Origin of the sequence: Paenibacillus sp. VMFN-D1 (genome assembly GCF_003386155.1) — a bacterium.
Classification (GTDB): Bacteria; Bacillota; Bacilli; order Paenibacillales; family Paenibacillaceae; genus Paenibacillus_AQ; species Paenibacillus_AQ favisporus.
The window spans coordinates 516936-573165 of record NZ_QRDU01000001.1 but is presented as its reverse complement, the minus strand read 5'-3'; the positions used below and the strand labels follow the sequence as shown (position 1 = coordinate 573165).

Below are 56230 nucleotides of genomic sequence, written 5' to 3'. Positions count from 1 at the left end.
CGCATTCTGATCCCGGTCCATCGCCCGGATCGTCCCTGTCCCGTCGGCATGTCCCTGCACGATATGTCCACCGAAGCGGGCACCCACCTGCATGGCGCGCTCCAAATTCACCCGGCTTCCAGCCCCCAGCGATTTCAAGTTGGAGTGGCGGTACGTTTGCGGCATGACGTCCACTGCGAACGAACGGGCTCCAATCTCGACAGCCGTGAGGCAGACGCCATTGACCGAGACGCTGTCCCCGATTTTGAGATCGCCCATAATCCGGGAGGCCTCGATATGGAGGATCATCGCTTCCCCTTTGCTGGAGACGCCCCGCATGACGCCGACCTCTTCAACCAAACCGGTAAACATCGCAACCGCTCCTTTCTGTCCTGTAAAGAAGTATTTCATACGATTCATATCGTTAACCGTGTGCAGCCTTAAAAAGTGAAGTATCGTTTTTCCGGATCATGTCATGCCGGCCAAACCGGCTTTCCGCTGATGCAGACGTTATCCCCGAGCACTTCGGTCTCTACGTCTTCTATCCGGATGGCGTCCGCCATCTTGTCGGCGCCCCGCAGCGAGAAGTTGACGGGGGCCGCCGGACCTCCAACGATTTTCGGTGCGAAATAGAGTACGATCCGGTCGATCAGCCGGGTCTCCAGCAAGGCACCGTTCAGCCGGCCGCCGCCTTCCACCAGAATCGAGCCGATCTCACGTCTGCCCAGCTCCTGCATCGCAAGGCGAAGATCGACCTGCGGGCCCGATCCGCAGCGGATCGTTTCTACGCCGATCTTCTTAAGGGCTTCTGCCTTATCCAGATCGGCGCGTTCCGTCGTCAAAATGACGGTCGGCGCAGCTCCATCCCGAACCACCTTCGACTCAAGCGGAATCCGCAGCATGGAATCGACGATGATCCGCACAGGATTCAGACCGATGGCGCCCTGCAGCCGGGTGGTCAGCTGCGGATTGTCCGCGATCACCGTATTTACGCCAACCATAATCCCTTGATGGCGGTGGCGGAGCGTATGAACCTGCTCCCGGGCCGCTTCGTTCGTGATCCATTTACTGTCTCCCGATTCGGCCGCGATGCGCCCGTCCAGCGTGCTTGCTGTCTTGACCGTCACAAAGGGAAGCCCTGTCGTAATATACTTGATAAACTTTTCGTTCAAGCGGCGGGACCTGTCACCGAGCAGCCCAACTTCCACCTCAATCCCGCTGCGCCGGAGCAGCTCGATTCCTCTGCCCGCCACCTGGGGGTTGGGATCTTCGCAGGCCACGACGACCCGCTTCACTTTCTCGCGTATGAGGCGTTCGCTGCATGGCGGTGTTTTTCCGTAATGGCTGCAGGGCTCCAGCGTTACATAGACCGTACTCCCTTCCGCACGGTCACCCGCCATATTCAGCGCATGTACTTCCGCATGGGCGGTTCCCCGCTGTAAATGCGTGCCAAGCCCAACCATAGCCCCGTCTTTAACGACGACGCAGCCGACAACCGGATTGATTCCGGTCTGACCCTGTGCCCGCTCCGCCATATCGAGCGCAAGCGCCATATAAAATTCATCGTTGATGATGCCGTCCATTCATCTCCCCCCTTGTTCGGAATCGGGACATCCCCTCAAAGCTAAGTCTCGGCTTCGGGCGCTTTACGGATACTTCGCATGTTGGAATTTCCATGGTAAATCACCTTACCATGCGCTGCTTTGGCTCCGCGCTGTTTAAACCGGCCCTTAGCGGGGACCCCAAGGTCTTTGTAAAAAAGCAAAAAGCCCCGGGATGGCTTAAACCATCCTCGGGGCTGTGAGAGACAAGTCAGATACACTCCAATAAGGCTGCAGAATCCCAAAAATCAGGATCAGCCTAATAAGTCATCGGTAGCGTAAAGTCGTCAGCAAACAGAAGCGGTCCCGCCAGGGACAACCTTCTACTATGTGAAAACAACCACGTACACGTGACATATTATTGGACAGCTGCACTCCGAACTGAAGTGCACGCTTTCTCTCCTTCTCCCATCCAGACTATACTGTCGGTCCCGGATTTGCACCAGGTCCACCGTACGCTCAGCGTCAAACGAAGCGTCCGGGTCACGGACTGAGACGGGCGCCAGAACTGATCGGCTGCCGCGTCATCACCGCCGGTAGGGAATTTCACCCTGCCCCGAAGGATATAACCAATATCAATATGCAATTGCCAGATGGATGGCTGCCTAGTGGAAGCCCCATCTATACTAGGAAATGTTAACACTGCCTCCGCAAAAAATCAATACGCCCCTTTTCCCGGCTTAGAACAAAAAGCCGCTTGTCCCTCTTTGAAACAGGGAAAGCGGCTGATCAATCGTGCGCGGCTCGCAGATTAAGCTTCGTATACTTCGACCGTCTTCATCACGTCGCGGCCTTGGAATGCGTCGACGTATTCCATGCCCTTCGTCACTTTGCCGAATACGGTATGCTGTCCGTCGAGATGCGGCTGCGGCTGGTAGCAGATATAGAACTGGCTTCCGCCGGTGTTGCGGCCAGCATGTGCCATCGCCAGCGATCCGCGCTCGTGTTTGTTCGGGTTGATTTCGCAATTGATCGTGTAGCCTGGGCCACCGGTACCGGTGCCGTTCGGGCATCCGCCCTGCGCAACAAATCCCGGAATGACGCGGTGGAACACCAGACCGTTGTAGAAACCGGAGTTTGCCAATTTCTCAAAGTTCGCCACCGTGTTCGGAGCGTCTTTTTCAAACAGATCGAGCAGCACTTCGCCGCCGTTTTCAAGAGTGATTTTTGCTTGCTTGGCCATTATGTCAATGACTCCTTTCATGTCTTTCCTGAGTGTTAACAGACATCTTCTAGTTTACTATGAAATCCCGGGCGAAGCAAAATAATTCCGCATTTCTCCACGTTCTATAAACGCGCAAAAGGACCACTCTGCATTCCCCAATACAGAGATGATCCTTTATACTGCGCACCAATTCATTTATCAGAGGCGCTGGCGAACAGCTCCTGTCCCCTTAATGCATCTCTTTACTTAAGCACAGCCTGCTTTGCGATCCGCTCAGGAATGACATCGTGGCCGATGATATCCTGAAGGCTCTCGCGGCGAACGACCAGGTCGCTTTGACCTTGGTTCACGAACACGACCGCCGGTTTGCGGATCCGGTTGTAGTTGCTCGCCATGGAATAGTTGTAGGCCCCTGTGCACGAAACGGCGAGCAGGTCACCGTTATTGACTTTCGGAAGCTCTGCATCCCAAATCAGCATGTCGCCGCTCTCGCAGCATTTGCCGGCAATGGACACGGTTTCTTCCGGCTTGTCGTTGGCACGGTTGGCCAGCATGGCCTCATACTTCGACTCGTACAGCGCCGGGCGCGGGTTGTCCGTCATGCCGCCATCCACGGCCACGTACTTGCGCACACCCGGAATATCCTTGCTGGTGCCGACAGTGTACAAAGTTGTCCCCGCATCGCCCACGATGCTGCGGCCCGGTTCCACCCAAATTTCCGGCAGCTCGCTTCCCCACTCGGCGAAATGCGTCTTCACCGCGTCGGTAATCGCCTTCACGTACTGGCTGACTTCAAGCGGCGTGTCGCCTTCAACGTAACGGATGCCAAAGCCTCCGCCGAGGTTCACTACTTTGAACTGCACGCCCAGCTGTTCTTTGACACTCTTGGCAAATTCGGCTACACGCTGAACCGCCATCTGAAATCCGTCGACCTCGAAGATCTGCGACCCGATATGGGAATGGACGCCAAGAAGCTCCAGATGCTCTTGAGCGGCAGCTGCTTTGACTGCTTCAAACGCAGAGCCGTTACCGATGTCGAAACCGAATTTCGAGTCGGTTTGGCCGGTTGAAATATATTCATGCGTATGAGCTTCAACCCCTGGTGTGACTCGGAGCAAAATGTTGACCTTTACGTTTTTCTCAGCTGCCACCGATTCCAGGACATGCAGCTCAACAAAATTGTCTACGACGAAGCAGCCGATGCCGGCGTCGATCGCCATTTCCATCTCTTCCACCGTCTTGTTGTTGCCGTGGAAATGGATGCGCTTGGCCGGGAAGCCTGCCTGAAGCGCCGTGAACAATTCGCCGTCGGACACGACGTCTAGGGACATGTCCTCTTCCTCTGCGATCCGGCACATGGCCATGACGCAGAACGCCTTGCTGGCGTAAGCCACCTGGAATTTCAGTCCGGACGCGCGGAACGCATCGACGTATTCGCGGCACCGCGTGCGGACCAGCTCCTCGTCGACGATATAAAGCGGCGTACCATACTGCTTCTTCAGCTCGGTAACGTCACAGCCACCGATTTCCAGGTGACCGTCCGCATTGATTTTACTTGTACCATGTAGAAACATATTATGCATCCCTTCGCTTTCCTTGGAAATGTAAATATTCCATGTGAACTTTTACATCAGTATACCAGACAAGGGAAGAGAATGAATGGATTTTTTTGCACAACATTTGTGTTTTCCTACGACTGTTCGCGGTTGTCCGGGTTCTTCGCCATCCGCGTATTATCCCTCGTTTTGTTGAAAGACGGCCTTTTCTTGCTCTCAAGCACCGGGAAGCGCAGCAGCACTTCAGACAGAGCCTTTGCATTAAACGGTATAAACGGCCATAGATAAGACGAGTTGTAAGACCGGTGCAGCGTCAGCAGCAGGATCAGCAGCGTCGTCCCGACGACGAATCCCTGCACTTTGAAAATAGCCACCGCGACCAGCAGCACAAGCCTCACCATCCGGTTGGCCAGCCCCAGCTCATAGCTCGGCGTGGCGAACATGCCGATGGCCGCTACGGCCATGTACAAGACGACCTCATTGACGAACAAGCCTGTTTTCACCGCGATATCCCCGACGAGGATCGCCGCGATGAGACCCATGGCCGAAGCCAGCGGGGTCGGCGTATGCACAGCGGCCAACCTGAGCAGATCGACGCCGAACTCGACCAGCAGAAACTGGGCGATAAGCGGAATTTTGGCGGTATCGTGCGGTCCGATAAAATTTAATTCCGGAGGCTTCAAATACGGATCCGTCACGAGCAGCATCCACAGCGGGAGCAGAAACATGGAGGCAAAAATGCCCAGAAACCGGACCCACCTGAGGTACGTCCCCATAAAAGCCGTCTGCCTGTTCTCTTCGGCATGCTGGCACAGGTCGAAAAACGTAGTCGGCATGACCATCACGCTCGGCGAGGTGTCCACGAACACCACTACCCTACCTTCCATGATATGCGAAGCGACCACGTCCGGTCTCTCTGAATATCTGACCAGCGGATACGGATGCCATCCCTTATTGATAATGACTTCCTCCAGCTGCTTGTCGCCTTGGGGAAGGCCGTCGATGTCAATACTTTTGATTTTCTTCCGGATGGAGTCCACCTGAACCTTGTCTACAATGTCGTCGATGTAGGCAATACAGACGTCCGTACGCGTCCGCCGCCCGACCTGCACAAGCTCGCTTTTGAATCCAGGGTCGCGGATCCGCCGCCGCACGAGGGCGATGTTGGTAAGCAGCGTTTCGGTGAACCCGTCGCGTGCCCCCCGAACGACCCGTTCAATACTTGGTTCTTCAGGACTTCGGACCGGATAATTCCGGGTATCTAAAATGATGCACGCCCGTTCTCCCTCGATGAATAATGCGGACATCCCCATCAGTACTTTATTGACTGCCGCGCTGAGCTTGTCGACAATCTCGACCTGAATATGCGGGATGTAAAATTCAAAAAAGGACTTAAGCGCATCCGAAGTAAGCTGATCGGCGGACAAATAGGTTAGCCGCTTCAGTATTTCCAGCATGATGTTGTCTTTGGCAAAGCCGTTAATGAAGAACAATCCCGTGTTCTGGCCGGCGAGGGTCATTTCGCGAAACACGATGTCAAAAGATGAACCGAGGCCCACCACTTCCTTGAGCGTGTTTTTGGTCGTCTCCAGGCTTTCCGGAATTTCATCCTTATCCTGCCAATAGATGATGGATTCCTCGACGGTGTCGGACCTTTCCCGGTCGCGTTTTTCCTGCATCCGCTTATCTTCTCCGCCGTCCCCCGCTGCCTTTTGCTCACCCTCAGCCTGTTCTTCGCCGCCTTCACGCCGGCCCGCCGTCCTCCGGGGCTCCTTCCCCTCCTCTGACGGATGAGAAGCGTCTTCCTTCTTCTCTTTCGATTCGTCCCCGTACTGCATGATCATTGCAATACCCGCAGGGTCCTCTACGTTGATATCCTGATCCTTGTCATCTCTCACGAAGCGTTCCTCCTTACTTTCTGTAAACAAACCAGTCAAACAGGGAACCCGCCACTTTTCCCGTGACCATCGCCATCAAAAAACCGAACAGGTAGCGGGTCATCTGCAGCCTTTTGGCCAAAATGGGCAGCACGTTGAGCACTTCAGTGAGCGCAGCGGCCAGCATACCGACAAATATCCCGTTAAACAGCCCGATCAAGAGGCCGGCCAGCGGTCCCAAGGATAGTTTCCAGTTCCAAAAGTCAAACACGGTCCCGATCAGCGACCCCGTTACCATCGCCCCTTCGTACCAGTGAACCCGATTATAGGATGAAGTCAGCTGAGCCAGCCTTGGGATCATGTCCAGAACGATGAACAGCGCAATAACCCCGCCGCCAACCGCAATTCCCCCGGCAATCCCGAGCAGTATTTGGATGATCCAGCTGACCAGAATCAAGACGAATCCCCCTGACGGCTCTCGGTTTTCATCCGTTTATATTCCTCGGCAACGACGTACTGGTCGATATTTTCCTGGTACAGAAACATTTCCACTTCCAGCGGGGTCGGCTCCTCGTTCCATTTCTTTTTGAATAAATGGTTGAAGAAAACGACCATGCCAAACCCGATGCCGAAGGAATAAGCCGTCTGGAACAAGTAGGGATGCTCGTCCCTGCGGCCGGTCACCATTTCCACCGTACGGATTTGCACCTCCTGCATGTTCACGTCCGCATGGAAGTTCATGATCGTCAGCGCTGACCCGAAGAAAAGGAGGAGCCAGACGAGGATGAATAGGATCAGTGACGGTTTCTTCTCCTTTTTTACCACTTCCACCAGGGAGTGCTTGTTCCCCATCGATTCAATGCGGACGCCCGGAATGAGCTCCTGGATCTTCGGTATGATGTGCATCATGTCAATTAACAACAAATTTCCATCCCACTTATGGGGATGAACCAGCTCCAGGCTGCGGAGCGAAGATTCCCACTCGGGGTCGCATAAAATCCGGGCGATGTGGCCGAGGGTCACGACCCTTCCATGGGAAATCGGTACGCGGCTGCGCAGCTGCAGGTAGACCGTAGGCAATCCGTGATCAGACATCCAATCACTCCTTTTGCTGCTGAATTACCGTTAGTATAGGAAAAAGGTCTACTTTCTAGTCCGATTTGCATCGCTGCCCAAAATAAGGAACCGCCTTCCTTTACGGAAGACGGTTCCTTATTCACTGGGCAATCTGATCGCGGATCAGCTGCAGTATTTTTTTCTCGAGGCGCGAAACCTGTACCTGGGATATTCCCAGCCGGGTGGCTACCTCCGATTGGGTCTGGTCGCGGTAATACCTTAAATAGACGATCAGTTTTTCCCGCTCCGACAGGCCGTCGATTGCTTCGTTCAGCGCCAGTTTATCAAACCAGCGTTCCTGGGATTCGTCGGCGATCTGGTCCATCAGCGTAATGGGATCCCCATCATTTTCGAACACGGTCTCGTGGATCGAGGTCGGCGGCTTGTTGGCCTCTTGGGCGAACACGACTTCCTCTGGCGTTACCCCAAGCTCCTCGGCCACTTCCTTGACGGTCGGCAGCCTGTCCAGGTGCTTCGACAGCTCGTCCCTTTTCTTGCGTACCTTGTTGGCCATTTCCTTCAGTGACCGGCTGACCTTCAGCGTTCCGTCATCGCGGAGAAAGCGCTGGATCTCGCCGATAATCATCGGAACGGCATAGGTGGAAAACTTGACGTCATAGCTTAAATCGAATTTGTCGACCGATTTCAGCAGGCCGATGCATCCGATCTGGAACAGATCCTCGGGTTCGTACCCCCGGTTCATAAACCTTTGCACGACAGACCAGACGAGGCGGATGTTGCAGTTTACCAGCGTATCGCGGGCCAAGCTGTCCCCGGTCTGGCTGAGTGCGATCAGACGTTTGACTTCGGCATCATCCAAATAAGTCTGCGAACCTTTCTTCACATCAGCATCCATGCGCCCAACCCCTAATTATACAAAGCTTTCTTAGATTCGATCCTCTTCTTCATCTTGATTGATGTTCCGGAACCGGGCTCGCTGGATACCTCGAATTCATCCATAAAGTTCTCCATGATCGTAAAGCCCATGCCCGACCGTTCCAGCTCCGGCTTCGACGTATACAGGGGCTGCTTGGCAAGCTCGAGGTCTTCGATGCCTCTTCCCCGATCCTCCACGGTCAGCGTGACGGTATCTCCCACAATTTCCGCAGTGATCGTGACAATCCCCTCGGGATCGCTGTCGTACCCGTGAATGATGCTGTTGGTCACCGCTTCGGAAACGACCGTTTTCAAATCGCTCAGCTCATCCATGGTCGGGTCCAGCTGTGAAATGAAGGCGGCCACCGTCACACGGGCGAACGATTCGTTTTCCGACTTGGCTGCGAACTGCAGCGTCATGAAATTGCGTTCCATGGCCTTTTCTTTACTCATGACACGACCTCCAGACCCGAGAGCGCATTACCCTCGTTATCGTAAATGGGCATAATTTTGAACAAGCCGGACATATCGAGCAGCCGGTAGACGGTAGGATTGACGTCGCACACCGCCATTTTGCCGCCCTTGGCCTTGATCAGCTTATACCTTCCGAGGATCACACCCAGGCCTGAGCTGTCCATGAACTGTAAATTTTTCAGGCTGAGCACCAGATGGTCTGTCAGTCCGCGCTGGATCGTCTCATCCATTTTCATGCGGACATGGTCAGCCGTATGGTGATCGAGCTCTCCTGATAAGCGCACAATCAAGATGTTGCGGTGATGCTCCATTTCCACTTGCAGATTCACGTTTGCTCACTCTCCTCCCTGTCATGAACAACGATTTCTACGAAGTAAAACCGGATTCCTGCATCACGACAAAACTAGAAGAAAACCGCTATCAATCTACAAGAAACAATTTTGATGTCGTCCGTTTGAACAGCTTCCACCATCCGGCCTTGCCCACCGTCTCCGGCGACTTCAGCTCAAATTCCTTCAGCACCTTGCCGCCTTCATAGACGACCAGTTTACCGAGAACCTGTCCCTGCTGGACCGGAGCCTTGATCTCCTTCGGAACGACCATTTCGTGGCGGATATCCGCTGCCTTGGCGTTTTTCTTTGTCAGAACGCTGTAGGTTTGTCCGGCCTTCAAGGTCAGTTCCTTCGTATTACCCTTGTTCACCTTCACCGTACCCATCACGTCACCCGGATTGAAAATGGTATGCGTGCTGTACTGGGCAAACATATAATCGAACATTTTGGACACTTCTTCGTTCCGCGTCTTGGTGTTAGGCTCGCCCAGCACCACGGCGATCGCTCTCAGGTTGCCGTTCTTGGCCGTAGCCGAGAGGCAGAACTTCGCCTCGGAGGTATACCCCGTTTTGAGACCGTCGGCCCCTGTATAGAAGCGGACCAGCTTGTTCGTATTCACGAGCCAGAAGGGCTTTTCGGAATCTTTTCGCAAATAGTCCTGATAGGAACCGGTGTATTTCGTAATTTCCGAATGCTTCAACAGTTCACGGCTGATCACCGCGATATCATGCGCCGAAGAGTAATGGTTCTCGGCAGGAAGCCCGTTACAGTTCACGAAATGGGTATCCTTCAGCCCCAGCTCCTGTGCCTTGTCGTTCATCATTTGGACAAAGGCCTGCTCCGTGCCGGCGATTTTTTCGGCCATCGCCACCGAGGCATCGTTGCCGGAAGCCATAGCGATGCCCTTGAGCATTTCGTTGACCGTCATCTCTTCACCCGGCTCAAGGAATATTTGCGAACCGCCCATCGACGCCGCATATTCGCTCGTCCGGACCATATCGGTCATTTTCAGCTTGCCCTCGTCGATAGCTTCCATGGTCAGCAGCATGGTCATAATTTTCGTAATGCTTGCCGGCGGAAGTTTATCATGGCTGTTCTTCTCATAAATGACCGTTCCCGTATCCGCATCCATAAGGATGGCTGACCTAGCATTCGCCGCCAGCTCCACGCCCGGAGCCTGACCGCCTTTTGGCGCTTCTTCGGCATACCCCAGATAAGGCAGCGCCACCGTGGACAGCCCGAAGGACAGCGCGAGCGCCAGTATCGTTTTTTTCAAAATAAGTCCCCTCCTGACCTATTGTATAGATTGAACTAAAGCTTTTTATTGAACTTCCTGATATGAAGGCCTGATACGGCCTATAACTTTCATTTCTTTAGTTCATTTCTATATGGTTCAATTGAAATGGTTACTGTCTTTCAGTTTCGTCAGGATCACAGGAAAATATTCCATGCCAGGGGCTGCTTACGCCGAATTATTTTTAATACACGCAAAAACCCCCGCAGGATGTCTCCTGCGGGGGCTGCTTGAATAAACGGCCTTGCATATTACATATGAGGGATGACCGCAAGCACCAGGCCGAGGAACTTCTCGCGGACTCTCTCGGTCGTTTCCATAACCTCTTCATGGGACAAAGGCTGGTCCAGAATGCCTGCCGCCATGTTGCTGATGCAGGAAATGCCGAGCACTTCCAGGCCGGCGTGCCGGGCCACGATCGTCTCCGATACCGTCGACATGCCGACAGCGTCTGCACCGAGCGTGCGCAGCATGCGGATTTCGGCCGGCGTTTCGTACGTCGGTCCAAGCAGGCCGGCATATACGCCTTCGCGAATCGGAATGTTCTTCGACGCGGCCGTGTCCTTCAAGAGCTGGCGCAGCCGCCGGCTGTACGCCTCGGACATATCGGGGAAGCGGACGCCAAGCGCCGGGTCGTTCGCGCCGATGAGCGGATTCCGGCCGGTCAGGTTCAGATGGTCGGTCAGGACCATCAGGTCTCCCGGCTCGAAAGCCGTGTTGATGCCGCCGGCCGCATTGGTCACCAGCAGGCTCTTCACGCCGAGCTCTTTCATGACCCTTACCGGGAAAGCCGTCACTTCCGGGCCGTAACCCTCATACATGTGGAAGCGTCCCTTCATTAAGACGACGTTTCGTCCTTCAATCGTACCGAGCAGAAGCTCTCCCGCATGGCCTTCTACCGTCGACACCGGAAAATGAGGGATATCCTCGTAGGCAATGGATATGCCGTCCTGGATCAGGTCAGCCAGTATTCCGAGACCGGAACCGAGTATGAGGCCCACTTCCGGTTGAACGCCTCCCTTACTTTGGATAAAGGCGGCTGCCTCTTGAATTTGCTTCAGCTGTGTCGTTGACATGCGTATAATCTCTCCTAATCGGTATTGGAATGATCCCGTCCACGGGGATGATGCTCTTCATAAACGTCCTTCATCGTTCTTTTCGTACTTGTGGTGTACATTTGGGTCGTCGCCATATCGGCATGCCCCAGCATCTCCTGTACGGAGCGCAGATCGGCTCCGTTCTCCAGCAGGTGCGCGGCAAATGAATGCCTGAGCGTATGCGGCGTAATCTCGCCTTCAATCTCCGCATCGGCGGCGTATTTTTTCAACACCTTCCAGAATCCTTGGCGCGTCAGGCGGCTGCCGGTCAGGTTCAGGAACAGGGCTCTGTCGTCCGAGGAGGTTTCCCGTACGAGCGGATCCCGCATTCCGGTTATATACTCCTTGACCGCCCCGGCCGAAATCCCATTGATCGGAAGCACCCGTTCCTTGCCAGCGCTGCTTGTGCAGCGGAGGAAATGCATGTCCAAATTGACATCGTCCACGTTCAGGGAGATGAGCTCCGATACTTTCAAACCGGTACCGTAGAGCAGTTCCAGCATGGCTTTGTCCCGAAGCCCCTGCGGTGCGGAAACATCGGGGGCTTCCAGCAGCCGGTTCACTTCCCCGATGGACAGAACTCTTGGAGGCTTCTTCTCCAGCCGGGGAGCGTCGAGTCCAAGACTCGGATCCTGCCGGATGACGGATTCCCGGATCAAATAATGAATAAAAGACCGTACGGAAACCAGCTTGCGGGCGAGCGTCGCCGGGGCCATGCGCTCCTGCTTCTTCAGGTTCAAATACATTTGGATATGCGTCCGTTTGACCTGATCCGCCGAGTTCAGCCCCCGTTCCTCTATAAATTCCACAAACTGACGGACATCACGGGTGTACGATTCAAGTGTGTTACTGGACAGCCCTTTCTCCTCACGGATGTACCGAATGAAGGGCTGTACATACTGCATCATGTTGTGAAACAGCTCCTTCGGGTTCATTTTGGATTGACGTATCTTCATCCTGTTCTACTTCGACAGCAGGGCGGACGTCCCCTGCCGGAGGCATTATTCACCATACCAAAAATAAAAACGGAGCCTGTCCCCCATCCGCTCACCTTCCTGCTTCCCGTCACCGGACTGGAACGCCTTGACGGCATGGCCCTCCGGAATGCGGTAATGGTCCACCGGCGTGATCCAAGCGGTGAACAGGGTCAGCACATGGTAGAACATATAGGCCAAAGAAACGAACACGATCAGAAACTTTAGCACGGACAGCCATTTTCGCAGCGGAATGATCATCCCGGAAGCACCTCACATTCTTGAAGGAGACGCCTCTCCTTCCCGTTCATCCTTGCTATATCCAGCATATGAACGTTTGTCCTTATGTATGCCCCGGGACGCCCCGACCAAAAAAGCCCCCTTCCGGCAGCATGCCGGGCAGAGAGCTTTGATCGTCAAGATCATATTATAAAATCGTTGTATGATTACTTGTCATCGCTGCCGCCGTTGTCTTCCTTCGCCTTACAGCGGTAGCATACCCCGTGGAAATCAAGACGGTGATCCGAGACGGTGAAATTGAATTCCCGTTCAACCCGCTCTTCCAGCGGTCCAAGCCAGTCCTCGCGGATCTCATCCATGCTCCCGCACTTCACGCAGATCATATGATGATGGTGATGCTTGGCCGTATCGGTGCGTAGATCGTATCTGGCTACACCGTCGCCAAAGTTGATCTTCTCAACGACATGCAGCTCGCTCAGCAGCTCCAAGGTACGGTACACGGTTGCCAGACCGATTTCCGGAGCCTTTTCTTTCACAAGCATAAATACGTCTTCCGCACTCAGATGGTCTTCTTCATTCTCCAATAGTACTCTGAGGGTAGCTTCCCGCTGGGGTGTCAGCTTATAGCCCTGGGATTGTAATTGTTGTTTGATTTTATCGATCCGTGCTTCCATTGTCTCCCTCCCCACAGGAAAATCTCTGCACCTATCTATAACCGCTTCTCTCATTATATGGGGAGTTGCCAAACAAAGTCAAACGCTTTTGCCTCACATGCCGGTGATGGCCGGAGCGTGGATCAGCATGGGCGTCACCCATCTCATCATCGTGGGAGTCACCCAGGTTTCAAATGAGGAGATGCCGAGCATGATCAGCCCCATGACGAGCGTCATCCCGACATACGATGCAAATGGGCGGGTAATGTTGCCCGGACGCTGGAGCATCACCCGGTTTTTAATAATATGAAGCGAAAAGGCGATCGCCGATACGCTGCAAACGATCAGAACCGGAATGATAAGCAGGTTCGGCGGAGCTACCGACACCAGCGCAAACAGCAGACCGTGCCACGAAAACTGGCCGACCAGGTAGCCAACCGTAAAGCCGACCAGAACGCCTTTCAAAAAATCGAGGATCAGAATGCCCGGCAGGCCGATGACCGACAGGCCGAGAATCCAAATCAGACCAACCCATTTCAAATGCAGCCCGGCGATGTCCCAGTAGGAGTGCGCAGGCTGGCCGGCCTCCGCTCCCTGATTCACGGTTACGAAAAAATTGCCCAAATACCGTCCCAAGTCCTGCTGCTGTTCAAGGGAAAGAGCATTGACCATGAGCGCGCCGAAGATGACTCCAACCAGAAACAGTACGGCGACAAAAATATACAGGATGTTTTGTTCTTTCAGGGCATGGCGGAAAGCTCGCATGCAGTTTCTCCCCTTTCCATTCGCATACCCTTACTGTATGAAGGCAAGTCCCAAACTATGTCTTGGACACGGACGTCCCTTCCACTTTCCCGTAAGTTCCCCCTCCGCCCGAGGTCAGCTTCAGGGTACCGTTTCTTGCCATGACGATCATCCGCGCCAAATCGGTGCCCACAACCTCGGCAATTTCTGTTTCAGCCGCATGATGGAGAATCGACATTTCCGTACCGAACCGCTCCAGCAGCAGCTTCATTTTGGCCTTGCCGAGGCCCGGAATGAACTCAAGCGGGACCTGGTAATGATATGCAGGCCGGAAGGCAGGCATGTACGGCTCCTTGCGGTCGGCGATATCGAGGATCCGGTCGAGCACCCCCTGTACCCGCTTGGTGCTGCCGCAGAACGGGCAGCCTGCGCCCCCATGTTCGATGTCCAACACGCGGCTGCAGCCATGGCAATAGGTACGGTGGTACTTGCCCAGGCGCGGATTGAGGCCGTAGTTACCTGTCACGCACCTGCCGTCCGCCCTCTCCATCGCCTTGCGGAACTCGGCAAAGGTCGGCTCCGCCAAACGGATCCGGTTGTACTCGCGGGCGATTTTACCCAGGGAATGGGCGTCGGAGTTGGTTACAAACGTATACGGATCGAGCTCCGATATCAGTCCGGCCATTTCCGAATCGGAGCTCAGCCCAAGCTCGATTCCGCTCACAAGCCCCGGGTCGAGCACATGCTCCATTCGCGGCGTCATGCTGCCGTACAGGCCTTTATGCGGAGTGAACACGTGGGCAGGAATCATGATGCCTCCCATATCGTATACCTTTGCCTGCAGTTCCCGTCCGGAAACGTAAATGCGCTGTGAGCTGAGGTTTACGTTCTTCATATGTTCCGACATCCAGGCCGTAAAGCGCTGCATCGTGGACAGGTCCGCAAAATAAACGAGCAGATGCGCAGCGCCCTTACCCTGTTCATAGATTTCAATTTCGGAACCAAGAAGGATCGTAGTCCCCCGGTAGGCGATCCCACCGCCCTGCACTTCATTCATTTCACCGGATTCCAGGCAGTCGATGATGTCCTTCTGGACGACCGGCGAGTGGCAGTCGATAATGCCCACCAGCTCGATCCCTTTGCGCTCCGACGCTTCCTTGGCGATGTTCGCGAACGTCAGATTGGAGCTGCCGCTGATTTTGACCGCATGCCCGTCGTTCGTCCTGCCGATATGGATGTGCAGATCCGCAAAGTATTCGCTCAACATATCCGACTCGTATGCAAGCTCTTGGTGACTGACACGTTCCGGACTGCTCATACGCGGAATTCACCCGTCAGCTTGTTCAACTTCCAGGCGTACACCGCCATAAGTGTCTTGGCGTCGCTGATCCGGCCTTGCGAAATCGCCTCAAGCGCCTCTTCCATCGTCAATTCCAGCAGCTCCACGAACTCGTCTTCATCCGGCGCCGCATCGCCCTCTTGAAGCTCATGAGCCACGTAGAGGTGGATCACCTCATCGGCAAACCCCGGAGAAGTATAGAAGGAATGGAGCAGCTCCAGGCGGCCGCATGTATACCCCGTTTCCTCCACAAGCTCGCGCTTGGCCGCTTCCATCGGATCCTCCCCTGGCTCCAGCTTCCCTGCCGGGATTTCAAGCTCGCACCGTCCCATGGCCTGGCGATACTGGTCGACCAGAATCATCCGGTCATCCTTGATGGCCAGAACAGCTACCGCACCGGGGTGGCGAATGATTTCCCGTGTAGCCGTATTGCCGTCGGGAAGCCGGACCTTGTCAATCTGCAACGATACGACCTTTCCCTGAAAAATAGATTCGGTGGACAGGGTCTCTTCCTCGAGATGTTTGGACGGTTTCTTCATATGTGGCAAAGACTCTTTCATTCTATGATCCTCCTTATAGTACGTGCTCAACAACCTCTTATATTTAAAACCTAGCATTTTTGGCCATGCTGACACATATGGTCTTATTATAACAAACTTCACCCCAAGGAAAGAGGGATCCCTTCATGAAAAGTTACCATACAGCGAACTCGGTCCATATGGTAGGACGGGCCTGGCAGATTAAAATAATGCTCCGCCAATTGCAGAAGGAATGGAACCCCGACACGCCGCTGCAGCACATTTTGCAATCGCTCGCGTCCTCCCGGCGGGATCATTAAGGGACAGATGAATCTTTGTCCTTTAATATCCCCCGAAATCCCCATGTTTTCGGATATGATCTGAAAACGATAAGCGATTTAACTTTTTAAACATTTTTTTTAGCATTCCCGCCAACTATTCACTCACCAGGTTGTTCTATATATTGGAGGGTACAATTATGACCAAAGATGAATTGATGACGCTGCTGCAAGCTTACCCGAATTCCCCGTCCCTGCATTTTAAGCTGGGATTATGGTATAAATCGCGCGGACACAACAGTGAGGCGATGACGCACATTCGAACGGCTCTGACGCATGCACATGATGACTCCGGAAGTTTGCCCCATGCTGAAAGCTTTGACGAAGCGCAGGGATGGCTCGAGTACGGAAGGCTCTTATATGCATGCAGCCGTACCGAGGAAGCCGAAGAAGCTTTCCGCCGGGCGGTCAATCTAGGACAGCATCATCGGAAAACGCTCGCGGAATGGGGAGCACTGCTCTACGACGCCGGAAAGACAGATGCGGAAATATGCCGGCGACTTCTGGAAATGGTCCCGCCCTCAGACACGACCGAACTGCAGGTCGGCCAAACGCTGGCGGATCTGGGCGCGTATGAGGAAGCCTTTGGCATCCTAAGCCGTTATACGGATGACGTACGGTTCAATGAATCCGTTCAACTCATTTATATTTTGTGCCTTATTCACACCCATCAATTCAAAGAAGCGCACGCGCGGCTGACGCAGCGCACGATGGATCCGGACAAGGTCGTGGTCAAATCAGCTTCTCATTCTGTTACCGCATCCCATGCGGCATATTTGTGCTGCCGTGTTCTTCAGGAGGGCCGGGGATTGCCCGAATTGTCCAGGTTTAACCGGCTGGAAACAGCCAAGTCCGCGATCGTGCTCGGCATGGTGGACATGGGGATGTCCCTTCAGCCCGAACCCTCGTTCCATGAATCCAGCGAATTGATTTATACCCTTTACCGGGAGGGCTATGTGGAACAGGCCAAAACGCTCCTGAACCAACTGGAAGGAATTCCGACGCACGAGAGAAGCCAGAGCTCGCTCGAACTTTGCTTTATCGCCGCTGAAATGCTGTACGATCAAGGTGACTTCGCCAAAGCAGCGCAGCTGTTCGAGTCGATCTATGCAACGGATCCGTCCCACTCCATGGCACGGTTTGCGGCAGCCTCCTGCTTCCTGGAGGAGACCCGTACCTCTTTGGATCACAGACAGGAACGTCAAGTGATCGGCAGTGATCTGTATTTTCAAATTGACGAATATTTGACGAATATCACCCTGGCCCTGCAAATTATCCAATCCACCAGCTGGCATACGGTATGGACCCCGGCACAGCGCAGAAATCATCCTGCCGCGGATCGCCGGCGTTATGTTCACTAACCTGCAAGCCTACCCGTTTGCCCGTGAAGAAGGATGAGCCCAGCAAAAAAGCTGTTCCAGCGCGGTTTGCCGCATGCATGGAACAGCCTGTTTGTGCAGGTTCATTCTGCTGTATAGGGTTAAAGCTTTATTTGACGGTTTCCTGAATGATGCTGAGCACCATTTCAGCCGCTTTGACCATATCCTCCGCGCGGATCCGTTCCTTCGTCGTATGTATGTCCTCATAGCCGATGGCCAGATTCACCGTAGGAACTCCAAGCCCGTTGAAAATGTTGGCGTCGCTACCGCCGCCCGAACGGAACACTCTTCCGCTCAGTCCAAGGCGCTCAATTGCACGTTTGGCCAGGCTCACCACAGGATCGTTTTCGTTGAAATTAAAAGCGGGATACACGATTTCGCTCCGGAACTCACACTGGGCGCCGAATTCGCGGACGGTCGTTTCAAGCGCTTCCCGCATGTGGGTGATCTGCTGATCGACCTTTTCCTGAACGATGCTGCGCGCTTCCGCATCAAGCTGGACAAAATCGCACACCACATTGGTCGCTCCGCCGCCGGAAAATTTACCGATGTTGGCTGTCGTCTCCTGGTCGAGCCGGCCCAGCTTCATTCGCGACACCGCTTTGGAGGCGACCTGAATGGCGCTGATTCCGTCTTCCGGATTCACGCCGGCATGCGCCGATTTGCCAAAAATCTTCATTTGGATTTTAGCCTGGGTTGGTGCCGCAACGGCAATCGATCCGACCTCTCCATTAGAATCGAGAGCAAATCCAAGCTCAGCATCCAAATCCTGCGGATCCATCGAACGTGCTCCCAGCAGTCCGGACTCCTCACCGACCGTAATTACGAATTGGATCTGTCCATGGGGAAGCCGCTGCTCCTGGATCACGCGGATCGTCTCAAGCAGAACCGCCAGGCCCGCTTTATCGTCCGACCCCAGAATCGTCGTCCCGTCACTGCGGATCCAACCGTCTTCTCCCAGAATTGGCTTGATCCCTTTACCCGGGGCTACGGTATCCATGTGGCAGGTGAACAATAGCTTCGGAGCTTCCGCGCCGCCTTCCCCCTTCCAGGTCACGATCAGGTTGCCGGCGCCATGTCCGGTTTTGGCCTGGGAGTCGTCTTCAACAACCTCCAGTCCAAGCTGCGTAAATTTCCGCTTGAGCAGCGCGGCGATCTCCGCTTCATGGCCTGTTTCGCTGTCCACCTGAACCAATTCCATAAACTCCTGTATCAAACGGTCTTGTTTAATCAATGGACTTTCCTCTCCTTCGGCGTTAAGTTACAATAGTACATAGGTTGTCCCGGCTCGACATTGAGCCTTCATTAATGATGAATAAAGGAGCTATTTATGCAACGAAAAAAATGGTTTCGCGTTTTTGTATACCTCATGCTCATTGCCATGGTCGGATCCGTCGTCTTTGGGCTCGTCGAGTCCTTAATAGCCCGCTGATTTCAGCGGGCTTTCCTCTGCCCCTTGGGCTGAAACGGCCTCAAATCCGAATACCTCGGTAAAGAACGGAACAATCTCCTTTGCCACCTGCTCGACCGCGATCGGCTTTCCAATGCAGTCCTCAAGCGACGTGACGCCATACTCCTGAATTCCGCACGGTATAATGCCCTGAAAGCCTTCGTTTTGAATGCCGGACGTTATGTTGAAGGCAAACCCGTGGCTGGTCACGAACCCTCTTTGGTGTTTGCACTTGTTGAATTTGACCCCGATAGCGCAAATTTTCAGATCGCCTACCCAGACTCCCGTATATTCGGGCTTGCGGCCTGCCTCGATCCCGTAATGCGCAAGGTAATTGATGATGACCTGCTCCAGATTGCGCAAATAGCCGTGCAGATCCAGTCCTTCCTTGCCCGCCAGCAGCAGCAGCGGATACCCGACCAGCTGCCCCGGACCGTGATAGGTAATATCGCCGCCGCGGTCGATTTCAAACAGCCCGATGCCCTGCTGCTCCAGCTGTTCCTTGCTGAGCAAGAGATGCTCCGGATGCCGCTGCGATCCGATCGTATACGTCGGTGGATGCTGCAAGAGCAGCAGGGTTTCCTGCTGCTCTCCAAGGTCTATGCGGCTGACGATGCTTTTCTGCAAATCCCAGGCCGCACCATAATCCATCATCGGCGTATAGGATACTTCAAGTTTGGTTGTCATGACTGCTTCACGCCCTTTCAGATGATGACCAAGCTTTCAAAGACTTTTCATTAGTAAACTTTGGTATCCAGCGTATAGCCCTCCACGTTTTCCTTCACGCGCTGCAGGAAGCGTCCGCAGATGACTCCGTCCAAAATCCGGTGGTCCAGCGACAAGCAGATATTCGCCATCGAACGGACGGCGATCATATCGTTGATCACGACAGGCCGCTTCACGATCGATTCGAAGGTCAGGATGGCCGCTTGCGGATAGTTGATAATCGGGTAAGACAGAATCGAACCGAACGACCCGGTATTATTCACCGTAAAGGTGCCGCCCTGCATATCCTCCAGCTTAAGCTTGCCCTGCCGCGTTTTTGTCGCCAGTTCTTCGATTTCACGGGCGAGACCGGCAATGTTTTTCTGGTCAGCCCGTTGAATAACCGGCGTCATGACAGAGTCTTCCGTCCCGACGGCGAGGGAAATGTTGATGTCCCGTTTCACAATGATCTTGTTGACCGCCCAGACCGAGTTCATGATCGGGTAATCCTTGATCGCATTGACCACAGCCTTCAGAAGAAACGCCAGATAGGTTAAATTATAGCCCTCTCTGCGCTTAAATTCATCCTTCAATTTGTTGCGCAGCAGCACCAGGTTGGTTACGTCGACCTCGATCATCGTCCAGGCATGCGGAATTTCCGACACACTTTGGCGCATGTTCGTCGCAATGGCGTTGCGGATCGGGGTGACGTCGATCATCGTCTCGGCGCGCCCGTTCTGGTCCTCGAGTTCCACGGCCGGAATACGCGGCGACTCGGTCATATGCAGACCAGACTGCCGGCTGGATGCCGGCGGAACCGGGATGTACTGCTCCGGACGGACCGCAGGATTGGCATGCGGCAGCCCTTCGAACGGAGAATGAACCTCTCTCTTTGCCGGAGCTTCTGCAGCCCGGCCAGTTTCCGTAACCCCTCCGCCGTTTTCGATATAAGCAAGGACATCCTTGCGGGTAATCCGTCCACCCATGCCTGTTCCTTGGACGGCGCTCAGGTTTACGCCATGCTCGGCTGCAAGGCTTTGCACCGCTGGAGAATACCGGCCGCGCATCGACTGGTCTCCGGAGGCTTCAGCCTGTACTGGGGCCGGTGTAGTATGCGGCTCCGCCTGCGGCCGTTCCTCCGCCGGAGCCCCAGCAGTGCCTGCCGCCGCAATGCGGCAGATGACCTCACCGACGGCGACGGTCTGGCCTTCCTCGGCGACCCATTCTCCCATAATCCCGTCCACGGTGGACGGGATTTCCGCGTTGACCTTATCGGTGATGACCTCACAGATCGGCTCATACTGTTCCACCTTATCGCCAGGCTGCTTCAGCCATTTGGCGATAGTGGCGGACACGAGCGATTCTGCCAGCTGCGGCATCACCATATCGGTAAACTTTTGATTTGACATATTTTCACTCCTTCATACGGCAATTCTCAATAAACCGCCAGTTCGTGCATGGCTTGCTTGACCTTATCCTTGCTCAGCATAAAGAACTTCTCCATCGGCGGACTGATCGGCATGGCCGGCACGTCCGGACCACACAGCCGCTTGATCGGCGCATCGAGGTCGAACAGGCATTCTTCCGAAATAATGGCGGACACTTCGGCGCCCACACCGCCCGTTTTGTTGTCCTCGTGTACGATCAGCACCTTGCCGGTTTTGCGGACGGCCTCAATGATGGCGTCACGGTCCAGCGGCTGCAGGGAGCGCAGATCCAGAATATGGGCCGAGATGCCTTCTTCTTTCTCCAGCTCTTCGGCGGCTTGAAGGCAGAAGTGCAGCGGCATGCTGTAGCCGATGACCGTGATGTCGGTTCCCTCGCGCAGCACGTTAGCTTTGCCGATCGGTACAGTATAGTCGTCCAAAGGCACGTCGCCCTTGATCATGCGGTAGCATTTTTTATTTTCAAAAAACAGCACCGGGTCCGGATCGTTGATCGCAGCTTTCAGCAGTCCTTTCGCGTCATAGGCGGTAAAAGGCGCTACGATTTTCAAACCGGGGGTGCCGAAGAAGATCGATTCCGGGCATTGGGAATGGTATAATCCCCCGAAAATGCCTCCGCCGATCGGCGCACGAACGACGACCGGACAGCTCCAGTCGTTGTTGGAACGATAGCGGATTTTCGCGGCTTCACTAATAATTTGGTTCGTTGCCGGCAGCATGAAGTCGGAGTACTGCATTTCCGCGATCGGCTTCATGCCGACCATGGCCGCGCCGATCGCAACGCCGGCGATGGCGGATTCCGCCAGCGGCGTGTCGATGACCCGCTCCTCGCCGAACTGGTCCTGCAGGCCTTTGGTCGTCGTGAACACGCCGCCTTTAACGCCGACATCCTCACCGAGGACAAACACGTTTTCGTCTTTTTCCATTTCTTCTTTCATTGCCAGACGAATCGCATCGATATATTCCATTTCGGCCATTAGTATACCCCCTCTTCGCTATCGCCCGCATACACATGCTTCAGCGTATCCTCGGGTTTCGGGAACGGAGCATTGTCGGCCAAGTCGGTTGCTTCCTTGATCTCAAGAGCTAACTGTGCTTGCAAGTCCGCATCCTTTTCTTCATCCCAAATGCCGCAGCTGATCAAATATTGTTTAAAACGGACAATGCCATCTTTTTTCCAGTTCTCTTCCACTTCTTCTTTGGTCCGGTACGCCAAGTCGTTATCCGAGGTGGAGTGCGGAGACAGGCGGTACATCATGGCTTCGATCAGCGTAGGTCCTTCACCGCGGATAGCACGTTCACGCGCTTCCTTCACGGCTTTGTAGACCGCAAGCGCATCGTTGCCGTCCACCCGGATGCCCGGAAACCCATAGCCAAGCGCACGGTCGCTGACTTTGCCGCTGATTTGCTTATGAAGCGGTACCGAAATGGCATACTGGTTGTTTTCGCACATAAAAATCACAGGCAGCTTATGAACGCCCGCAAAGTTGGCTCCCTCGTGAAAGTCCCCCTGATTGCTCGAGCCTTCGCCAAAAGTGACAAACGAAACGAAATCCTGTTTTCTCATCTTGGCGGACAAGGCTACGCCTACGGCGTGGGGCACTTGGGTCGTGACGGGGCTTGAGCCCGTTACGATCCGCAACCGCTTGCTGCCAAAGTGTCCAGGCATTTGCCGCCCGCCGCTGTTCGGATCGTCAGCCTTCGCAAAGGCCGACAGCATCAGCTCGTACGGAGTCATTCCTACCGATAACACAAATGAATAGTCGCGATAATAAGGCAAAAAGTAATCCTTTTCCCGATCCAGCGCAAACGCCGCAGCGGCCTGGGCCGCTTCCTGGCCGATTCCCGATACGTGAAAGTTAATCTTGCCAGCCCGCTGCAGCAGCAGGTTACGCTCGTCAAATTTGCGCCCGAGCAGCATATATCTGTACATGTCGATGACTTGGCCGTTGGTGAGTCCAAGCTGCTCATGCTCATGTGGCGTGTGAACAGTACCCTGATCATTCATGGGAGGTACCTCCTTATTTTAGAGCCTGCAGTCTGTCCCTGATCTACTATTAAAACCTGGTACTAAGACTTGGCTTAACCCTATTATAATCATAACCGCGGCGAAAAGAAAAGAACCGATTGTAAATTTTGGTCTTACATTCCGATGGATTTGCCGTCTACCGCCAGCATCGCCTCGCCCAAAATTTCCGAGAGCGTCGGATGCGGATGCACCATCTGTCCGATCTCCCAAGGAGTTGCATTCAAAAATTGGGCTAATGCCGCTTCGCTGATCAGGTCGGTCGCATGGGCACCGATCATTTGCACGCCTAAAATGTCGTTTGTCTTAGGATCAGCTACTACTTTTACGAATCCTTCCTTGCTCCCCTGTACCAACGCCTTCCCGATGGCCTGGAACGGGAATTTGCCGACCTTGACCTCGAATCCGCGGCTGCGGGCTTCCTTCTCGGTAATGCCGACACTGGCCACTTCGGGTCTGGTGTACACGCATCTTGGAATCAGATCCGCATCCCCCGGGTGAACTTCTTCACCTGCCAAATGGTTGACGGCCGCAATTCCTTCATGGCTTGCCGCATGCGCGAGCTGCAGTCCGCCAATGACGTCGCCGATGGCATAAATATGGGACTCGCCGGTTTGATAATGTTTATTGACTGCTATAAAACCGCGCTCCACCCGGACATCCGTGTTCTCCAGACCGATGTTCTCCACATTCGCCTGGCGGCCGATCGACACAAGCAGCTTGTCCGCTTGAAGCCGTTCGGTTTTTTCCCCAACACGCACATCAATCTGCACCTGATGATCCGCTGCTTCGTATGTCTCCGTCTGCAATTGAGCCCCGGTAACCATTTTGATGCCCCGGCGCGAAAACGACTTCTGAAGCTCACGGGCCACCTCTTCATCTTCTGCGGGAAGCAGCTGGCCTGCCGCCTCCACGACGGTGACCTCTACGCCGAAATCGTTCAGCATCGAAGCCCATTCGACACCGATCACGCCGCCGCCGACGATGATGATGGACTTCGGAAGCTCCTCCATTTGCAGTGCCTCGTCGCTGGTCAAAATATGTATTCCGTCGGGTTCAAGTCCAGGCAGCACTCTTGGACGGGAGCCTGTGGCGATAATCAAATGCGTCGGAACCACCGTCTCCATCTCCCCATCGGCAAGTTCCACGGCAACGGCACCGCTTTTCGGCGAAAAAATGGAAGGACCGATGACCCGCCCTTTTCCATGAACCACCTGAATTTTATTTTTGCGCATCAGGTACTGAACCCCTTGGTGCAGCTGATCTACGATCGCTTCCTTTCGCGCCTGAACCTTGGGAAATTTGAGTGCGGCCCCTGCGGTTTCGATGCCGTAGCTCTCGCTTTCTTTGATCTCTGCGTATACTTCCGCGCTCCGCAGCAAAGACTTACTTGGAATACAGCCGCGGTGCAGGCATGTTCCTCCCAGCTTGTCCGCTTCGATAATAACGACTTCCTTGCCCAGCTGAGCTGCGCGGATTGCAGCCACATAACCGCCGGTACCGCCGCCCAGAACGGCTACGTCACATGATATTGTCATTGTCCATCCCCCATCTTAACATGTTTATATTGAAACCATTTGGCGCATAACTTATGACAAGTTGTGCCCGGAGTAAAAAGCACTCCATCGCTTTTATATTGTACTCGGTTTTCACCGCATTACAAAATGTTATCACATGTCCGGAAATAGACAAAGATTCGCCGGACGAGTTATGATATAGTGGACTAAAACAGGCCAACAGGAAGGGATTTTTCATGAAACTGATTATTTCCCGCTTTATCGCCATCCTGATCCTCGTCATTCCGGGACTGGCGGCAATGACCGGATTTTTGTTTATGAAAGATGCGGTATTCGAATATTATTCGCTCCACGGCGATGCAAGCGTCGCCCATCCGTCGTTTGCGTGGGGACATTTTGTGCTCGGCCTGCTCCTGTTCGTGGCAGGGATGAGCTTTCTCGGCGGCTGGATTCTGTTCCGGGACCGCAAACGAAACTATGTAGGGCCACGTTTCAAGGAGAAGCGCAAGCCCAAACCGCCCGTACAATCATCATAATGCCGGATTCCAAGACCAGGAATCGAACAAAGAACCCCGGACTGCAGATTTATCTCAGAACGGGGTTTTGTTGTTGGTCCGAATCTTGATCGGTTTCGCTGGCGATAATGTCTAGAACGATGTCCTCCTTCACCAATCCGTACTCCGGATTCCCCAGCACCGGAAGATTCGTCAGCGTTCTGCTCGTTAAGACGACCTTCAGCTCGTTATCGCGGTTGTAAAGCACAGATTCGACCACAAAGAAATTGTTCAGTAATCCCGCAATGATGGCGATTTGCTGCGGGCTCAATTTCGGCGGGGGCACGCCGGCTTTGGCATACTTTACAACCGGTTTTGCCGGCTTGCGCCGTTTCTTGTTATCCATGGACCGGTTCACCCAATCACCCCGCTTCAATGTATTCCTGCTCACTTTAGGATATAGCGGATCGTGTGAATTGGTGTATCCCAATTTGCCGCAAAAGCTGCAGCAAGCGATTAGACAGTAACCGGACCGGATAAATTATTCGTACAGCGCCTCTCTCAGCTTGGTGGACATCCGTGATTCCTTCGATGAAGACTTCAGCAGCGTGAGCCGCAGTTTATGGTTTTGCTGAACCGCTTCTTCGAGGTCCGCGAGCAGACTACTGACCAGATCTTCCACTTGCGGATCCTTGCCGAGCTCTGCTGTCAGTTCAGCGATTCTTGCTTTATAAGCTTCTATTTTTTCCTGCATGATGCGTCTCCTCCAAATGCTCATTCGATCCTTCTTATAATTAACCATACCACGGCCAAATGCCTGCACGCCACTTTCGGTTATTTTTGTAGCCATGTCCGTTTTAATTGTGGTACTCTATAAAAGTCGCAATTTTTCGTGTTTTGTCATCATATAGAACATGAACGGGTTATGCTAACGGGAAAGGAGCAGGCTGAACGTGAATAAAGGACGGATTACCGTAATTACGGGACCCATGTTTAGCGAAAAATCGGGTGAACTTATCCGCCGGTGCCAAAAACTGATCCAATACGGGCGGAAAAAGCTGGTGGCTTACAAGCCCGAGGAGGATCAGCGCTACGCGAAGGATGAAATCGTCAGCCGGATCGGATACCGGCTGCCAGCCATCTCCATTCCGCGGCAGTTGACCGCCGACATCACCGCCAAAATCCTGGCGGAAACCGCTGACGCGGATGTGGTCGCTTTTGACGAGGTTCAGTTCTTCAGCAAGCCGATCCTTGGCCTGGTGGAAGAGCTGGCATACAGCGGGAAGCATGTCATCGTGGACGGACTGAATCTGGACTATCGTGGAAAAGAATTCGGCTACATAGGCGGGCTGCTGGCTATGGCCGACGACATCCAGCTGCTGACCGCCTTTTGTGCGGTATGCGGCAGCCCGGAAGCCGTGTTCACACAACGGATTGTCAACGGCCACCCCGCTCCGCTGGGCTCGGTAATCATGATCGGGGATTCCGATGATTACGAGCCGCGGTGCCGGTGCTGTTTTGTTCCACCGCATAAGGTCAGTGCCAAAGGCAGCGCCTGATCATACAAAAAAACTCTTCGGGATGATGAGCAAGATCGATCAGCACATCATCCGGCGAAGAGTTTTTTTATGATTCCCAAACATCGTCCATCAGTTTTTTGATTTCGTCCGTGCGCCGTTTGGTTGCAGCCGGATCGGTCACCCATTTTCCGTCCTTCAGTTCCACAGCGTCTCCTTCCTTCACTTGAGGATCCACTTGTTCACGGGGTACGGCCTGGATGTTACCGTCCACTTCAATGCGGCAATACGGTCCTTCATAGCCTTCGACATATCCCGTCATCGTTCTCACCTTTCTGTTCGGAATGTCACCTTCTGCCCATTCGACTCCGCTTCAATCGTTCCCTGAAGATCGTTACGGTATACCTTGACGCCCTGCTGCTTCAGCCGGTTTAGAATGACGCTTTTCGGATGGCCGTATGTATTGTCTGCACCTACCTGTATGACCGCATACTTCGGATGAACCCGTTTGAGAAATGCGAGCGTGGTCGACGATTTGGAGCCGTGGTGCCCCACCAGCATGACATCCGCCTGCAGATCCGTTCCGGCGTCAAGCATATCTCGTTCGCTGTCCGCCTCCGCGTCACCGGTCAACAGAAAAGAAGTGCGGCCGTACGTTATTTTCACCACAGCGCTCATGTTATTCGAGTCGTCATAACTTTTTCGGGGCGCCAGCATATCGACATGAACATCATCGTCCATATCCCAAGAGATCCCGGCCTTGGCCGTTTGTACCTTCAATTTGGCGTTTTTTACGGCGCGCAGAACGGATTCAAACGTTTTCGTATTGGCCTGTGCTTTCGGCATATAAATACGGCCCACCGGAATGTGGTTAATGACCGCATCCAGCCCGCCGATATGGTCAGCATCCGGATGAGTTCCGATGACCGTATCGAGCTTGGTGATGCCGTATTGCTCCATATATTGCAGCATCAGCTCTTCTTTGTCATTGTTCCCGGCATCAATCAGCATCGTTTTACCGGAAGGGGAAATAATAAGCTGAGAAGCTCCCTGCCCTACATCAAGAAAAACGACCCGAAGGTTCGCCCCGCTGGTGCTCGCTGGGGTGCTGTTGTTCTCCGGTGCCGCCGGGTTGATCTCCAGACTGCATCCGCTCAGGATCAGCAACGCCGTGATGACGCCTGTCAGCAATAAAGTGGTTATCTTGGATGTCTTCATCATCGTTCCTTTCACGGCTGTAGCCTTAACAAGTTAGTAATAACTGCCAGAACGTTATCTTATCACGAACCGTACTCGGGGTACAAGGCTAACTGAGCATCACCTGCTTGAAGAAGACCGTTTTTAAACGTATAGCTTAAGGTTAAATCGCCGATAAATTCGGCGGGGGACACCTGCACGGCCGTAGTCGCTTTCAAGGTATTCCCCTCAAGGGTATACGTCATAACGCTTCCGATCCCCGGCGGGTACTTTACAGGGCCGGACTGCAGTTTGGATATAGGGATGACCGTCCGCTCGCCGCGAATATTCAGCTCGATTTGCTTGTCCGTCACTTTACTGTCGAACTGTTTTAAAAATGCCGTATATGCATCCTCTACAGGTACGGGTTCCGCTGTTTCGGCATACACGAGCGGATTGGATGTATAAATGCCGGTTCCATATCCTGTCGTTAAAATGATAACAATATCCTTCTTGCCGTCATCCGTCAAATCGGCCCTTTCGATGATTGGAGCATAGCTTGGATTATCCACATTGTACCCAGGGATGTGACGGCTGAAAGTCTGAGTCTTCAGCGTTAAGTGTTCATAGGTTCCCGATTCACTGGCATCTCCGCTGATCTGTATCGTCTGGTCGTCGGATTGTGCAAAAGGGACCTGTTTCTTGTCATCAATACGAACCGTGTTGCTTTGGCTGTCATAGGTGACTTGTTTGCCAAAAAGCTTTCCGAAGGTTTGCAAGGGTATCATAATTTCATCATCTATGTGAACGGGTGCCGCTTCAGTCACCCACTCGGTTCCGTTGAGCATCACTTTAATGGGGTCCGGTTTCGCCATGACCATCATTGACGTTGCCGACAACACCATCGCAGCCGTGGTGGCAATGATCCATCCTTTTACTTTCAATGTTAAACTCCTTCCCGTATTCGCCCAGCAAGGTTTCCAATTTTTGATAGTAATATAAGTGTAAATTTAATCAGGCTTGATATCCAGATAAAACTTTGTAACTATATGGAATGAACGAAGAAACTGGATAGTTTTAGTTCAATCCATATATTATTACCCTTTTCACCATGAAAATAATGGATATCGGATTTTTCAGGAAAAGATGGATCTACCTCAAATAAAAAACGCCATACTATGATCATCGTCATAGTATGGCGTATTCTTTAGGGTCATGCTATTCCTTTCACGACACCTTATGCTCAATGCGCAGCTTGTCAGCCACCATCGCGATAAACTCGCTGTTGGTCGGCTTCGATTTGCTGATGTTGATGGTGTAACCGAACAGATGGCTGATCGAATCGATGTTGCCGCGCGTCCAGGCCACTTCGATCGCATGACGGATCGCCCGCTCAACCCGGGATGGCGTCGTTTTGAACTTTTCGGCGATCGCCGGATACAGCGTTTTGGTAATGGCACCAAGGATTTCGATGTTGTTGTACACCATCGTGATCGCTTCGCGCAAATATTGGTAACCTTTGATATGGGCCGGAACGCCGATCTCATGAATGATGGACGTAATATTGGCGTCAAGGTTTTTCCCTTTCGCCATCGGAACCACATTGGACTTGGTCGTTGATACCGTCATATTGCCTGTCGTGATATGCTGCTGCCCCACGAGCTGACGAATACGGCTGGCTAGAACCTCCATGTCAAACGGCTTAAGAATGTAGTAGGAAGCACCGAGTTGTACCGCTCTTTGGGTGATGTTCTCCTGGCCGAAAGCAGTCAGCATAATGATTTTAGGCTGCGGGGACAGATTCATCTCGCGTAGTCTTTCGAGAACGCCCAATCCGTCCAGATGCGGCATAATAATGTCCAAAATCAGTACGTCCGGTATTTTTCTCGATTCACTGATCATATTTAGCACTTCCTCGCCATTATAGGCGATTCCCGTTACCATCATATCGTCTTGCTCGGTAATATATTCCGCAAGCAAATTCGTGAATTCCCGGTTGTCATCCGCCAACAATACCTCTATTTTTTGCACTGGCTGCTTCCTCCTTAGAATCGTTTTCCCTTATTTTTCTGCAGAGATAAGTTTTCGACACCCAACATTAAATTCCTTCTGTCGAAAATTATTTTTGTTTATTTTTTTACCTTGTTGAATTATAATTAATATTTTCATCCATTATTCTAACTATTTCGCGATGAAACGACAAAAAGTCTTAAGGCTACACGGCCTTAAGACTTTTTTGAGTACTTTTCGATTGAGGGAGAACTCCGGAATCCTGAAGCATCCACTCGATGAAGCAACCGTAACCTGACCGCGGATCGTTAACGAACACGTGGGTCACCGCTCCGACCAATTTGCCGTCCTGCACGATTGGGCTTCCACTCATCCCTTGGACGATGCCCCCGGTCTTCTCCAGCAGCCGCGGATCGGTAATTCGGATGACCAGCCCTTTGGTGGCCGGTGATTCCTGCTTCGCCACATGGACAATATTGACCTTGAACCGTTCGACCTGCTGCCCATCCACCACAGTCAAAATTTCGGCCGGGCCTTCTTTAACCTCCTGGGCGAATGCTACCGGGATGCCTTCTTTATACAAGCTGTGATCCGGATTCTGATTCATCTTGCCGAAGATTCCGAAATGCGTGTTGCGCTCAATATTACCGAGGATTTTACTTTCCTTGAGAAAATGCGCTCTCTTCTCGCCAGGTTCGCCATCTTGGCTTTTGGATATCGAGGTTACGCTGGACTGCAAAATTTCACCGCTGCCGACGGAAATCGGCGTTTGCGTGTTCATATCCGTAATAACATGGCCCAGTGCCCCATAAACGCCTTGATCGGGAGCATAGAAGGTTAACGTTCCGACGCCTGCGGCTGAGTCGCGAATATACAGTCCTAATCGCCACACCCTGTCTTCCTGGTCATAGGCGGGGGACAGCTTCGTGCTCATCTCTTTGTTTCCGCGTTTGAATTTGATTTCGACCGGTCGCTTGCTTTTGCCCGCCTCTTCGACTACTTTGGCAACTTTCGCGACATCGTCCATCGGAATCCCATTCATGTGGGTCATTAAATCACCCAGCTGGATTCCGGCATTCTCACCAGGGGACACCTTTGTATCGGCATCTACGCTGACCAAGTGATGCCCAACGACCAAAATGCCCGCCGATTTCACCTTCACCCCGATGGTTTGTCCTCCCGGTATAACCTTGAGTCCGGGAACGACATGGATCTGAACGGTTTTAAAAGGGATGGTTCCGAATAATTTCAAGGTTACTTTCGCCATTCCGCTGTGCTGCGGCGTCAGCTGCAATGGACGTCCTGGAGTCACCTTGGCGGTGACGGCGGATCCGTTGAGATGCAGAACGCCTGGATGGTCGACGGTAGCTTGGGCTGTCACCGGCATGGAGAGCGCTTGTGCCGTTCCCGCAAACATCCTGATTTCATTCGGGATGGCGGCCAGGCTTTGTACCGGCTCTGTTGTTCCTAAAAAACAAAGAAAGAAGACAATGAAAAGACCGAGCATTTTATTCCTGAGGCTGGAGTTCAATGGCTGTCACGCTCCCTTTTGCTTCTTTCGCTTGACGAAAGGTGGTCGCCAATTGCGTACCTTTAAGATTACCCCGCCTCTAGGCTTTTATTACTGTCAATCATTACTCTGGTGCGGATTTGACGGCTTTCCGCTCGTCCGCCAGCTTCAGCATTTCTTGGGCATGATGGAGCGTTTTCTTCGTAATTTCCACCCCGCCGAGCATCCGGGCCAGTTCTTCAACCCGGCCCTTCGTCGAGAGCTCTTCCACACGCGTCATTGTACGTCCTTCATCCACATTCTTTTCAATTAAATACTGATGATCCGCCATGCAGGCCACTTGCGGAAGATGGGTAATCGAAAACACCTGGCAGGTCTCAGCGAGTTTGTTCAGCTTCTCGGCGATGGATTGTGCCGCTCTTCCGCTGACCCCCGTGTCCACTTCGTCAAAGATCAGGACCGGAATGCGGTCATGGCGGGCAAAGATGCTCTTCATCGCCAGCATCATCCGGGATAACTCACCGCCTGACGCGATCTTGCTGAGCGGCCGCAGCGGCTCGCCCGGGTTCGGGGATATCATAAACTCAGCGGTATCAAGCCCCTGTCTGGTGAGCCGGATTTTCCGGCCGTCGACCTCGATCCCCCGCGGATCATCAAGCCGCTCCAGACGGACTTCCAGCGACGTTCGCTCCATGTGCAGGTCCTTCAGCTCGGCCTCGACCTGTCGGGCGAGATCTGCGGCACACTGCTGCCTTGCTTCGCTTAGCTCCAGCGCGGATTCAACCAATCCGTTGAGCAGTCCTTCCCTTTGGGATTTCAGCTGCTCCAGACGCTCATCCTTGTTCTCCAGCAGGCTCGTTTCCTGCAGGATCGACTCGTAATAGGCCAGAATCTGCTCCACGCTGTCCCCGTATTTACGGCGGAGTGTGGAAATGAGATCCAAACGCTGCTCCACCTCTTCGAGGCGCTCAGGGTTAAACTCCACCTGATCCCGGTAATCCCGGAGCTGAAAGGCAGCGTCCTCCAGCTGATAAAAGGCGGACTGCAGCTGCTCAAGTACCGGCCCCAGACCCTTCTCATCATACTTCATAACGTCTTCCAGACGGGAAATGGCCGTGCTGATCACGCTGATTCCCTGATGCCCGTTCAGCAGCTCATAGGATCCCGATACCGCATCCATCATTTTCTCGCTATGGGATAGCTTGACCCTTTCTTCGCCCAGCCATTCATCTTCTCCGGATTTTAATGAAGCGGCTGAGATTTCTTCCAGCTGGAAACGATAGAGATCGAGCATCTGATAAGCTTTCTGGCTGGATTCCATCAGCTCCCGGAGCTCCTTCTCCACTTTGGAGAACGCCGCATACCGTTCCTGATATTCCCTTTTGATCGGTCCGATCAGCGTATCCCCGTAAGTATCCAGCAAGCTGAGATGCCTGTCTGCGCGCAACAGATTCTGATGCTCATGCTGACCATGTATGTTGACCAGCTGCTCGCCGACTTCCCGCAGCATCGTCAAGTTAACGAGCTGCCCGTTGATTCTTGACGTGCTCTTGCCTTGGGACGTCAGCTCCCTGCGGATAATTAAATGCTCTTCATGACTTCCTCCGACACCGATCTTGGCCAAGGCTTCCCACACGGGATGGCCTTCCTGCAGCTCGAACATCGCTTCAATCTCCGCCTTGTCGCAGCCGTAGCGGATCAAGTCCGCCGAGCCTCTTCCTCCGGCAATCAGCCCCAAAGCATCGATAATGATGGATTTCCCGGCACCGGTCTCCCCGGTCAGGACGTGAAAGCCGGGATGAAAATGGACGTCGACGGATTCGACGACCGCCAAGTTTCGGATACTCAATGTTAAAAGCATGATAAAAAGCGCACCTCCGCTAAGGCAAATCTATAATTTGTACTATGAAATAAAGCTGTTGATCATCTGGACCAGCCGCTCGCTGTCCTCATTCGTCCGGCAAATGATCAGCGCCGTGTCATCGCCGCAAATCGTTCCCATGATTTCGTTCCATTCCATGTTATCCAGTAAGACGGCAACGGCATTGGCCGTTCCCGGCAGGCACTTCATGACGACCAGGTTGTTCGTATAATCAATGTGCACGAAATTGTCCACCAGCGCGCGCTTAAGCTTCTGAACCGGATTGTAGCGCTGATCCGTCGGCAGTGAATATTTATACCTGCCGTCATCCATCGGCACCTTGATCAGCAGCAGTTCTTTGATGTCCCTGGACACGGTTGCCTGTGTCACCTGAAAACCCGCTTCACGCAGAGCCTCCACCAGCTCGTCCTGTGTCTCGATCTCCTGCTGGGTGATAATCTCGCGTATTTTAATATGGCGTTGTCCTTTCATAGTGGCCTCCCAAATGTTAGTTGCTCATATTTAATCATCATAACCATTCCAGTCCTCTTCATCCCAATCAAAATGAATACGCCGGATTTCCCCTTCGTCGGCATCGACGAAGAGCACGCCGCCTGAGCCCGGATACAGCAGAAAATAGGGCAGCAGACGGTCGCGCAGACCGGATCCGGTCCATTCCAGGGGCAGGCGCCTTCTGGCGACTTTTACAAGGTACAATACCTCTTCATCGTCCTTCACGACATAATCGATAAACAGGCGGCTGTGATATTCCTCCCCGTCCGCCTCAAACAGCAGCGGGATCTTGATTTTGCCGCCGATCACTTCATAGCCTGCCTCCTCCAGCAGATCTACCGCGGGATGGTCATGTATCTGTTCGTTAATCGGCATTTCCGGTACGCGGGCAGGCAGAGGGTTAAACAGCCATGATCTCAGACCGTACGCGATCCAAATGATCAAGAGCACGCCGATCAGCACCATGACCAGCAAGTCTGCACGTCCCTCCATCCTCATCACCTCGCCTTGGTATTCGCGGAAATGCGGAAGAATCCCTTTTTTAAATGTATAAAAATCCGTTTTTCGAATGTATAAACGCATATAAACAAGCTCATTATAACCCAAACAAACGTTCTCATCAATCGTTATTCCAAAGTTTTTGTTTCAGCAGAATGATGACCGTCCCTACAAAAAGAACTCATCCCTTGGATGAGTTCCCTGTAAACGTATGGCGTGCCTGCACAACTACATCAGAAACCAAAGCCTGCAGCTCTTCTTCGGCTACAGGTTGTCCTACTGTATCCGATGGGCTCGCGGGCACATGCCAATGAGCGAGAAATTCGATATTTCCTTCACCGCCGGTAATCGGCGAAAACGTTAGTCCTTTTAGAATAAAGCCTAACTCCGCGGCAAAAGACAGCACGTTCATCAGCACTTCGCGGTGAACTTCAGGTTCCCGGACGACGCCGGACTTCCCGACCTTCTCCCTGCCGGCTTCAAACTGCGGCTTAATCAGCGCAGCCACGTCGGCCGGTTTGTTCAGGAGCGCCATCAGCGGGGGCAGGATGATGCGCAGCGAAATGAAGGATACATCGATGCTGGCAAAATCCGGGGAAGGGCCTTTCAGATCCTCGGGCGTCATGTAACGGAAGTTGGTCCGTTCCATCACGCACACCCGCTCGTCGTTTCGCAGCGACCAATCCAGCTGATTGTACCCGACATCAATGGCGTACACATAGCCGGCTCCGTTCTGAAGCGCGCAATCGGTAAAGCCGCCGGTGGATGACCCGATATCCAGCATCGTTCTGCCGGTCAGATCGATCCCGAAGGTGCGGAGCGCCTTCTCCAGCTTCAAACCGCCGCGGCTGACATAAGGATGCACAGCTCCCTTGACCCTAAGCGGCGTATCGCGCGGAATTTTCGTCCCCGCCTTTTCGATCGGTTCGTCTGCAGCTAAGACCAGCCCGGCCATAATCGCCGCCTTGGCTTTTTCCCGGCTCTCGTAAAAGCCCTGCTCAACGAGCAGGACATCGATTCGTTCTTTAGGCAAATTCATCGTTATCTCCTGACTGCACGGCGATTTCGGCGTCCATTAGGAAGGAAACTGGGTTTTGCCGATCTCGTAAGGATGCAGGGACATCAGCTTCTTGATCTCGCCGACTACTCCTGCTGCCGTAAGACCGGTCTCCTCCCGCTGCTCCTTCACGCTGCCATGCTCGATAAAGCGGTCGGGTACACCCATCAAGGACACTTTCGTGTCAAATATATGCTTCGAAGCATAAAACTCCAGCACGGCGCTGCCCAAGCTGCCCGCTTCGCTGGCTTCCTCGAGCACCACCATATTCGTGCCGTTCTCGGCAAGCTCCAGCAGCATTTCTTCATCCAGCGGCTTCATGAACCGGGCGTTGACCACCTGCAGGTGAATGCCTTCCCGTTTCAGCTGGTCTGCTGCCTCAAGCGCAACCTGAACCATCGGGCCGCAGGCTAAGACGGCGTATCCTTCGCCTTCACGGACGGTTTCCCATTTGCCGATCGGAATCGGCACAAGCTCCTCATCCAGATGAACCCCCAGGCCGTTGATCCGCGGGTAGCGGTAAGCAATCGGTCCGTCGTTATACTCCAGGGCGGTTTTCATCATATGTCTCAGCTCGTTTTCATCCTTCGGCATCATCATGACCATGTTCGGAATGTGGCGCATAAACGCGATGTCAAACACACCCTGATGCGTCTCGCCGTCGGCTCCTACGAAACCTGCCCGGTCGATGGCGAACATGACGTTGGCGTTATGGCGGCAAATATCGTGAACGATCTGGTCATACGCACGCTGCATGAACGTGGAATAGACGGCGAACACCGGCTTCATGCCCTCCATCGCCAACGCGGCGCACATCGTCGCCGCGTGCTGCTCCGCAATGCCGACGTCGATCATGCGGTCCGGAAACCGTTCGCTGAACGGAATGAGACCGGAACCACTTGGCATTGCAGGAGTTACCGCAATCAGACGCGGATCCTGCTCCCCAAGCTCGATCAGCGTCTTGCCAAATACGTCGGTGTACATCGGATTTCCTACCGATTTGAGCACCTGGCCCGTTTCGATTTTGTATGGAGATGCCCCGTGCCATTTATATGAATCCGCTTCTGCGGGTTTATATCCTTTGCCTTTGGTGGTAAGCACGTGCACGAATACCGGTCCGCGCACGTTGTCGGCCTGCTTGAACGTTTCGATCAGCTTGTGGATATCATGGCCGTCCACCGGTCCGAGATAAGTTAAGCCCAACTCTTCGAACAGCACGCCGGGAACCATCATGTATTTGAGGCTTTCCTTCAGCCTGGATCCGGTCTTGGCCAGCATGCCGCCGATTGCCGGGATCTTCTTCAGCATCATCTCAAGCTCGTCTTTTGCACGCAAATAATGGCGGTCCGAGCGGATTTTGCTCAAATAGTTATGCATGGCGCCGACGTTCGGCGCAATCGACATCTCGTTGTCGTTCAGAATGACCATCAGGTCCTTCTGTTCATGTCCGATATGGTTCAAAGCTTCGAATGCCATGCCGCCGGTAAGCGCACCGTCCCCGATCATGGCGATCACTTTGTTGTTTTCCCCTTTTAAGTCCCGGGCAACGGCCATGCCGATCGCCGCGGACAATGAGGTGCTGCTGTGCCCGGCCTCCCAGACGTCATGCTCGCTTTCGCTGCGTTTGACAAAGCCGCACATCCCCTTGTATTTCCGCAGCGTGTCGAACTGATCCATCCGGCCCGTCAGCATCTTGTGAACGTAGGCCTGATGTCCTACATCAAAAATAAATTTATCGCGCGGGCTGTTGTAGCAATAGTGCAGGGCCAGCGTGAGTTCCACCACTCCCAGATTTGATGCGAGATGCCCCCCGGTGACCGACAGCTTCTCAATCAGAAATTGACGGATTTCGGCCGCCAGAGAAGTGAGCTCGTCAACCGATAGTGATTTCAATTGTCCTGGCTCGTTAATTTGTGGAAGCAGCACGGCAATCTCCCCGCTTTCCTTCGTAATTAGTGATATGGTTATCCATGACATTCTTCCATGATTAGATTCTTTTCGCCATTATATCATAAAATGCCCATCATACATAAAGCATCATGCTCTAATGGTCCCTGTGCATTAAATAATCGGCGATCTCCAGCAGGCGCTCCGGATCCTGAAAACCGGCGTTCAAGACAGCCGCTTTGGCTTCTCGGGTCAGTGATTCGACCTGCTGCTGCGAAGCCTCCAGACCGATAAAATAAGGATATGTCACCTTCTCCTGCTTGATGTCGCTCTGTGTCTTCTTACCCAGTTTTGCCTCGTCTCCAACCAGGTCCAGGATATCGTCCTGAATTTGAAAGGCGAGCCCCAGGCGGCTGCCAAACGTACGCAGCGCTTCCAGCTCGCGCTCCGAGCCTCCGGCAATCCGTCCGCCGGCAAGGAGGGAGAAAATAATCAGATCGCCCGTCTTGTGCTGGTGGATATACTGAAGATGCTCCAGATCCGTAACTCCCTGCTCCCCTTCCATATCGGCCGCCTGTCCGCCAACCATGCCTCTTGGACCGGCCATCTCCGCGAGGTCCTGCACAATGGCCAAAATCGGGGCCGCATCAATGCCATGCTTCGCCGAGATTCGGGCGATCGTATAAAAGGCATGCGTCAGCAGGGCGTCCCCGGCCAGAATGGCGGTAGCTTCGCCATATACTTTATGATTGGTCAGTTTGCCCCGGCGGTAGTCATCATTATCCATAGCCGGCAAATCATCATGAATGAGCGAGTAGGTATGCACCATTTCAACGGCGCATGCCGCATCAAGGGCCGCCTCCCCATTGCCTCCGAGCGCTTCGCAAGCCGCGATCACCAGCAGCGGACGGAGCCGCTTTCCTCCGGCCATCAAGGAATACGTCATGGATTCCTTTAATGAAGAAGGAACCTGCCAATGATGAGGCAGGCTGTCCTCCAACGAGGCGGTTACTTTCTCGGAAATCTGCTGCATGTATTCCTGGAACGAAACCCGGTCACTCAAAAACTTCACCGCCGCTCTGATCGAGCTGTCCGCCGCCGAACGGCTTCTTGCGAAGCTCCCCATCCTCTTCAACGATCATCTCGATTTTCCGTTCCACCTGTTCGAGCTTCTGCCCGCACAGCTGGGACAGCTTCATTCCCTGCTGGAACAGCTCAATCGCCTTTTCGAGCGGAACGTCGCCGTGCTCCAGTTCTCCGACGATATCCTCAAGCTGAACCATTGCGTCCTCAAAGCTGAGCTCTTTTTCATTCCCCATGTTCCTGTGCATCCTCCTTCAGTTCCCATACCTGGCAGGATAACTGGCCGTCGTTCACTTTGATCTGGACCACGTCGCCAGGCTGTACCTCATGAATCGATTTAATTAAACGCTTTTCCTGCTCGTCATAAACGAGGCTGTAGCCGCGGGCCATAACCTTCAGCGGACTGAGGGCGTCCAGATGGCGCACGCCGGAAGTAAGCTGGGATTTCTTGTCTTTCAGTATGTTCTGCATCGTCTGAAGCAGCTGCCGGCGCGCCGCATCGTTGCGGCTCCGGGCCCCTGTCAGCTGCTCCTGCGGATTGTACCGCATCAGCGCATGGTACATGCGGCTTCTCTTTTCCCGGTTCAGCTGAACCCGGGAACGCAGGTTGCCGCTCAGCCGCTGGCGCAGCATGTCCAGGCGCTCCGCATGCTGCAGCATGTAGCGCCGCGGATGCAGCAGCACGGGCGAGCGCTGCAGGGACGCCAGCTGCTGGCGGCTGCGCTTCACCCGCTGCTGAAGCAGCTGGAGCAGCAGCCGTTCCCGCTGCTGCAGCCGCGCCTTCAGCTCGCCTGCATGCGGCACGGCCAGCTCCGCGGCCGCGGTCGGAGTCGCCGCTCTCAGGTCTGCGGCGAAGTCCGCGATCGTAAAGTCGGTTTCGTGTCCGACGGCCGAAATGACCGGTATATGCGAGGCGCGAATCGCCCGCGCGACCATTTCTTCGTTAAAGGCCCACAGCTCCTCCAGTGAGCCGCCGCCGCGGCCGACGATCAGCACGTCCGCTTCATCCAGCTCGTTCATCGTGCGAATGGCCTTCACGATCGAGGGAGCGGCCCCTTTTCCCTGGACCAGGACAGGGGCGAGAATGATCCGCGCCCGCGGGTAACGCCGCTCAAGCGTCGTCATAATATCGCGTACGGCCGCACCTGTCGGCGACGTGATGACGCCGATCGTCTCCGGAAACTCCGGAATCGGCCGCTTGCGGTCTGCAGCAAACAGCCCTTCTTTCTCCAGCTTTTCCTTAAGCTGCTCGTAAGCCAAATACAGGCTGCCGATCCCGTCGGGCTGCATTTGGGTGGCATAAAATTGATACTGCCCATCCCGCTCGTATACCGTAACATTCCCTCTAGCGATGACCCTTGAGCCTTCCTTGGGGCGAAACGGCAGCCGCTGGTTATGGGAAGCAAACATAATCGCTTTGATGCGGCTCCCTTCATCCTTGAGCGTGAAATACATATGCCCGCTGGAATGGTGGGTAAAATTCGATATTTCCCCCCGGATCCAGACGTCGGACAGCAGACTGTCCGAGTCCATCTTCATCCGGATATAACGGTTCAAGTCCTTGATTGAAAAAATACGCTGCGGCTCCATGGCATCCGCTCCGTTATGCCAATCCGTGGTGGCGTTTGGCCGCGATCAGGGTGTTCTGCATCAGCATCGTAATCGTCATCGGTCCTACGCCGCCAGGCACCGGCGTGATCGGTCCCGATACTTCCTTAACGCTTTCGAAATCCACGTCCCCGGCCAGCTTGCCGTTCTCCAGCCGGTTCATGCCCACGTCGATGACGACGGCACCCGGTTTCACAAAGCTTGCATCGATGAAATTGGCCCGACCGATCGCAACGACCAGAATGTCAGCCTGGCGCGCAATGTCCGCCATGCCGATCGTCCGGGAGTGGCACATCGTCACGGTCGCGTTTTCGCGCTGAAGCAGCAGCGAAACCGGCTTGCCGACGATATTGCTGCGGCCGATGACGACGGCATGCTTTCCGGCCAGCTCTACACCCGCACGCTTGATCAGCTCGATGACGCCTGCCGGCGTGCATGGAAGAAGGCTGTCATCTCCGATGACCAGGTTGCCGACGTTTACCGGATGAAATCCGTCAACGTCCTTGTCTACCGCGATCGCGTTAATGACTGCCTTTTCGTCAATATGTCCGGGAAGCGGCAGCTGGACGAGGATGCCGTCAATGGTGTCCTGCTTGTTCAGCTTGTCCACCAATGCAAGCAAATCCTCCTGAGTCGTCGTGGCCGGAAGCCGGTGAACCTCCGAATAGTATCCGAGGTCGTGGCACGCTTTTTCCTTGTTTCGCACATAAACCTGGGAAGCCGGGTCCTCTCCTACCAGCACGACGGCAAGCCCCGGAGTGACGCCTTTGGCTGCCAGCTCCTTGACTTCGGCGGCAATTCCGGTCCGGATATCCTCAGAAACCTGTTTTCCATTGATAATAGATGCTGTCATGTCGCTCTCTCTCCCCTGTGTTTTAGATTGGCAAAGCGGACGGCTAAGCGTCCTTATGCAAGACTATGACTTCAATTGATCCAGCTCGCGGATCATGTTCCCCAGAACTCCATTGACAAACTTGCCCGAATCCTCGGTTCCGAAATGCTTGGCCAGCTCGATTGCCTCATTGACGGCAACCTTGGCCGGCACGTCGTCGCGATACAGCATTTCATAGGCGGCGAGGCGGAGGATTTGGCGGTCCACCTTGGAGAGGCGGCTCATTTGCCAGCCCTTCAAATAATTTTCCAGCAGGTCGTCCACCGCTTTTTTGCTGCCCCAAATGCCGTTTACGAGCCCCAGCACAAATTCCTTCAGTTCCGCTTCATCGGTGATGGTCCGCTCGGTATCATTTTCCTCGGCGGCATCCTCCAGCAGCATTTCCAGCGCTTCTTCGCTTGTTGCTTCGTTCATTTCCATCTGATACAGGCACTGAACGACCAGCTCCCTGGCTACACGTCTTTTCATCATGTTCCTCCTAGAACCTTGAAATTTCCTCTTGTCCTTATTATGGGTCACCGCGGGAATAAAAACATCGTGATTTACACAAAAAAACCGTGAGCATGTCAATCTCCAGAATATGGGCTTCAAGAAGCTGCAGCTCTTTTTCCGGAGAAAGGCATATCACGGGTTCATTTGAACGGGCGCCAGCGCTCGGAGAGCCACTGACCCATTTTCCGCCAGCGGAAAAAGGAATCCATCCGAAGATCCTTCCTTTTGCCGGCAGAATATCCTATGAACACTACCAATGCAAAGAACAACATATCCCAAAAACCCGCAAACAAATAAATAAAACCGAAAAAAATACCGCCGGCAATACCGGTAATCCGTCCTTTGTGACTCTCCCAAATTTCTTTCCAGATCACTCGGAGAATTCACCTCTATTCCACTCTACTCTTGATCACTGGTGCATGGGCCACATTCGCTATATATACCGCCACGTTAGAGACCGGAATGCCTGTCGTTTCCTGAAGGTGATCATGAACCTGCTTCTGCACGTCGGTGGTCATGGCCGGGATGGACACATCGCCGTCAACGACGGCGCGAATCATGATTTCAAGGCCCGCTTCCGTCACATGGATCCTGGCCTTCAGGTCCTTGACGCCCCGCACCCGCGAAGCCGCCTTAAGGCACAGGTTCTCGATCGTCTCCACCGAGATCTGAATGTCACCGAATTCGGTCCTCTGATCAATGGAGTGGACATGCGTTCTGTCCGGGCGAATCGAGATATAGAAGAAGCGGATACTGAGTAAAAAGAGGATCACCGCCGCCACGATGACCGTCAGCTGAAGCTCGGCTGTGTTCAGCAGTTCATCCGGAGACGGAACCAAATCACTCATGAGGAGGATGGCAAATACACATATTACTCCGATACTCAAGCTGTAAATAAACAGCAGAAGTCTGTCCAGTATCTTAGCCACGAACAGCACAGCCTCCTTAAATTAGAGTAAACCCTCGACATTTCGGGTGTCGGGGGTTATGGTGACCAATTGAATCCTTTATTTTACGCGCTGACTGTAATCAACGTCTTCGGCTCTTTCCGCGTTTTTGAAGTAAACATCATGGATATGCACATTGACTTCAATGACCGTAAGGCCTGTCATCATTTCGATGGAGCGTTTGACATTGCGCTGGATTTCCGTCGCCACTTCCGGCAGGCGGTTTCCGTACTCGATAATAACCGAGACGTCCACAGCCGCTTCGCGCTGGCCGACTTCCACCTTCACGCCTTTGGACAAATTTTTGCGGCCAAGCAGCTCGGCGATGCCTCCGGCAAATCCGCCGCTCATGCCGGCGACGCCCTTCACTTCCACCGTAGCCAGACCCGCGATCACTTCAATCACTTCAGGTGCTATTTGAATTTCACCGATGTCCGTACGTTCAAATTCACTCGGTAATGTGCTCATCCCTGAATCAACACACCTTTCAGATAATATATAAAACCGCTTCAGACGAAAGCAGGATTGCCCCTAATCATTCATACTATACCATTTGGGGAACTTTATGACAAACAATCCGAAGCAGGCGTCAGATTTCGTTTTCCTCCAAAAACTTGATGTCAAAATCGCCGCGGTTGAACACCGGATGCTCCATCAGCTTCTGATGGAACGGAATGGTGGTGTGCACGCCCTCGATGACGAATTCGGACAGCGCCCGCTTCATCTTGGCAATCGCCTCCTGACGCGTCGGCGCCCACACGATCAGCTTCGCGATCATGGAATCGTAGAACGGAGGAATGCTGTAGCCCGGATAGGCCGCGCTGTCCACCCGTACACCAGGACCGCCCGGTGGCAGGTAAAATTGGATTTTGCCCGGAGCCGGCATAAAGTTGCGGTCCGGATCTTCCGCGTTGACGCGGCATTCGATCGACCAGCCGTTAATTTGAACGTCTTCCTGCTTAAACGACAATGGGTGACCTTCCGCGACCGAAATCATTTCTTTGATCAAATCCACATTGGTGACCATTTCCGTAACCGGATGCTCCACCTGAATGCGGGTATTCATTTCCATGAAGTAGAACTGGCCGTCGTTGCCGAGCAGAAACTCGAGCGTACCTGCACCCGAGTAGTTAACGGCAAGTGCTGCGCGGACTGCGGCTTCACCCATCCGCTGACGAATCTCGGGGGACAGCACCGGACAAGGCGCTTCCTCGATCAGTTTCTGGCGGCGGCGCTGCACCGAGCAGTCGCGTTCGCCCAGGTGAACGACGTTGCCGTGGTTGTCGGCAATCACTTGAATCTCAACGTGCTTCATGCCGGTCAAATATTTCTCCAGATAAACGCCGGCATTGCCGAACGCCTTTTGGGCTTCCTGCTGTGCCGCCGTGATTTGCTTAATCAGCGCCTGCTCGTCCTCAGCGATACGGATTCCTTTTCCGCCGCCGCCGGCCGTCGCTTTGATAATCAATGGGTAGCCGATGTCCCGGCCGATCATTACCGCCTCATCCAGATCCTCAACCAGGCCGTCAGAACCCGGAATGACCGGCACGCCGGCGCTCTTCATCGTCTGCTTCGCAACCGCTTTGTCGCCCATCTTGTTGATGGCGTCGGCCGAAGGTCCGATAAAGGTAATGTTGCAGGACTCGCAGATTTCCGCGAAATCGGCATTCTCGGCGAGAAATCCGTATCCCGGATGAACGGCGTCGCATTCCGTCAACGTGGCGACGCTCATAATGTTGGTGAAATTCAGGTAACTGTCTTTCGAAAGCGTAGGGCCGATACAGTATGCCTCGTCCGCCAAACGGACGTGGAGCGCTTCCTTGTCGGCCTCCGAATAAACCGCAACGGTGGAAATGCCGAGCTCGCGGCAGGCCCGGATAATCCGGACTGCGATCTCACCGCGGTTGGCAATCAGAATTTTTTGAAATTTCATGCAAGTAACCTCCTCCATTGTGCGGTGCCTATTCCGACTTCACCAGAAACAGAGGCTGCCCGTATTCCACCAGTTGTCCGTTCTCCGCAAGAATCTCAACGATGGTGCCTTTTACTTCTGCTTCGAGCTCATTCATCAGCTTCATCGCTTCAATAATGCAAACCGTCGTTTTCTCGTCAACGCGGTCACCGACGCTGACAAACGGCGCGGCGTCCGGAGAAGAGGCTTTGTAGAACGTTCCTACCATCGGGGAGACGATTTTATGTAGTGAGGAAGAAGCCGCATCCGGTGCTGCTGCCTGTCCTGCTGCAGGGGCCTGCGCATTGTCGGCGGGTGCCTGTACGTATTGCGGAGCCTGCTGTGCGGCAGGGGCCTGTACAAATTGAGGCGCAGCCTGAACGCTAACCACTTCGGTTTTGCCCGGCTTGCGGATGGAAAGGCGTGCTCCTTCTGATTCAAGTTCAAGTTCATGTACGGAGGTCTCATCGACCAGCTTAATCAATTCTTTTATCTCGTTCAATTTAAACATTCGCAATTCACTCCTTCAGCTGCATGGAAGCCGTGGCTTCGGACAATTCATACACATAACGATAAGTATTATAACATAATCGGAAGAAATGGAAAGAGTCCTGGGCTGTCCCGGACTCTTTCGACGATATTTCTGTTTTTCCGCCATTTTACTCGGAGACGACTTTCACGCTGACTTTGTCCTGGGTCACTTTCAGCTCTTTCATCACCAGCTGAACGATGCCCGCTGCCTGCTTGGCATCCATTTTGTCGCTCAGGACGAGCACTTGGTACTTGTCGTCATTTTCCTTCACGAATGCGTTCGCAAAGGAGAATTTTTGCTCCAGCTCTTCCTCGATGCTTTCGATGATCGTCTCTTTGTTTTCGAGCGCCTGCAGTTCCTGGCTCGCCTTGGCCGAAGCTTCGCTGTCCTTGCTCATGTCATTGATCGCCGCCATCAGGTCGTTTGTTTTTTGAGCATTCGTCTGCGACCGCTGCCATTGAAGAGATTCGAGCATGCTGCTGCCTGTCGAAGCCTGGGAAGCCACTTCCTTCAGGATCTCATCGTCCGTTTTTTCCGTGCTTGCGGTTGTCTTGCCGGCGTCTGTTTTACTTGTGGATGCCGTTTTATCGTCCGCGGCTTTGTCGGTTGTTGCTGCGCTCTTTTGTCCGGCGTCAGCCGTATCCTTGGCTGTGTCTTTGGCTGCGGCGTCCTTATCGGCCGTGCTGCCAGCAGCTGCGGTATCCTTCGTTGCATCCTTAGCCGCGTCTTCCTTCGACGTATCCTGGGCTGTATCCTTCGCGGCGGAACCGTCGGCCTTGCCCGCATCCGCGGTCTTGTCACCCGATTGGCCCGATGTCACGACTTCGTCTACGACAACCCCGTTGTCTTTGCTGCCGGCCGAGGCCGTCGTCTTGGCGTCTTTGTCGGTTTTGCTGTCCACCTGCTGGCTGTCGGCGACCGGCGTCTTCGACGTCCCGGAGTCCTCGGTAAACAGATAATAAGCAGACAGGACTACCATCAAACTGAGCATCGACACCAACCAAATCGTTTGTCTTTTACTGTTCATTCGTTAAATCCTCCTCATAAGTCAACTGGATTATATCGGGGAAATCGGCTTACCCCTGCTTGCGCGGAACGACGGAGATCCGGTAATCCGGTACGTTCAGGCCTTTTTCCACCGCGTCCACAATCAAGTTGCGAACCACTTCGTTCTCTGCACCTTTGGCTACGATCAGCACCCCGCGAATTTGCGGCTTTACCTTTTTCGTAATGATCGGCGTCTGCGTTCCCGACTGCTCGTAGGTGACGATCTCGCCATCCCGGGTATACTGGGTCGTATGGCGCTGACCGCCGTTCGCGTCGTTTTCTTCCGACTGCTGCTGGGAGTCTTTCACATTCCGTTGATAGACGATTTCCTCCGTGGAATCCACCGTGACCATGACGTCCACCGTGCCTACGCCAACGATTTTCTCCAAAATGTCCTTCATCCTGCCTTCGGCCGTTTCCTCAATCGCTGCAAAGTCCGAAGTCTGACCTGCCGAGCTCTGGAACGTTTCCTGGGACTCGGCCCCAGCCGGAGGCTCCCTCCCTATGTTTTCGTTATCGAGTTTCTTCACATTGACAAAGGAGTTGAACAGCACGATTGCCACCCCGATCAAGCCGACGATGATCAGCCACCTGAACGTATGTACCCGCTTCGTCCCTCCCTGTCCGCCCCCCAGCCATTGCTCAAGCTTCTTCAGCCACTTCCCCATCGTTTCACCTCCGCCTTCATAACCGGGACTCCTGCCCGGATCCGCTTCGTACCGTGATCACTTCCGGATCGATATTCCATTCGCTTGCCAGCAGCTTGCGGACTTCGCCGGCGCTCTTGTCATCCACAGCGCCTGCGGCCTCCTGCGCTTGATCCTCATCCGGATCAGAATTCGTTTGATCTGTTCCAGCCTGCTTCTCATCCGGCTCGATCGTGACCTGCACGTGAACCGGCTTCACCGGCTCGATCTGGATGCCGTTCTCCCCCTGGGTGCCGCCCGAACTGCCCGAATCGCCTTGCGAATTCCTCATTGTAACGGTGACTGCGCTAATGTACGGCTGTGACTGGCCGGCTCCGGCATTCGGATCGTCATTAGACTTCGGCAGTCCCAGCACAACCTGCACGTTCGCGGGTTCCTCGCCGGTTTGCTGCTTGATCTGTTCCTTCATGGTGGAAGCGACCTGCTCCCCCGCCCACTGGAGTGTTTGTTTCTGCTGCCGATGCTTGATCTGTTCGGCTTCGTCCATAATCTGCTCGAGGCTGGTTTTGGAGCCGCTGCCACCCGGCTGCCGGTCCATCCGGCCGATCGCTGCGCTCAGCTTGTCAAGCGGGTCGTCGGTCACGATCCGGATCAGGGGATTCAGCAGGGTGACCAGCACGAGCAGGCTCAGGACCAGCTTGACGTAGCGTTCCATGGATCTGCTTGGCAGCAGCATATCAACGAAGGTGGCGAGCAGCACAACCATGATGACTTCTTTCAGCCAGTTTCCAAGCCATTCCACGGGCTTCCCCTCCCTTCACCGCATCATGACGGTCACGTTGCCAGCCGTCAGCATGATGGTGATCGCCAGGAAAAACATCAGTCCGACCGCCGCCAGGGCGGCAAAGACGTATATCATGCTTTTGCCGATCGTGTCCAGGCAGGCGGTGATCGGGGAATCCCCGAGCGGCTGCATGATGGCTGCCGATACTTTGTAGATCAGCGCAAGCGTCAGGATTTTGATGGCCGGAAAGGCGCAAAGGAACAGGATAATGATGACGCCTGCCAGACCGATAGAGTTTTTCACCAGCAGCGATGCCGAGATCACCGTGTCCGTCGCATCCGCAAACATTTTGCCTACGACCGGAATGAAGCTTCCGGAGACGTATTTGGCGGCCCGGATCGTCACCCCGTCGGTAATGGATCCCGTGATGCCCTGCACGGAGATAACGCCGAGAAAAATCGTCAGCAGCACCCCGAGCAGCCCTACGCTGATGTTGCGCAGCAAGTTCGCCATCTGCGTCAGCTTGTACTTATCCGACAGCGAGCTGACCAGATGAAGCACGGCTGAGAAGAAGAGCAGCGGAAACACCATGACGTGGATCAGCGTTCCGATCGTATTGATCATGAAGATGATCAGCGGATGCGTAACGGACACGGTGACGATGTTGCCCATCGAAGCCAGCAACGCGAACAGCAGCGGTACCATCGCCATCATGAAGTCGATCATCCGGTCGATCGCCTCTTTGGCATAACCGATCGCGACGTTGAAGCTGTTGATGGCCAGCACGATGATGACCATATAGCATAGGGCGTATGCGACTTTGCTCACCGTTTTCCTCTCAAAAGCCGCCTGAAGCGTCTCCAGAATCATGCTCATGATGCTCAGGATGACGATCGTGACGAGCAGCTTGCCGTTGTACAGCACCTCATGCCACATTAAGGTCCCTGCCGCGGTCAGCACCGATTTGAGGCTGAAGCCGCTGCCGCCGGGAAGGAGCATATCCATGAAGGATGGTGTTTTCTGGTCCGGAAAAAATCCCCCGTATTCCTTCATCAAGGTGTCCCAGTACTTCTCCACCTGATCCTTCGGCAAATTCTCCGCCTGGCTCTGGATCAGCTGATCCGTGGGTGAAGCCGCAAAGACCCGGGTAATCCCTGCCACCATGAACACGACAAACAAAATAACGATGTGCATCTTGTCCGGCAGCCTCTGCAGTCCCGGCATGTCTTCACCCCTCTCCTTCAGGCTGGCAGCAGCTTAAGCACCGTTTCGATGATAATGCCGATAATGGGGATGGCAAGCACCATGATCAGCACCTTGCCCGCGAGTTCGATTTTGGAAGCGATGCTTTCCTGCCCGGCGTCTCTGACGAGCTGCGCCCCAAACTCGGCGATATAAGCGATCCCTATAATTTTCAGTATCGTTTTCAGGTAGATCATCTGGACTCCCGATGCCTCGGCCAGCCGCTGGAGCTCCTGGATCACCATACCGATTTTGCCGATCAGGAACATGAAGATCAGCACGCCGGTCGCGGCGGCCAGGACGAAAGCGAACATCGGCTTGTGCTCCTTGATGACGAGGATCAGAATCGTGGACAGAAGCCCAAGGCCTACCACTTGAATAATTTCCATCGTTAGCAACCCCTACTGGAACAAAAAGATGGTTTTGATCTCCTGCAGCAGGTTATCGAGCAGCCGGACGACCATGAACAGCACCACGACAAAACCAATGACCGTCACCCAATGAGCCATATCCTCTTTTCCCATTTGCTTCAGCACTGTGTGAATCATGGCAATGATGATGCCGATTCCCGCAATCTGGAAAATTGCGTTCACTTCAAAGTTCATTCCTAGGCACCTCGCTAAAAGATCAAAATAACGATCAATGCTCCGATGAGCAGCCCGAGACTTTTACTGATCTTCTCGTATTTGGCCTGGTCGTCCCTGGCTGTTGCTTCTTCATGCTTCAACTGCTCGACGGCCAGCTGGATGTGCTTGATTTGGTCCTGCCGGTCGCTTGTCCCGAGCGTGAAGCTGAGCTGATGCAGCACCTCGCGTTCAGGTGCCTTCATGGAGGTCCGCTTCCAGTTCTCTTGGAGAGAACGCTGCAGGCTCTCCTGGGCGGTCAATCCTGTGGCCGGCCCCATCTCACGTGCTGCATTCAGAAAAAAGGTATGGAGAGGCTCCCGCATTTGATCCGCTATTTTGCGAAGTGCTTCCGGAAGTGGGGTAAATCCATAGGTGATTTCGGTCGACAGCCGCTGCAGGGCCAGGATCAGCTCCCGGATCTGCTTCGGCCGGCTGGCAAACTGCCTGGCCTGATGGAATCCGGCCAGTGTGCCGGACAGCAGAATCAGCACGGCGCCAAAAAGCTTAAGCAAGGAAGTTCACCCCTCTCTGGCTGCCCGTCTGAAGCTGCAGCGGCCGGTGCTGCTGGTCGAGGATCCGGCAGCTTAACCCTTGTGCCTTCCTTTTTAAAAGAACGTACCTCTCAAACATTCCGGTTTCCATGAGCCCGGCCAGGGCGGGCCGGTGCTTCAGCTCTTCGATGCCGCCGGCATGCGCCGTGGCGACGACCGTAATGCCCGCATGCAGCGCCTCCGTCACCGATTCGGCGTCCTCTCCCCGGCCGATCTCATCCACCATGAGAACATCCGGAGACATGGACCGGATCATCATCATCATGCCTTCCGCCTTCGGACAGGCATCCATCACGTCGGTGCGGGGTCCGACGTCAAAGCTCGGCACGCCTTTGAGGCAGCCGGCGATCTCGGAACGCTCGTCGACGATGCCCACCTTCATCCCCGGCAGGCTGGATTTGCCCAGCCCGGGGAGCCCGCTGCTGATCTGTCTCGCCAAATCCCGCAGAAGGGTCGTCTTGCCCTGCTGCGGTGCCGATAGCAGAAGCGTATGCCGAATCCTGTTTCCTTCCCTATCGATCAGAAAGGGGAGGATGCCGTCAGCGGCACCCTTCACTTCCCGGGCAATCCGCACATTGAATCCGCTGATATCGCGGATATGCTCGACATGTCCGGCGTGAAGCACCGTTCTTCCTGCCAAGCCGATGCGGTGTCCGCCGGGAATGGTGATAAAGCCTTTGCGAAGCTCTTCCTCCATCGTGTACAGCGAATGGTTGCTGATCAGATCGAGCAGCCTTCGGCTGTCCTCCCGCTGCGGCTTGTACGCCTTGTCCGCATCCAGCGTCAGCGTGCTTTGTCCCGTAACATAGTGGTGTGAGCCTGCGCCGTTGATCTCCAGCGGCCTGCCTTCACGGATGCGTACCTCCTCCACGATGCTCAGAATATGGTGAGGGAGCTGGTGAAGGATCGATTTGACCGGCTCCGGAAATAACTCCAGCCAGTTTGGATTTGTAATAGGACCACCCCCGTGCTGCCTTTCTCCTGTAAGCTTGTTCAACTTCAGATGGATAAACTACTAGTTGTTTTCTTACTTATGTCTATGCTTGGCCCCTAAATTTATGACCACTGTAATCTATCATTTTTTGAGAATGCCGATTAAGAGACAGGACACGCCGAAAAAGATCCACGCCATCTTTCCCCAGGAGAGCTTATCGGCCACGCCGATGAGCCCGATGGAAGTCGTCAGGATGAGCACCGTCGGCCCGACGAATGCCAGCAGGGAATTGACCGCCAGCGCCTTATCTACCTGAGCGAGCTTTAGCATCAGCAGCGCGGCGGCGATTTCCAGACTTCCGGAGATAAAACGCAGCGTAGCCATGCTGAGCACGAACTTGTCCACTAAAATGACCCCCTTTTGCGAGATTGTACTTCTAACCTCATAGATATGCGGGATTCTCTCTTTTTAGTTGTCTTTTACAAGAAAGATACGGAAAATAACTTGGCAAAACGGAGCTGCTTCACTGATTCTCAAAAGAGTCATGATAAAGCCTCTATTTAATAACTCCTATATTCGGAACAAAATGCACCGGGCTTGCATATATTGTTTGGTGAAATACCTATCCGCTTGTCAGTTGCCTGGGTTGGACCCGTCTGCAGACAAACTGCCTGCATCCGGCCAACCAAGAGAGGACCGTTCAACCATCGGCATCTTCAGGGCTAAGCAGCTGAAAGAGGTGTCGTATTATTTACAGATGCATAAGGAGGATTTATCCATGCGGGTGGATGTCATTGCCAATGTGGACGAAGTAAGATCGGAGGAGTTTGTGCACAAGAGCGCCGTTGTGATTGACGTGCTGCGGGCAACCAGTACGATGATCACGGCTCTGGCCCAAGGCGCTACCGGGCTGATGCCCGTGGAGACGGTTCCTCAAGCCCAGCAGATGCGGGGAGACCAAACGTTTGTCGGTGGAGAACGGTATTATAAAAAAATCCCCGGGTTTCAGGCCGGGAATTCGCCGCATGATTATATGACCCCTGAGGTTGCCGGAAAGCTGGTGGTGCTGACCACATCGAACGGGACCCGAGGGCTGCTCAAATCCCATAAAGCCGCCAGAATATTTGCCGCTTCATTTATGAATGGGACGGCCTGTGCGTCAGCTCTGTTATCGTTCGGGAAAGATGCCATCCTGCTGTGCTCGGGATGCCGCAACGATTTTTCGCTGGAGGATGGCCTGTGCGCGGGAATGATCATCGATGCGATGGAGTCCATTTCGGAAGCGCCGCTTCAGCTGAATGATCTGGGCCAGGCGATGAAGCATGCGTACCGGCAGTGCAAGGGATCCCTGTTTGAAACCGTAATGGAAGGATGCGCAGCGAAGCAGCTGGTCAAGCTGGGATTTACGCATGACGTCGAATACTGCACAGGGATCGACACGGTCCCTGTCGTGCCGTATGCGAAGTCGGAAATGATCCTGACGCCATTGTTCGCAATTGCTGCGAACCGCGGATAATCCGAGCCGCGCTGAAATAAACAAAGCCGCCCCCTGGTGTGGGGACGGCTTTTTGTATGAGTATTTGCATCCTGACCTAGCGGCGGTCCTGTGGGCCTCCCACAAACACCTGCGCATCGGTATCGAGGTTGTAGGCGGTATGAAGCGCTCTGACGACCTGTTCCAGGTTGCCGCCTTCGATGACGCAAGACGTTTTAATCTCGGACGTGCTGACCATTTTAATGCTGACGCCCTGCTTGGAAATGACATCGAACATTTCGGCGGCAACGCCGGGATGGCTGATCATGCCCGCACCTACGATCGATACTTTGACCAGATTGTCTTCCGAGGTGACTTCACGGTACGGAAGGGTGGATCTCAAATCCTTGATAACTTGAAGTGCCTGGCCGCTCTCCGACAGAGAGGTGGTAAAGGAAAAGTCCGCCTTGCCGTCCTGAACGCCGCTCTGCACGATGATGTCCACGTTGATACCAGCGCCGGCGAGCGCTCCGAACACCGTGGCAAGAACGCCGGGAACGTCTTCCACTCCCAAAATACTGATTCTGGCCACATTTTTATCATAAGCGATGCCGCTTACCACTACTCCCTGCTCCATGCTGGTCTCCTCCTTCACAACCGTGCCTTCATTATAGTTAAAACTGGATCTGACGACGAGCTTCACCTGGTGATGCTTTGCGTACTCCACCGCGCGCGGATGAAGAACGGCCGCCCCCAGGTTGGCCAGCTCCAGCATTTCGTCATACGAAATTTCCTCAAGCTTGCGGGCGCATTTCACGATTCGCGGATCGGTCGAATAAATGCCGTCCACGTCAGTATAAATCTCGCACACATCGGCGCTAATCGCCGCAGCCAGCGCAACGGCTGTCGTATCGGATCCCCCGCGGCCGAGCGTCGTGATTTCCCCTTCTTCGGTCATGCCCTGGAATCCGGCCACGATCACGATGTTTCCTTCCTGCAGGGCTCCAATCACCCGGTCCGGAACGATATCCATGATTCTCGCTTTGCCGTGCACCGGCTCTGTCCGGAATCCCGCCTGCCAGCCTGTCAGCGAAACGGCACTGCGGCCGAGCTGATGAATGGCCATCGACAGAAGCGACATGGAAATCTGCTCCCCGGTGGTCATCAGCATATCCATCTCGCGTGCAGGCGGATTTGGATTGAGCAGCATCGCCTGATCGATCAAATCATCCGTCGTATCCCCCATCGCGGAAACGACTACTACACACTGGTGTCCTTCGTCCTGTTTCTCGACGATACGCCGGGCCACGCGCTGCATGCGCTCAATATCTCCGACGGAACTGCCTCCGAATTTCATGACGTACAGTGACAACTTCGATTCACTCCCCACTCATTGTACAACTGGGCATTATGCAATCATTTCCCACGCCGGTAAAACCGCCCGATCCTATTTCTATATGCGATCAGCACCCTTTTCGCCAATAGACTGGCCATGGTGAAAAAAGCAGGATCTCATGTTGCAAAATGCTGACAACTGTCTAATTTTACGCTTTAAACTAGTATAATACGAAAGTACGCCCGATTGTTAATGTTTTTTCATGGGATTATACAAAAAATCCTCCTTTCAGAAGGAAAGGAGGATCGGCTTAGCCCTGTCGGGTGTTAAGCAATTCTATCGCCGGCTTTACGCGCGGGAGATATATTTGCCTTCACGGGTGTCGATCAGAAGCACATCGCCTTCATTGATGAACAAAGGCACCTGAACGTTCAGGCCGGTTTCCAGCTTCGCGTTCTTCGTCGCCCCTGTAGCCGTATTTCCTTTAATGCCCGGCTCGGTTTCAACAACCTTCAGCTCAACGCTGGTCGGCAGGTTGATCCCGAGAATTTCGCCCTGGTAGCTGACGATGTTCACGTTCATGTTCTCTTTGAGGAAGTTCAGTTCCCACTCCAGCTGCTTGCTGTCCAGCGTGAACTGGTCGTAGGTTTCGTTGTCCATGAACGTATGCTCTTGACCGCTTGCATACAGATAAGAAACGCCGCGGTTTTCGATGATGGCACGGCCAATCGTTTCACCTGCGCGGAATGTGCGCTCAACGGTGTTGCCGTTACGGAGGTTTTTCAGCTTCGAACGTACGAAGGCTGCCCCTTTACCCGGTTTAACGTGCTGAAAATCGAGAACGGTAAAGATGTCGCCATCGACTTCCACCGTCAGACCTGTTTTAAAATCGTTAACTGAAATCACTGAAATGCCCTCCTAAAGGTTTAAGTATATATTGCATTTATCACGCCGGTAATACGGTGAAATCTTTAGACGAATGCGTCAAGATCACAATTCCCGTCTCCGTGATCACAATATCGTCTTCAATGCGCACGCCGCCGAGACCCGGCAGGTAAATTCCCGGTTCCACGGTCACGACCATACCCGGCTTAAGTACATCGTCGCTCAGCTTGGACAGGCGAGGCATTTCATGAACCTCCATGCCGAGGCCGTGCCCCGTGCTGTGGCCGAAATTGTCGCCGTAGCCGTACTTCGTGATAATATCGCGTGCAAGCGCGTCCGCTTCGCGGCCGGTCATCCCCGGCTTGATGTTCTGAAGTGTGTGGAGCTGGGCTTCCAGCACAATGTCATAAATTTCTTTAAGCTTCGGATCCGGATCCCCGATCGCAATCGTCCGCGTCAAATCGGAGCAGTATCCGTCAAGCAAGGCGCCGAAATCGAACGTGATGAGCTCGTTTCCGGCAATCACCCGTTCACTGGCAACGCCGTGCGGCATGGCGGAACGCTCTCCGGATGCGACGATCGTATCGAAGGAGGATGAAGTGGCACCGTGGCGGCGCATGTAAAACTCCATCTCCAGGTCGACTTCCCGCTCCGTCATTCCCGTCTTGATAAACCCGAGAATATGCTTGAACGTATCGTCGGCCAAGTCCGCCGCTCTCTGCATCACCTTCAGCTCTTCTTCATCCTTGAAGATGCGAAGCTTCTCCACAAGGCCGGAAACCGGCACGAGCTGGATTGGCTTAAGCTGCTCCGCGTAAGCGGTGTATCCGGCAAAAGATACGTCATCCTGCTCGAAGCCAAGCTTGCCGATGTTTGCGGAAATCAGCAGCTCCTTTACCGTTTCCGTTACCTTCGGCCCGTGCTCGACGATTGTAAATCCCTTCGCTTGCTGCGGTGCCTGGGTCATATAACGAAAGTCGGTCAGCAGGTACGAATCATGCAAAGTGATGAGGACGTATCCCGATGAACCGGTAAATCCCGTCAAATAACGGCGGTTAATGGAACTGGTTACAAACATGGCTTCCACATTGGATTGCTGCATCGCTTCACGCAGCTTGTTCACTCGATTGATGCTCATCGTTACACTCCTCTCTCATGTACAGCTTTCCCCGGGGAAAGAGGCAGCGACTACTGTCCCTGACTTTCCAAGTGGCGCAGCAGTGCCATCATGCCGAGTTCATAGCTGACAGCGCCGAATCCGGCAATTTGACCTACGGCCACGGGAGCAATCACGGAAGTATGGCGGAACGTCTCCCTTGCGTGAATGTTCGACAAATGGACTTCCACCGTCGGAATTTTAACGGAACTGATGGCGTCCCGGACGGCATAGCTGTAATGAGTCAGCGCGCCCGGATTCAGAACGATGCCGTCGGCATGACCCAGCGCGGCGTGGATCCTGTCAATGATATCTCCCTCATGGTTGGACTGATAAAATGTGACGGACACGCCCAGGGCCTCCGCTTTCTCAAGCAGGCCTTCTTCAATCGACGCAAGACTTTGAGAGCCGTACACGCCAGGCTCCCGGAGTCCGAGCAGATTCAGGTTCGGTCCGTTGATCACCCAAATGGTTCTCAAAATGGTATTCCCACCCTTTGTCGTCAAATAACCATCTGCTATTTTAACATAGGGGATGTCTTCTTGAGAAGTTTTTTTGCTCTAGTGCGCCTTTGCCCTGCCGGGTTCCCGTTTGCGCTCATCCGTAAATTCAAAAGCCGCCGTGTATCCGATAAACAGTCCCCACAGCAGGTACAAGCAAAATTCGGTGATGATTGTGTTCCAGGTCAAATGGTTGAGACGATTCATCATACCGAGTGCGGGACCCGCCACAAACAGGACGGCCCACCAGCAGATACCGTATACGATACCCGGCCACGGACCGGCCAGCTTCCGGAACAGCAGCGTATAGATGACCGCCGCGACC

The 56230-nt window shown here is 53.9% G+C and carries 66 protein-coding genes and 1 riboswitch (2 of these 67 only partly in view); of the genes, 6 read left to right on the top strand and 60 right to left on the bottom strand.

What is annotated here, in order from left to right; translation table 11 throughout:
* From C7820_RS02730 to C7820_RS02645, 18 genes are all read right to left on the bottom strand, one after another.
* A protein-coding gene (locus C7820_RS02730) for a riboflavin synthase (RefSeq protein ID WP_116229669.1) crosses the window boundary here: on the bottom strand, nucleotides 1-351 show its 5' portion. Its footprint begins 315 nt before the window's first position; 351 of the gene's 666 nt are visible here — the first part of the coding sequence; it begins with the start codon at nucleotides 349-351; its stop codon lies beyond the left edge, outside the window.
* Between the two features lie 101 nt (nucleotides 352-452).
* Nucleotides 453-1562, bottom strand: a complete 1110-nt coding sequence (gene ribD / locus C7820_RS02725) for a bifunctional diaminohydroxyphosphoribosylaminopyrimidine deaminase/5-amino-6-(5-phosphoribosylamino)uracil reductase RibD (RefSeq protein ID WP_116229668.1) — start codon at nucleotides 1560-1562, stop codon at nucleotides 453-455.
* Nucleotides 1563-1976: 414 nt separating this feature from the next.
* Nucleotides 1977-2148: riboswitch (FMN riboswitch) on the bottom strand.
* A gap of 183 nt (nucleotides 2149-2331) precedes the next feature.
* Nucleotides 2332-2763 (bottom strand): peptidylprolyl isomerase, encoded by a 432-nt coding sequence (locus C7820_RS02720; protein ID WP_076170052.1) that lies wholly within the window; start codon nucleotides 2761-2763, stop codon nucleotides 2332-2334.
* A gap of 224 nt (nucleotides 2764-2987) precedes the next feature.
* Entirely contained in the window at nucleotides 2988-4319 is a 1332-nt protein-coding gene (gene lysA / locus C7820_RS02715; protein ID WP_116231602.1) for a diaminopimelate decarboxylase, read from the bottom strand.
* 116 nt (nucleotides 4320-4435) lie between these two features.
* Nucleotides 4436-6139, bottom strand: coding sequence for a spore germination protein (locus C7820_RS02710; RefSeq protein ID WP_116231601.1), 1704 nt, complete (start codon nucleotides 6137-6139; stop codon nucleotides 4436-4438).
* A gap of 73 nt (nucleotides 6140-6212) precedes the next feature.
* Nucleotides 6213-6635, bottom strand: a complete 423-nt coding sequence (locus C7820_RS02705; protein WP_258875103.1) for a stage V sporulation protein AB — start codon at nucleotides 6633-6635, stop codon at nucleotides 6213-6215.
* Nucleotides 6632-7273, bottom strand: coding sequence for a stage V sporulation protein AA (locus tag C7820_RS02700; protein ID WP_116229667.1), 642 nt, complete (start codon nucleotides 7271-7273; stop codon nucleotides 6632-6634). The genes C7820_RS02705 and C7820_RS02700 overlap by 4 nt, the downstream gene beginning before the upstream one ends.
* Before the next feature lie 121 nt (nucleotides 7274-7394).
* Entirely contained in the window at nucleotides 7395-8150 is a 756-nt protein-coding gene (gene sigF / locus C7820_RS02695; protein WP_089548075.1) for an RNA polymerase sporulation sigma factor SigF, read from the bottom strand.
* 11 nt (nucleotides 8151-8161) lie between these two features.
* Nucleotides 8162-8623, bottom strand: coding sequence for an anti-sigma F factor (gene spoIIAB / locus C7820_RS02690; protein ID WP_076170048.1), 462 nt, complete (start codon nucleotides 8621-8623; stop codon nucleotides 8162-8164).
* Nucleotides 8620-8973, bottom strand: coding sequence for an anti-sigma F factor antagonist (gene spoIIAA / locus C7820_RS02685; protein ID WP_116229666.1), 354 nt, complete (start codon nucleotides 8971-8973; stop codon nucleotides 8620-8622). Before spoIIAA ends, spoIIAB begins: the two co-directional genes overlap by 4 nt.
* A 91-nt stretch (nucleotides 8974-9064) precedes the next feature.
* Entirely contained in the window at nucleotides 9065-10252 is a 1188-nt protein-coding gene (locus C7820_RS02680) for a D-alanyl-D-alanine carboxypeptidase family protein (protein ID WP_116229665.1), read from the bottom strand.
* Nucleotides 10253-10521: 269 nt separating this feature from the next.
* The gene (locus C7820_RS02675; RefSeq protein ID WP_116229664.1) at nucleotides 10522-11346 is read right to left on the bottom strand and encodes a purine-nucleoside phosphorylase; all 825 of its coding nucleotides are present in this window, start codon (nucleotides 11344-11346) and stop codon (nucleotides 10522-10524) included.
* Between the two features lie 14 nt (nucleotides 11347-11360).
* Nucleotides 11361-12275 carry a site-specific tyrosine recombinase XerD gene (xerD, locus tag C7820_RS02670; protein WP_116231599.1) on the bottom strand — a complete coding sequence of 305 codons (915 nt, stop codon included), beginning with the start codon at nucleotides 12273-12275 and terminating at the stop codon, nucleotides 11361-11363.
* A 93-nt stretch (nucleotides 12276-12368) separates the two neighbouring features.
* Nucleotides 12369-12602, bottom strand: coding sequence for a DUF4227 family protein (locus C7820_RS02665; protein WP_116229663.1), 234 nt, complete (start codon nucleotides 12600-12602; stop codon nucleotides 12369-12371).
* Nucleotides 12603-12787: 185 nt separating this feature from the next.
* Nucleotides 12788-13255 carry a ferric iron uptake transcriptional regulator gene (gene fur, locus C7820_RS02660; RefSeq protein WP_076170043.1) on the bottom strand — a complete coding sequence of 156 codons (468 nt, stop codon included), beginning with the start codon at nucleotides 13253-13255 and terminating at the stop codon, nucleotides 12788-12790.
* Between the two features lie 93 nt (nucleotides 13256-13348).
* Entirely contained in the window at nucleotides 13349-13999 is a 651-nt protein-coding gene (spoIIM, locus tag C7820_RS02655) for a stage II sporulation protein M (protein WP_105444654.1), read from the bottom strand.
* A 55-nt stretch (nucleotides 14000-14054) separates the two neighbouring features.
* Nucleotides 14055-15245 carry an endonuclease Q family protein gene (locus tag C7820_RS02650; protein ID WP_116231598.1) on the bottom strand — a complete coding sequence of 397 codons (1191 nt, stop codon included), beginning with the start codon at nucleotides 15243-15245 and terminating at the stop codon, nucleotides 14055-14057.
* A gap of 47 nt (nucleotides 15246-15292) precedes the next feature.
* Complete coding sequence (locus C7820_RS02645; RefSeq protein WP_116229662.1) at nucleotides 15293-15877, bottom strand: NUDIX domain-containing protein; 585 nt, start codon at nucleotides 15875-15877, stop codon at nucleotides 15293-15295.
* Nucleotides 15878-16002: 125 nt separating this feature from the next.
* Here C7820_RS02645 and mciZ point away from each other — a divergent pair, with 125 nt between their 5' ends.
* Together mciZ and C7820_RS02635 are read left to right on the top strand one after the other, a co-directional pair.
* A complete protein-coding gene (gene mciZ, locus C7820_RS02640) occupies nucleotides 16003-16155 on the top strand; it encodes a Z-ring formation inhibitor MciZ (RefSeq protein WP_116229661.1) in 153 nt (50 codons plus the stop codon).
* Between the two features lie 158 nt (nucleotides 16156-16313).
* The gene (locus C7820_RS02635; RefSeq protein ID WP_116229660.1) at nucleotides 16314-17534 is read left to right on the top strand and encodes a tetratricopeptide repeat protein; all 1221 of its coding nucleotides are present in this window, start codon (nucleotides 16314-16316) and stop codon (nucleotides 17532-17534) included.
* Between the two features lie 127 nt (nucleotides 17535-17661).
* On the opposite strand, the gene C7820_RS02630 is transcribed toward C7820_RS02635, so the two are convergent.
* The gene (locus C7820_RS02630; protein ID WP_116229659.1) at nucleotides 17662-18786 is read right to left on the bottom strand and encodes a tripeptidase T; all 1125 of its coding nucleotides are present in this window, start codon (nucleotides 18784-18786) and stop codon (nucleotides 17662-17664) included.
* Nucleotides 18787-18882: 96 nt separating this feature from the next.
* On the opposite strand from C7820_RS02630, the gene prli42 reads away from it, so the two are divergent.
* Nucleotides 18883-18984: a stressosome-associated protein Prli42 gene (gene prli42, locus C7820_RS34075; RefSeq protein ID WP_105444651.1), complete on the top strand. Its 102-nt coding sequence runs from the start codon at nucleotides 18883-18885 to the stop codon at nucleotides 18982-18984.
* On the opposite strand, the gene lipB is transcribed toward prli42, so the two are convergent.
* The 5 genes from lipB to lpdA all read right to left on the bottom strand — a co-directional run bounded on the left by lipB (nucleotide 18970) and on the right by lpdA (nucleotide 24716).
* Nucleotides 18970-19689, bottom strand: coding sequence for a lipoyl(octanoyl) transferase LipB (gene lipB, locus C7820_RS02620; RefSeq protein ID WP_116229658.1), 720 nt, complete (start codon nucleotides 19687-19689; stop codon nucleotides 18970-18972). The genes prli42 and lipB overlap by 15 nt on opposite strands.
* A gap of 50 nt (nucleotides 19690-19739) precedes the next feature.
* Complete coding sequence (locus C7820_RS02615) at nucleotides 19740-21116, bottom strand: dihydrolipoamide acetyltransferase family protein (protein WP_116229657.1); 1377 nt, start codon at nucleotides 21114-21116, stop codon at nucleotides 19740-19742.
* A 26-nt stretch (nucleotides 21117-21142) separates the two neighbouring features.
* The gene (locus C7820_RS02610; protein WP_089548084.1) at nucleotides 21143-22129 is read right to left on the bottom strand and encodes an alpha-ketoacid dehydrogenase subunit beta; all 987 of its coding nucleotides are present in this window, start codon (nucleotides 22127-22129) and stop codon (nucleotides 21143-21145) included.
* Entirely contained in the window at nucleotides 22129-23160 is a 1032-nt protein-coding gene (locus C7820_RS02605) for a thiamine pyrophosphate-dependent dehydrogenase E1 component subunit alpha (RefSeq protein ID WP_116229656.1), read from the bottom strand. The genes C7820_RS02610 and C7820_RS02605 overlap by 1 nt, the downstream gene beginning before the upstream one ends.
* A gap of 134 nt (nucleotides 23161-23294) precedes the next feature.
* Nucleotides 23295-24716 carry a dihydrolipoyl dehydrogenase gene (lpdA, locus tag C7820_RS02600; protein WP_116229655.1) on the bottom strand — a complete coding sequence of 474 codons (1422 nt, stop codon included), beginning with the start codon at nucleotides 24714-24716 and terminating at the stop codon, nucleotides 23295-23297.
* Between the two features lie 215 nt (nucleotides 24717-24931).
* On the opposite strand from lpdA, the gene C7820_RS02595 reads away from it, so the two are divergent.
* Entirely contained in the window at nucleotides 24932-25231 is a 300-nt protein-coding gene (locus C7820_RS02595) for a DUF2627 domain-containing protein (protein ID WP_076170032.1), read from the top strand.
* A 49-nt stretch (nucleotides 25232-25280) separates the two neighbouring features.
* Here the strand turns inward: C7820_RS02595 and C7820_RS02590 are convergent, their stop codons facing one another.
* Both C7820_RS02590 and C7820_RS02585 read right to left on the bottom strand, forming a co-directional pair.
* Nucleotides 25281-25595, bottom strand: a complete 315-nt coding sequence (locus C7820_RS02590) for a hypothetical protein (protein WP_116229654.1) — start codon at nucleotides 25593-25595, stop codon at nucleotides 25281-25283.
* 135 nt (nucleotides 25596-25730) lie between these two features.
* A complete protein-coding gene (locus tag C7820_RS02585; RefSeq protein ID WP_076170030.1) occupies nucleotides 25731-25943 on the bottom strand; it encodes a hypothetical protein in 213 nt (70 codons plus the stop codon).
* Nucleotides 25944-26142: 199 nt separating this feature from the next.
* Here C7820_RS02585 and C7820_RS02580 point away from each other — a divergent pair, with 199 nt between their 5' ends.
* Nucleotides 26143-26748 carry a thymidine kinase gene (locus C7820_RS02580; protein WP_084203876.1) on the top strand — a complete coding sequence of 202 codons (606 nt, stop codon included), beginning with the start codon at nucleotides 26143-26145 and terminating at the stop codon, nucleotides 26746-26748.
* A gap of 67 nt (nucleotides 26749-26815) precedes the next feature.
* On the opposite strand, the gene C7820_RS02575 is transcribed toward C7820_RS02580, so the two are convergent.
* The 29 genes from C7820_RS02575 to C7820_RS02435 form a co-directional block, all read right to left on the bottom strand.
* Nucleotides 26816-27028 carry a DUF3006 domain-containing protein gene (locus C7820_RS02575; protein ID WP_116229653.1) on the bottom strand — a complete coding sequence of 71 codons (213 nt, stop codon included), beginning with the start codon at nucleotides 27026-27028 and terminating at the stop codon, nucleotides 26816-26818.
* A 5-nt stretch (nucleotides 27029-27033) separates the two neighbouring features.
* Nucleotides 27034-27924, bottom strand: a complete 891-nt coding sequence (locus C7820_RS02570) for a ComEC/Rec2 family competence protein (protein ID WP_258875102.1) — start codon at nucleotides 27922-27924, stop codon at nucleotides 27034-27036.
* 62 nt (nucleotides 27925-27986) lie between these two features.
* Nucleotides 27987-28826: a stalk domain-containing protein gene (locus C7820_RS02565; protein WP_116229651.1), complete on the bottom strand. Its 840-nt coding sequence runs from the start codon at nucleotides 28824-28826 to the stop codon at nucleotides 27987-27989.
* 283 nt (nucleotides 28827-29109) lie between these two features.
* Complete coding sequence (gene spo0A, locus C7820_RS02560; RefSeq protein ID WP_076170026.1) at nucleotides 29110-29913, bottom strand: sporulation transcription factor Spo0A; 804 nt, start codon at nucleotides 29911-29913, stop codon at nucleotides 29110-29112.
* A gap of 184 nt (nucleotides 29914-30097) precedes the next feature.
* Entirely contained in the window at nucleotides 30098-31423 is a 1326-nt protein-coding gene (gene spoIVB, locus C7820_RS02555; RefSeq protein WP_116229650.1) for a SpoIVB peptidase, read from the bottom strand.
* A gap of 103 nt (nucleotides 31424-31526) precedes the next feature.
* Nucleotides 31527-33263, bottom strand: coding sequence for a DNA repair protein RecN (recN, locus tag C7820_RS02550; RefSeq protein WP_116229649.1), 1737 nt, complete (start codon nucleotides 33261-33263; stop codon nucleotides 31527-31529).
* 42 nt (nucleotides 33264-33305) lie between these two features.
* On the bottom strand, nucleotides 33306-33755 hold the full coding sequence (ahrC, locus tag C7820_RS02545) for a transcriptional regulator AhrC/ArgR (RefSeq protein ID WP_076170024.1): 450 nt from the start codon (nucleotides 33753-33755) through the stop codon (nucleotides 33306-33308).
* Nucleotides 33756-33785: 30 nt separating this feature from the next.
* Nucleotides 33786-34268, bottom strand: coding sequence for a hypothetical protein (locus C7820_RS02540; RefSeq protein ID WP_116231597.1), 483 nt, complete (start codon nucleotides 34266-34268; stop codon nucleotides 33786-33788).
* A 187-nt stretch (nucleotides 34269-34455) separates the two neighbouring features.
* Nucleotides 34456-35313 carry a TlyA family RNA methyltransferase gene (locus C7820_RS02535; RefSeq protein WP_116229648.1) on the bottom strand — a complete coding sequence of 286 codons (858 nt, stop codon included), beginning with the start codon at nucleotides 35311-35313 and terminating at the stop codon, nucleotides 34456-34458.
* 36 nt (nucleotides 35314-35349) lie between these two features.
* Nucleotides 35350-37257, bottom strand: coding sequence for a 1-deoxy-D-xylulose-5-phosphate synthase (gene dxs / locus C7820_RS02530; RefSeq protein WP_076170175.1), 1908 nt, complete (start codon nucleotides 37255-37257; stop codon nucleotides 35350-35352).
* A 118-nt stretch (nucleotides 37258-37375) separates the two neighbouring features.
* Nucleotides 37376-38302, bottom strand: a complete 927-nt coding sequence (locus C7820_RS02525; protein ID WP_181153020.1) for a polyprenyl synthetase family protein — start codon at nucleotides 38300-38302, stop codon at nucleotides 37376-37378.
* Nucleotides 38274-38537, bottom strand: a complete 264-nt coding sequence (gene xseB / locus C7820_RS02520) for an exodeoxyribonuclease VII small subunit (protein WP_116229647.1) — start codon at nucleotides 38535-38537, stop codon at nucleotides 38274-38276. Before xseB ends, C7820_RS02525 begins: the two co-directional genes overlap by 29 nt.
* Complete coding sequence (gene xseA, locus C7820_RS02515) at nucleotides 38527-39891, bottom strand: exodeoxyribonuclease VII large subunit (protein ID WP_116229646.1); 1365 nt, start codon at nucleotides 39889-39891, stop codon at nucleotides 38527-38529. Before xseA ends, xseB begins: the two co-directional genes overlap by 11 nt.
* Before the next feature lie 13 nt (nucleotides 39892-39904).
* Nucleotides 39905-40762 (bottom strand): bifunctional methylenetetrahydrofolate dehydrogenase/methenyltetrahydrofolate cyclohydrolase FolD, encoded by an 858-nt coding sequence (gene folD, locus C7820_RS02510; protein ID WP_116229645.1) that lies wholly within the window; start codon nucleotides 40760-40762, stop codon nucleotides 39905-39907.
* Nucleotides 40763-40825: 63 nt separating this feature from the next.
* Nucleotides 40826-41269 carry a transcription antitermination factor NusB gene (nusB, locus tag C7820_RS02505; protein WP_076170018.1) on the bottom strand — a complete coding sequence of 148 codons (444 nt, stop codon included), beginning with the start codon at nucleotides 41267-41269 and terminating at the stop codon, nucleotides 40826-40828.
* Nucleotides 41270-41433: 164 nt separating this feature from the next.
* Entirely contained in the window at nucleotides 41434-41667 is a 234-nt protein-coding gene (locus tag C7820_RS02500; RefSeq protein ID WP_116229644.1) for a DUF2273 domain-containing protein, read from the bottom strand.
* 15 nt (nucleotides 41668-41682) lie between these two features.
* Complete coding sequence (amaP, locus tag C7820_RS02495) at nucleotides 41683-42222, bottom strand: alkaline shock response membrane anchor protein AmaP (protein WP_076170174.1); 540 nt, start codon at nucleotides 42220-42222, stop codon at nucleotides 41683-41685.
* 78 nt (nucleotides 42223-42300) lie between these two features.
* Nucleotides 42301-42708 (bottom strand): Asp23/Gls24 family envelope stress response protein, encoded by a 408-nt coding sequence (locus C7820_RS02490; RefSeq protein ID WP_076170016.1) that lies wholly within the window; start codon nucleotides 42706-42708, stop codon nucleotides 42301-42303.
* A gap of 121 nt (nucleotides 42709-42829) precedes the next feature.
* Nucleotides 42830-44173, bottom strand: coding sequence for an acetyl-CoA carboxylase biotin carboxylase subunit (gene accC / locus C7820_RS02485; RefSeq protein WP_116229643.1), 1344 nt, complete (start codon nucleotides 44171-44173; stop codon nucleotides 42830-42832).
* 28 nt (nucleotides 44174-44201) lie between these two features.
* Nucleotides 44202-44702, bottom strand: coding sequence for an acetyl-CoA carboxylase biotin carboxyl carrier protein (gene accB / locus C7820_RS02480; RefSeq protein WP_089548096.1), 501 nt, complete (start codon nucleotides 44700-44702; stop codon nucleotides 44202-44204).
* A gap of 148 nt (nucleotides 44703-44850) precedes the next feature.
* A complete protein-coding gene (locus tag C7820_RS02475; protein ID WP_089548097.1) occupies nucleotides 44851-45750 on the bottom strand; it encodes a SpoIIIAH-like family protein in 900 nt (299 codons plus the stop codon).
* A gap of 49 nt (nucleotides 45751-45799) precedes the next feature.
* Nucleotides 45800-46438, bottom strand: coding sequence for a stage III sporulation protein AG (gene spoIIIAG / locus C7820_RS02470; protein WP_076170012.1), 639 nt, complete (start codon nucleotides 46436-46438; stop codon nucleotides 45800-45802).
* 16 nt (nucleotides 46439-46454) lie between these two features.
* Nucleotides 46455-47219, bottom strand: a complete 765-nt coding sequence (spoIIIAF, locus tag C7820_RS02465; protein WP_116229642.1) for a stage III sporulation protein AF — start codon at nucleotides 47217-47219, stop codon at nucleotides 46455-46457.
* Nucleotides 47220-47234: 15 nt separating this feature from the next.
* Complete coding sequence (gene spoIIIAE, locus C7820_RS02460; protein WP_116229641.1) at nucleotides 47235-48425, bottom strand: stage III sporulation protein AE; 1191 nt, start codon at nucleotides 48423-48425, stop codon at nucleotides 47235-47237.
* Between the two features lie 17 nt (nucleotides 48426-48442).
* Entirely contained in the window at nucleotides 48443-48832 is a 390-nt protein-coding gene (spoIIIAD, locus tag C7820_RS02455; RefSeq protein WP_076170009.1) for a stage III sporulation protein AD, read from the bottom strand.
* A gap of 12 nt (nucleotides 48833-48844) precedes the next feature.
* Entirely contained in the window at nucleotides 48845-49048 is a 204-nt protein-coding gene (spoIIIAC, locus tag C7820_RS02450) for a stage III sporulation protein AC (RefSeq protein WP_076170008.1), read from the bottom strand.
* Between the two features lie 14 nt (nucleotides 49049-49062).
* The gene (gene spoIIIAB, locus C7820_RS02445) at nucleotides 49063-49581 is read right to left on the bottom strand and encodes a stage III sporulation protein SpoIIIAB (protein ID WP_116229640.1); all 519 of its coding nucleotides are present in this window, start codon (nucleotides 49579-49581) and stop codon (nucleotides 49063-49065) included.
* The gene (gene spoIIIAA, locus C7820_RS02440; RefSeq protein WP_285855055.1) at nucleotides 49574-50617 is read right to left on the bottom strand and encodes a stage III sporulation protein AA; all 1044 of its coding nucleotides are present in this window, start codon (nucleotides 50615-50617) and stop codon (nucleotides 49574-49576) included. The genes spoIIIAB and spoIIIAA overlap by 8 nt, the downstream gene beginning before the upstream one ends.
* A gap of 78 nt (nucleotides 50618-50695) precedes the next feature.
* Nucleotides 50696-50965, bottom strand: coding sequence for a YqhV family protein (locus C7820_RS02435; protein ID WP_373309594.1), 270 nt, complete (start codon nucleotides 50963-50965; stop codon nucleotides 50696-50698).
* Nucleotides 50966-51332: 367 nt separating this feature from the next.
* Here C7820_RS02435 and C7820_RS02430 point away from each other — a divergent pair, with 367 nt between their 5' ends.
* Entirely contained in the window at nucleotides 51333-52070 is a 738-nt protein-coding gene (locus C7820_RS02430) for a 2-phosphosulfolactate phosphatase (RefSeq protein ID WP_116229639.1), read from the top strand.
* A gap of 76 nt (nucleotides 52071-52146) precedes the next feature.
* On the opposite strand, the gene C7820_RS02425 is transcribed toward C7820_RS02430, so the two are convergent.
* The 5 genes from C7820_RS02425 to C7820_RS02405 form a co-directional block, all read right to left on the bottom strand.
* Nucleotides 52147-53400, bottom strand: a complete 1254-nt coding sequence (locus C7820_RS02425; RefSeq protein ID WP_116229638.1) for an aspartate kinase — start codon at nucleotides 53398-53400, stop codon at nucleotides 52147-52149.
* A gap of 312 nt (nucleotides 53401-53712) precedes the next feature.
* Nucleotides 53713-54270, bottom strand: a complete 558-nt coding sequence (gene efp / locus C7820_RS02420; RefSeq protein ID WP_076170004.1) for an elongation factor P — start codon at nucleotides 54268-54270, stop codon at nucleotides 53713-53715.
* Nucleotides 54271-54310: 40 nt separating this feature from the next.
* A complete protein-coding gene (locus C7820_RS02415; RefSeq protein ID WP_116229637.1) occupies nucleotides 54311-55387 on the bottom strand; it encodes a M24 family metallopeptidase in 1077 nt (358 codons plus the stop codon).
* Between the two features lie 50 nt (nucleotides 55388-55437).
* Nucleotides 55438-55884 (bottom strand): type II 3-dehydroquinate dehydratase, encoded by a 447-nt coding sequence (gene aroQ / locus C7820_RS02410; RefSeq protein ID WP_116229636.1) that lies wholly within the window; start codon nucleotides 55882-55884, stop codon nucleotides 55438-55440.
* 81 nt (nucleotides 55885-55965) lie between these two features.
* Nucleotides 55966-56230, bottom strand: the 3' portion of a protein-coding gene (locus C7820_RS02405) for a YqhR family membrane protein (protein WP_240913293.1). 245 nt of this gene lie beyond the right edge of the window; 265 of the gene's 510 nt are visible here — the last part of the coding sequence; its start codon lies beyond the right edge, outside the window; it ends in the stop codon at nucleotides 55966-55968.

What these genes read in the sequence shown, in the direction of transcription:
- ribD (WP_116229668.1), bottom strand. Translation starts at nt 1,562, where the DNA reads ATGGACGGCATCATCAACGATGAATTTTATATGGCGCTTGCGCTCGAT.
- C7820_RS02720 (WP_076170052.1), bottom strand. Translation starts at nt 2,763, where the DNA reads ATGGCCAAGCAAGCAAAAATCACTCTTGAAAACGGCGGCGAAGTGCTG.
- lysA (WP_116231602.1), bottom strand. Translation starts at nt 4,319, where the DNA reads ATGTTTCTACATGGTACAAGTAAAATCAATGCGGACGGTCACCTGGAA.
- C7820_RS02710 (WP_116231601.1), bottom strand. Translation starts at nt 6,139, where the DNA reads ATGCAGTACGGGGACGAATCGAAAGAGAAGAAGGAAGACGCTTCTCAT.
- C7820_RS02700 (WP_116229667.1), bottom strand. Translation starts at nt 7,273, where the DNA reads ATGTCTGATCACGGATTGCCTACGGTCTACCTGCAGCTGCGCAGCCGC.
- sigF (WP_089548075.1), bottom strand. Translation starts at nt 8,150, where the DNA reads ATGGATGCTGATGTGAAGAAAGGTTCGCAGACTTATTTGGATGATGCC.
- spoIIAB (WP_076170048.1), bottom strand. Translation starts at nt 8,623, where the DNA reads ATGAGTAAAGAAAAGGCCATGGAACGCAATTTCATGACGCTGCAGTTC.
- C7820_RS02675 (WP_116229664.1), bottom strand. Translation starts at nt 11,346, where the DNA reads ATGTCAACGACACAGCTGAAGCAAATTCAAGAGGCAGCCGCCTTTATC.
- xerD (WP_116231599.1), bottom strand. Translation starts at nt 12,275, where the DNA reads ATGATGCAGTATGTACAGCCCTTCATTCGGTACATCCGTGAGGAGAAA.
- C7820_RS02665 (WP_116229663.1), bottom strand. Translation starts at nt 12,602, where the DNA reads ATGATCATTCCGCTGCGAAAATGGCTGTCCGTGCTAAAGTTTCTGATC.
- fur (WP_076170043.1), bottom strand. Translation starts at nt 13,255, where the DNA reads ATGGAAGCACGGATCGATAAAATCAAACAACAATTACAATCCCAGGGC.
- spoIIM (WP_105444654.1), bottom strand. Translation starts at nt 13,999, where the DNA reads ATGCGAGCTTTCCGCCATGCCCTGAAAGAACAAAACATCCTGTATATT.
- C7820_RS02650 (WP_116231598.1), bottom strand. Translation starts at nt 15,245, where the DNA reads ATGTTGAGCGAATACTTTGCGGATCTGCACATCCATATCGGCAGGACG.
- C7820_RS02645 (WP_116229662.1), bottom strand. Translation starts at nt 15,877, where the DNA reads ATGAAAGAGTCTTTGCCACATATGAAGAAACCGTCCAAACATCTCGAG.
- mciZ (WP_116229661.1), top strand. Translation starts at nt 16,003, where the DNA reads ATGAAAAGTTACCATACAGCGAACTCGGTCCATATGGTAGGACGGGCC.
- C7820_RS02635 (WP_116229660.1), top strand. Translation starts at nt 16,314, where the DNA reads ATGACCAAAGATGAATTGATGACGCTGCTGCAAGCTTACCCGAATTCC.
- prli42 (WP_105444651.1), top strand. Translation starts at nt 18,883, where the DNA reads ATGCAACGAAAAAAATGGTTTCGCGTTTTTGTATACCTCATGCTCATT.
- lipB (WP_116229658.1), bottom strand. Translation starts at nt 19,689, where the DNA reads ATGACAACCAAACTTGAAGTATCCTATACGCCGATGATGGATTATGGT.
- C7820_RS02615 (WP_116229657.1), bottom strand. Translation starts at nt 21,116, where the DNA reads ATGTCAAATCAAAAGTTTACCGATATGGTGATGCCGCAGCTGGCAGAA.
- C7820_RS02610 (WP_089548084.1), bottom strand. Translation starts at nt 22,129, where the DNA reads ATGGCCGAAATGGAATATATCGATGCGATTCGTCTGGCAATGAAAGAA.
- C7820_RS02605 (WP_116229656.1), bottom strand. Translation starts at nt 23,160, where the DNA reads ATGAATGATCAGGGTACTGTTCACACGCCACATGAGCATGAGCAGCTT.
- lpdA (WP_116229655.1), bottom strand. Translation starts at nt 24,716, where the DNA reads ATGACAATATCATGTGACGTAGCCGTTCTGGGCGGCGGTACCGGCGGT.
- C7820_RS02595 (WP_076170032.1), top strand. Translation starts at nt 24,932, where the DNA reads ATGAAACTGATTATTTCCCGCTTTATCGCCATCCTGATCCTCGTCATT.
- C7820_RS02590 (WP_116229654.1), bottom strand. Translation starts at nt 25,595, where the DNA reads ATGGATAACAAGAAACGGCGCAAGCCGGCAAAACCGGTTGTAAAGTAT.
- C7820_RS02585 (WP_076170030.1), bottom strand. Translation starts at nt 25,943, where the DNA reads ATGCAGGAAAAAATAGAAGCTTATAAAGCAAGAATCGCTGAACTGACA.
- C7820_RS02575 (WP_116229653.1), bottom strand. Translation starts at nt 27,028, where the DNA reads ATGACGGGATATGTCGAAGGCTATGAAGGACCGTATTGCCGCATTGAA.
- C7820_RS02570 (WP_258875102.1), bottom strand. Translation starts at nt 27,924, where the DNA reads ATGAAGACATCCAAGATAACCACTTTATTGCTGACAGGCGTCATCACG.
- recN (WP_116229649.1), bottom strand. Translation starts at nt 33,263, where the DNA reads ATGCTTTTAACATTGAGTATCCGAAACTTGGCGGTCGTCGAATCCGTC.
- ahrC (WP_076170024.1), bottom strand. Translation starts at nt 33,755, where the DNA reads ATGAAAGGACAACGCCATATTAAAATACGCGAGATTATCACCCAGCAG.
- C7820_RS02540 (WP_116231597.1), bottom strand. Translation starts at nt 34,268, where the DNA reads ATGGAGGGACGTGCAGACTTGCTGGTCATGGTGCTGATCGGCGTGCTC.
- C7820_RS02535 (WP_116229648.1), bottom strand. Translation starts at nt 35,313, where the DNA reads ATGAATTTGCCTAAAGAACGAATCGATGTCCTGCTCGTTGAGCAGGGC.
- xseB (WP_116229647.1), bottom strand. Translation starts at nt 38,537, where the DNA reads ATGGGGAATGAAAAAGAGCTCAGCTTTGAGGACGCAATGGTTCAGCTT.
- xseA (WP_116229646.1), bottom strand. Translation starts at nt 39,891, where the DNA reads ATGGAGCCGCAGCGTATTTTTTCAATCAAGGACTTGAACCGTTATATC.
- folD (WP_116229645.1), bottom strand. Translation starts at nt 40,762, where the DNA reads ATGACAGCATCTATTATCAATGGAAAACAGGTTTCTGAGGATATCCGG.
- nusB (WP_076170018.1), bottom strand. Translation starts at nt 41,269, where the DNA reads ATGAAAAGACGTGTAGCCAGGGAGCTGGTCGTTCAGTGCCTGTATCAG.
- C7820_RS02490 (WP_076170016.1), bottom strand. Translation starts at nt 42,708, where the DNA reads ATGAGCACATTACCGAGTGAATTTGAACGTACGGACATCGGTGAAATT.
- accC (WP_116229643.1), bottom strand. Translation starts at nt 44,173, where the DNA reads ATGAAATTTCAAAAAATTCTGATTGCCAACCGCGGTGAGATCGCAGTC.
- accB (WP_089548096.1), bottom strand. Translation starts at nt 44,702, where the DNA reads ATGTTTAAATTGAACGAGATAAAAGAATTGATTAAGCTGGTCGATGAG.
- C7820_RS02475 (WP_089548097.1), bottom strand. Translation starts at nt 45,750, where the DNA reads ATGAACAGTAAAAGACAAACGATTTGGTTGGTGTCGATGCTCAGTTTG.
- spoIIIAG (WP_076170012.1), bottom strand. Translation starts at nt 46,438, where the DNA reads ATGGGGAAGTGGCTGAAGAAGCTTGAGCAATGGCTGGGGGGCGGACAG.
- spoIIIAE (WP_116229641.1), bottom strand. Translation starts at nt 48,425, where the DNA reads ATGCCGGGACTGCAGAGGCTGCCGGACAAGATGCACATCGTTATTTTG.
- spoIIIAD (WP_076170009.1), bottom strand. Translation starts at nt 48,832, where the DNA reads ATGGAAATTATTCAAGTGGTAGGCCTTGGGCTTCTGTCCACGATTCTG.
- spoIIIAC (WP_076170008.1), bottom strand. Translation starts at nt 49,048, where the DNA reads ATGAACTTTGAAGTGAACGCAATTTTCCAGATTGCGGGAATCGGCATC.
- C7820_RS02430 (WP_116229639.1), top strand. Translation starts at nt 51,333, where the DNA reads ATGCGGGTGGATGTCATTGCCAATGTGGACGAAGTAAGATCGGAGGAG.
- C7820_RS02415 (WP_116229637.1), bottom strand. Translation starts at nt 55,387, where the DNA reads ATGAGCATCAATCGAGTGAACAAGCTGCGTGAAGCGATGCAGCAATCC.